We start from the raw sequence: 57,671 nt of genomic DNA on the forward strand, positions 1-57,671 counted from the left end.
CTGCCTCGCCAGCCGCCCGAAGTACCGCATCGAAAACCATCTGGCCGGCCTCGCCGTCGACCAGCCGGGCACGGAACTCGCTGAGCACCGAGAAATCGAATCCGGTGTCGGCCAACTCCAGCGAAAGGGCGTACTTCCAGTCCAGACGCGAGCGGACCGCGTGCGCGGCCTGCCGGTCGGTCAGCCCCTCGGCGAACTGCAACACCGACACCAGCGCGAGCCGGGCCGGAGACACCGTCGGCCGCCCCCTGACCGGGAAAAGTTCCTCGAAATCGGCATCCGAGAACACCGGCCCGAGCGCATCCCGCACCCGCATCACCAGGCAGCCCTTCGGGAACACCGCACGCGCCAGCCGAGCAGTCTCCTCCGGGATCTCCACCAGATCCACCCCACGCAACGACACTGAACCCACCCCTGAACACGACGACGGCCTGCACAACCCCAACGGGGTCATGCAGGCCGTCGTCACGACCGCACCCGATTTACCAACAGCGTCCAGGTCGGTGCGGGCCCCCTCACTGTTACCGAGGGCCGGGTCCCACTGCGAGGGGCCGCTGCCCGAAGCGCCGCTATTGCGGGTCGGGGCCCACCGCGACCGGGCGGCTGCCGTTCCGGGACCACTCCGACCAGGAGCCCACGTACAGCGCGGCGGGAATGCCCGCGACGGCCAGCGCGAGCACCTCGTGGGCACCGGAGACACCCGAGCCGCAGTAGACGCCGACCTCGGAAGTGCCCGTCACGCCGAGGGACTTGAAGCGGTCGGCGAGTGCGGTGGCGGGCAGGAACTGTCCGTCGTCGGTGACGTTCTCCGTGGTCGGCGCGGAGACCGCACCGGGGATGTGCCCGGCGACGGGGTCGATCGGCTCGACCTCGCCCCGGTACCGCTCACCGGCCCGGGCGTCCAGCAGCAGCCCCGTGCGGGCGAGCGCCGCCGCCCCGTCCGCGTCGAGCAGCGGCCGCGAGCCGGGCACCGGTACGAAGGTCCCGGGGGCCGGCGTGGGGACCTCCGAGGACACCGGCCCACTCCAGGCCGCGAGCCCGCCGTCAAGCACGCGTACCGAGGGATGACCCGTATAGCCCAGCAACCACCACGCGCGCGCGGCGCCCCAGCCCTGTCCGCCGTCGTACACAACGACATCGCGGTCGGCGGACACGCCTGCGGCCCGCATCGCCGCGCCGAAGACCTCGAGATCGGGAAGCGGATGCCTGCCCTCCGAACCCGCCGGACCAGCAAGTTCGGAATCCAAATCGACAAAAACAGCCCCTGGAATGTGCGCCTGCTCGTAGTCGGAGCGCAGGTTCGGGCCACCCAGCTGCCAGCGGATGTCGAGGAGGACCGGAGGGGTCGGTCCGGCCAGGTCGCTCGCGAGTTCGGCTGCGGAGATGATGGCGTTCATGGCCCCCATCCTTGCGCATGGGGTGGCCGCGTCGTCCAGGTCCGGCTACTCTGCTCGGCCGGACAGGTCCGATCACGAGGCGTATGGGATCGGGCACATGCTGTACAGCCGATGGACACCGCGCGGCAATCACCCCGAAACGGACGGGAAACTACACACCGGGCATCCTCCGGCCGTGCGCCGCTGAAGGGCGGCGCGGCCGGGACGCGCGGCGCGACCGGTGGTGCGAACATCGGCACGGGGCGTGCACGTACGCGACCGCGGTACGCGTGTTCGTAGGCGGAAGGTGACCGGCCACCGCGAGGGGCCGAGAAGAGAGTGACGATGACCGAGGCACGGGGGTCGGCCGGCCTGAACGGCACAGCGCACGCTCGGCACACGCCCGGCACACCCTGCTGGGTGAGCCTGATGGTGCACGGGATGGCCGCGACCCAGGAGTTCTACGGAGCGCTGTTCGGCTGGGAGTTCCGGCCGGGACCGCAGCAGCTCGGCCCGTATGTGCGGGCCCTGCTCGACGGCCACGAGGTGGCGGGGATCGGCCAACTGCCGCCCGACCGGCATCTTCCCGTGGCCTGGACCCCGTATCTCGCCTCGGACGACGTGGACCTGACCGCCGAGACCGTTCGGCACAGCGGCGGCACCGTGGGCGTCGGTCCCCTCGACGCCGCCGAGGCGGGGCGCCTGGCGATCGTGTCGGACCCGACGGGCGCCGTCTTCGGCATTTGGCAGGCGGCGGCGCACCTGGGCACGGGGATCACCGGTGTGCCGGGCACCCCCGCCTGGAACGAGCTGGTGACCCGCGACACCGAGAGCGTCGTCAAGTTCTACCAGGGGGTCTTCGGCTACGAGCTGGAGCCGGTCGTCTCGGCGGACTTCGACTACGTGACCCTGTACGTCGACGGCCGCCCGGTGGCCGGCGTCCACGGCGTCGGCCACGGCCTGCCCCGCGACCGCGGCCCGCACTGGATGACGTACTTCGAGGCCGCGGACGTGGACGAGGCCGTCGACCGTGTCGTCGAGCTCGGCGGGCACCTGCTCAAGGCCGCCCACGACTCGCCCTACGGACGGGTGGCGACGGTGGCGGATCCGGAAGGCGCGATGTTCTCGCTGATCCACACGGTCCGCCGAGCGCTGTGAAGGCCCCTGAGGTCAGGCCGAGGCGACCGGCAGCACGTCCGGCGACAGGGCGCCCGCGCGTGCCGTCGCGGCCGTCATACGGCGGCGGTGGTGCCGACGGCACAGGACCTCGTAGCCGATGTCCTCGGACTGGTTGACGTCGCCGACGACGACCTGGGCGCCCTCGACGACCATCTCGCCGCCTATCGTGCGGGCGTTGTGGGTGGCGCGGGCGCCGCACCAGCACAGGGCCTCGACCTGGAGGACCTCGACCCGGTCGGCCAGCTCCACGAGGCGCTGGGAGCCGGGGAAGAGCTTGGAGCGGAAGTCGGTGGTGATGCCGAAGGCGAAGACGTCGATGCCCAGGTCGTCCACCACACGGGCCAGTTGGTCGATCTGCCGGGGAGCCAGGAACTGGGCCTCGTCCGCGATCACGTAGTCCGCCCGGCCGCCCTGGGAGAGGTGGTCGACGAGGTACGCGTACAGATCCTGGTCGTCCGCCACCTCCACCGCGTCCGTGACCAGGCCCAGGCGCGAGGAGAGTTTGCCCTCGCCCGCGCGGTCGTCGCGTGTGAAGATCATGCCCTGCAGGCCCCGCGCCGAGCGGTTGTGCTCGATCTGGAGAGCCAGCGTCGACTTCCCGCAATCCATTGTTCCGGAGAAGAACACCAGCTCGGGCATGGGGAGTTGAGCACCTTTCGGCAACAGAGGATCGGGAGGGGTGTGGCTTCAGGAGCGTACTTGCAACAGGGGCACGAGCTGCTCGACGGGGGTCATCGAACCGTGGTTGCCGACCATCGCCGACTCCTTCGGCTCCCGCTCGGTCGCGATGATCAGGACGTCGTCGCGGGCCGCCGCGACGACGTCGCCGATCCGGGCGTACACCCGCTCGTCGACGTGCGGGCCGAACCAGCCCGCCGCGATCGCCTCGTCCCGCGAGGCCACCCAGAACTGCTCGCCGAGCACCTCGCGCCAGCAGGTCAGGACATCCGCCTCGGCGCCCGGCACCGCGTAGACATGCCGGGCACGGCCCTCGCCGCCGAGCAGGGCGACGCCGGCGCGCAGCTCCCAGTCCTCGTCGAAGTCGATGCGGTGCTGCTCGTCGAAGGGGATGTCGATCATGCCGTGGTCGGCGGTGACGTACAGGGCGCTGCGCGGCGGCAGCTGCTCCGCGAGGCGCTGGACCAGGCGGTCGACATACATGAGCTGGCCGCGCCAGGGGTCCGAGTCGACGCCGAAGCGGTGGCCCTTGCCGTCCACCTCCGCGTAGTACGTGTAGACCAACGAGCGGTCCCCGGCGGCCAGTTGCTCGGCCGCGAGGTCCATGCGCTCCTCGCCGGACAGCCGGCCGTGGAACGTTCCGCCACTCAGTGCGATCTTGGTGAGCGGGGTGTTCTGGAAGGTGGGGGACGAGACCTGCGCGGTGTGCACGCCCGCCGCGTCGGCCAGCTGGAAGACCGTGGGGTAGGGCTGCCAGGCGCGCGGTTCCGTCCACGGGTTCCAGCGGAGCTGGTTCATCAGCTCGCCGGTCTCCGGGTTGCGCGCGGTGTAGCCGGGCAGGCCGTGCGCGCCGGGCGGCAGGCCGGTGCCGACGGAGGCGAGGGAGGTCGCGGTGGTCGCCGGGTAGCCGGCGCTGATCGGCCGTCCGGTGCCTCCGCGGGAGGACGCCAGGAGCGATGTCATGAAGGGCGCCTCGTCGGGGTGCGCCTTCAGCTGCTCCCAGCCGAGACCGTCGATCAGGAAGACGCAGTTCCGGTCGGCCTCGGTCAGCTCGGTTATCGCGGAGGTCATGCCGGGCACGGCCATGCCCGCGGCGAGCGTGGGCAGCAGGTCGGCCAGCGAGCCGGCGCCGTACTCGGGGACGGGCGCGGAGCCGACGGCGAGGGGTTCCGGGTGGTCCCAGGCGGAATCGGGGGGGGCGGGCGCGCAGCGCCCTCGATCATGGGCGGCGGGGGGAGACGGGTGGGACATCAGCGCGTGATGTCCGCGGTCGCCTCGGAGAGGGACTGCGCGAAGGCGAGGGCCTGGCGCACGGTCTCCGGGCCGTCCCCGGCCTCGCTGACGCGCAGGCTCAGGTCGTCCGCCGTCGAGTTGCCCGTGTAGCCGTGGTCCGCCTCGCAGTTGGGGTCGCCGCAGGCGGCGGGCTCCAGGTCGATACGGGAGACCGCGCCCCAGCCGATGGTCAGGACGACCTCGCGGGGCAGCGTGCCCGGCGTGTACGACTCCGGGTTGCCCACGACACGGCTGACGACGACCGACGAGATCCGGCCGAGCTTGACCGACTCGGTGGACGTGGTGGCGTACGGCGTCGGCGACGTCGTGTCCGCGTTCTGCTCGTCGGTGTGGCTCACGATGAAGCGGTTGCCGGTGAGGACGAGCACGGTGACGTGCCGCCGCACCTCGTTCGCGTCGAACGTCGTCTCCTGGTGGACCAGGTACGACCGGATGGCCTCGCCGCCAATCGCGGCCTCCACCGCCTCGGCCACGAGGGCCGGGTAGTAGCCGCTGCGCTCGATCGCCGCTCGCAGCCCCTGGGTCGTCGTACTGGTCTTGGCCATGACGTCCATCCTACGGGGGCCCACTGACTGCGAGGCACCGCTCGCGGGTGTCTGTCGTGGACGGAACAGATGCACGTAGGGGTCAGACGTGGGATCACGGCGTGGGGATCAAGCCGTGGGGACCGGAGCGCCGGTATCAGCGGCGGCTCAGACGACGGGGAGAGTCCGCGGGCCGAGATCGTCGCGGACAGGGGCGCGGGCCAGCCGCACGGTGGCGCCCAGCACGCTCAGACCGCGCGGGGCGACGACCACGGGCTCCAGCGAGACCGCGACGACCTCCGGGTGGTCGTGGACCAGCCGGGACACGCGCAGCATCAGCTCTTCGAGGGCCGCCGTGTCCACCGGCGCGGAGCCCCGCCAGCCGAACAGGAGCGGCGCCGTCCGGATCGACCGGACCAGCGAGGTCGCGTCCCGGTCAGTGACCGGAATCAGCCGGTGCGCGGTGTCCCCGAGCAGCTCCGAGGCGGCCCCGGCGAGCCCGAACGAGAGCACCGCCCCGGCCGCCGGATCGATCACCGCCCGTACGACGGTGTCGACCCCGCGCGGGGCCATCGCCTGCACGACCGGCCGCAGCTCCGCCGGCTTCCCGAACAGCTCCGTCAACTCCGCGTACGCCCGTCGCAGTTGCTCCTCGTCCGCCAGATCGAGCCGTACGCCGCCCAGGTCCGCGCGGTGCCGCAGGTGCGGGGCGGTGGTCTTGAGGGCCACGGGGTAGCCGAGGGCGCGCGCGGCCGCCACGGCGTCGTCCGGTGTGCGCGCGGGCAGGGCACGGCGTACGTCGATGCCGTACCGCCCGAGCAGCCCGCAGGTCTCCTCCGCGCCGAGCGTCAGCCCCTCGTCCCGCGCGAGCAGCCCGTCGATCTGCTCGGCGGCCCCCTTCTCGTCGATGTCGTCGTACTCCGGCACCTTCCCGGGCTCGGCGGCGTCACGTCGCCACTGGGCGTACTTGACGGCTTGCGCGAGCGCACGGACGGCACGCTCGGCGGCGGGGTAGGCCGGGATGAGCCGGGAGGCCGTGGGGGGATCTTCGGGGACGGGCGGCCGGGTGGCCTCCGCGAGAGGCGGTTGTGCCGCGCCCGCGACGGCCGGGCGTGCCGCTCCCGCTGTGGGCGAAGGCGCAGCTCCCGCTGCCGCTGTAGGCGAAGGCGCAGCTCCCGCTGCCGCGTGCGATCGTTCCGCAGGGGGGAACCGGTGGGCACCGCCTGGAGCGCGGGGTGTCGATTCAGCCGCCTGTGGTGCAGTGCTTGCGGCCGCAGACAACGCCTCGGCGAGCCCACCGAGCTCAACGTGCACCACCAGCACCGGCTTCGCCGGAACCGAAGCCGCCGCAGAGCGCAGGGCCTCGGCCAAGGCCGCATCTTGAGCGGACGTCTCCCCCACCGCCGGTATGGCGGTCACGACGACGGCATCGCACTTGTCGTCGGCCAAGGCCCGCACCAGCGCCCCGTGAAAGTCCTCCGCCGAGGCCCCCGTGGTCAGATCCAACGGAGGAAGCGGCCGAAGCCCTTCGGCAAGACATGCGTCGTACGTGAGCAGCCCGAGCGACTCCGAGTTCCCGAGGATCGCCACCCGGGGCCCGGGAGGAAGCGGCTGGCGTGCCAGCAGAAGCCCCGCATCGACGAGCTCGGTGATCGTGTCGACCCGGATCACCCCCGCCTGCCGCAGCAGCGCGGACACCGTGGCGTGCGGCAACCGCGTGGCCCGTACGGCATGCCCCTGGGGAGCAGCCCCGCCGTGCCGCGCCCCCTGGACCACGACCAGCGGCTTCGCCGCCGCCGTCCGCCGTGCGAGGCGCGTGAACTTGCGTGGGTTGCCGATGGATTCGAGGTACATGAGGGCGACGTCGGTGTGCGGATCGTCGTACCAGTACTGGAGTACGTCGTTGCCCGACACGTCCGCCCGGTTCCCGGAGGAGACGAAGGTCGACACTCCGGTCACGCCCGTGACACCGCCACCGCGCCGGTGCAGCCGGGACAGCAGGGCGATCCCGATCGCGCCGGACTGGGCGAACAGGCCTATCCGCCCGGGGCGCGGCATCTCCGGGGCGAGCGAGGCGTTGAGGCGGACCTCGGGGGACGTGTTGATGACCCCGAAGGCGTTGGGGCCGATGATGCGCATGCCGTACGTACGCGCCTGGCGCACGAGTTCGCTCTGGCGCTCGCGCCCTTCGGGGCCGCTCTCGGCGTACCCGGCGGACACGACCACGAGCCCCTGCACCCCGTGCTCGCCGCACTCGGCGACGACCTCGGGGACGAGCGGCGCGGGCACCGCGACGACGGCGAGGTCGACGGGTTCGTCGATGTCGCGGATGGAGCGGTGCGCGGGGACTCCGTCGAGCTCCTTCTCGTCGAGCGCCTTGTTCACCGCGTACAGACGGCCGGTGAATCCGGCGTCGCGGAGGTTGGTGAGGACGCTGCGGCCGACACCGCCGGGTGTGCGGCCCGCGCCGATGACGGCGACCGAGCCGGGTGCGAGCAGCCGCTGCACGGACCGGGCCTCGGCGCGCTGCTCCCGCGCGCGCTGCACGGCGAGCGACCGGTCGGTGGGTTCGAGGTCGAACTCCAGGCGTACGACGCCGTCCTCGAAGTGCCGCTTCTGCTGGTAACCGGCGTCCGTGAACACCTTGATCATCTTGGTGTTGGCGGGCAGCACCTCGGCGGCGAACCGGCGGATGCCGCGCTCGCGGGCCACGGCAGCGATGTGTTCCAGGAGGGCGGAGGCGACACCGCGGCCCTGGTGCGCGTCCTGCACGAGGAAGGCGACCTCGGCCTCGTCGGCGGGCGCGGAGGCGGGCAGGCCGTCGGCATTAATGCGGTCATAGCGTACGGTGGCGATGAACTCGCCGCCCACCGTGGCCGCGAGACCCACCCGGTCCACAAAGTCGTGGTGCGTGAAGCGGTGGACATCCTTGGCGGACAGTCGTGGGTACGGCGCGAAGAAGCGGTAGTACTTCGACTCGGCCGAGACCTGCTCGTAGAAGCTGACCAGGCGGTCGGCGTCATCAATGGTGATGGGCCTGATGCGTGCGGTACCACCGTCACGCAGCACCACGTCCGCCTCCCAGTGAGCGGGGTACTCGTGCCGGTCCGACGAGGTCTGCATGGGCCCCAGAGTACGGCTCGCATCCGACAACGGCGCGAGGCAGTCTGTGGGGAACGGACGTCGGATCGAGGCCGCGATCCGACCACACTCCGGACGGGACGAAGGACCGCTCCGGAGACGCTTCACGATATGGGACACTGGTCTAGACAACCCTGAAAACCTGAAGGGCAGCATCACATGGCTGAGCGCCGCGTCAACGTCGGCTGGGCCGAGGGCCTTCACGCCCGCCCCGCTTCCATCTTCGTCCGGGCCGCGACGGCCTCCGGTATCCCCGTGACGATCGCCAAGGCCGACGGCAACCCCGTCAACGCGGCCTCCATGCTCGCCGTCCTCGGCCTGGGCGCCCAGGGCGGCGAGGAGATCGTCCTCGCCTCCGACGCCGAGGGTGCGGACACCGCCCTCGACCGTCTGGCGAAGCTGGTCGCCGAGGGTCTAGAGGAGCTCCCCGAGACCGTCTGAGCACACGCCTGTGCACCTGAACCGGCGCCGCTCTCGCGGAGGCGGTTGCGCGCCGTTGGGGTTGCTCAATTGATGGTGGCGGTGGTTTTCGTCCAAAAGCCGCCGCCCCGCACGCATATAGAAGGGCTCGCCTGAAAACATCGGGCGAGCCCTTCGCTTTTCCCTATTGCGGGCAGCAGAAATAGTCCCCCGAGAATTACCCCTCTTTGTATACGGCGCCCGTGTTAATGCCGCGGGCCCGTCATGTTTACGGGAGGTTGCGAAGTCCTCACACGGTCCGGACGATCTCCGCCGCCGGGAAAACGGAGCCGGTGCGCGGCCGCGGCACGCTCGGTGTGCAGGGCCGTGATCGCCCGGGCCCGCTCGCTGTCGCCGCGCGCCACGGCGTCCACGATGCCGCCGTGTTCCGCCCAGGACTCCGCGGGGTTGGCCGACGCCTCCACCGCGTACATCCACGCGATCTTGTGCCGCAGCTGGGCGAGCGTGGAGGTGAGCGCGGGGCTTCCGGAGGCCTGCGCGAGGGTCTCGTGGAACCAGCCGCCCAGCGAGCGCAGATCCTCGCTGTGGCCCCTCCTGGACCGCTCCTGCCCCAGCCTGACCAGGCCTCGGAGCACCTTGAGGTGGGCCTCGGTACGGCGCTGCGCGGCCCGCGCGGCGCCCAGCGGCTCAAGGAGCATGCGCATCTCCAGCAGGTCGGAGGCCTCCTGCTCGGTGGGCTCCGCGACGCACGCGCCCGCGTGCCGGCGGGTGACGACGAAGCCCTCGGCCTCCAGCGTCCGCAGGGCCTCGCGCACGGGGACGCGCGAGACGCCGTAGCGACGCGCGAGCAGTTCCTCGGTGAGCCGGCCGCCTCGCTCGTAGACACCCGCGACAATGTCGTCACGGATCGCCGTGCATACCGAGTGCGCCGGAATACGCATGACCGGACCTCCGCTTTAATCCCCGCGAAACGCCATCGATTGACGCTTGTTCAGTGACTCTATTGCAGGGAGCCGGAATTTCCGATGGCAGGCCGGAATCCATGGATATTTTTTGGACACACGGCCGCGTGAAACGACGATGCCCCGGCTCGGCGAGCCGGGGCAACGGAACTGATGAAGCGCTCGTCAGACGTTCACACCGTGCGAGCGAAGGTACGCGACCGGATCGATGTCCGAGCCGTACTCCGCGGTCGTGCGGGCCTCGAAGTGGAGGTGCGGCCCGGTCGTGTTGCCGGTGGACCCGGAGAGGCCCACCTGCTGGCCCGGGGTGACCGTCTGGCCCACGGAGACGCCGATGGACGACAGGTGCCCGTACATCGTGTACGTGCCGTCGTGCATCTTGATGACGACCTGGTTGCCGTACGCGCCGCCCCAGCCGGCCGTGACGACCGTGCCGGAGCCGACGGCGTGCACCGAGGTGCCGGACGCGGCGTGGAAGTCGACGCCGGTGTGGCTGCCGGAGGACCAGAGGCTGCCGCCGGCCTTGTAGCCGGTGGAGATGTACGAGCCGGTGATGGGCAGGACGAAGGTGTTGAGGCGCTTGCGCTCGGCTGCACGGGCGGCACGCTCCTTGGCCTCGCGCGCCTCCTTGGCCCTCTCCGCGGCCTGCTTGCGGGCGGCCTCCTCGGCCTTCTTCCGCGCGGCGGCCTCGTCGGCGGCGCGCTGCTGCGCGACGGCCTGCGCGTCGATCTTCTCGGCGAGAGTGTCGCCGATGGTGATGATCGGAGTCAGCCCGGTCTGCTCGGCGGAGGTGTCCGCGGCCAGTGCCGGGGCGGCCAGGGTTCCGATGACGCCGGTGGTGGTGAGCGCCGCGACGCCGACGGCGTTCGTGGTCGTGCGCTTCACGCGGCTCGGGCGACGGTGCTTCCCTGTGCCACAGGTGAACGCCATATAGGGGCTGATCCTTTCCTTCCTTCTCGCCTACCGGGTTAGCTGACGGGTTCGGAGCAGGAAGGTCTCCTACGGACTCCCTCCGGGGAGGGCGTCCGATTCACCCCAGGGACTGCGTATGGGTCCCCGGCTCCCCTGGCTCGCGCCGTACGGGGACTCGGCGATGACTGTCCGGTGCCGCGGGCGCGGCGCACTGCCTGACGAACAGCCGGATCGACGCTAAACGGGGCATCTTTCAATCAACAAACGGATCACGGCTTTTGTAGCGCATGCCACAGGGCAGACGGGCAACCTCCGTATCAATACGGACATCTTGGGGACGAAGTCCGGAAAGAGACACGAAGTCCGGGCAAAAGGAGACCCAGGTGACTCTTCAGTCACCTGGGTCCTCAGGGAGTCGCGCTGCTCTACTCGGCCCGGACGACGGTGACTTCACCGATTCCGAGCGCCTTGACGGGCTCCTCGATCTGCGCGGCGTCACCCACCAGGACGGTCACCAGACGGTCCACCGGGAAGGCGTTCACGGCGGCCGCGGTGGCCTCCACGGTGCCTGTCGCGGCGAGCTGCTGATAGAGCGTCGCCTGGTAGTCGTCCGGCAGGTACTGCTCGACCTGGTCGGCGAGCGTGCTCGCGACGGCCGCCGCGGTCTCGAACTTGAGGGGCGCCACACCCACCAGGTTCTGTACGGCGATGTCGCGCTCGGCGTCCGTCAGGCCCTCGGCGGCGAGGGTACGCAGCACCTTCCACAGGTCGTCGAGCGCCGGACCGGTGTTCGGCGTGTCCACCGAGCCGCTGATGGCGAGCATCGCGACGCCCGTGCCGTCCGGAGCGGAGCGCAGCACCTGGCCGAACGCCCGCACACCGTAGGTGTAGCCCTTTTCCTCGCGCAGGACGCGGTCCAGGCGTGAGGTGAGGGTGCCGCCGAGGCAGTACGTGCCGAGCACCTGGGCGGGCCAGACGCGGTCGTGCCGGTCGGCGCCGACGCGGCCGATGAGCAGCTGCGTCTGGACGGCTCCGGGGCGGTCCACGATGATCACACGGCCGGTGTCGTCGGCGCTCACCGGCGGCACGGGGCGCGGCTCGGCGGACGAGGCGGTCCAGGAGCCGAGCGTGTCGGCGAGCAGCGCGTCGAGGTCGACATCGGTCAGGTCACCGACGATGACGGCGGTGGCCGTCGCGGGGCGTACGTGCTTCTCGTAGAAGGCGCGTACGGCCGCCGAGTCGATCTTCTGGACGGTCTCCTCGGTGCCCTGTCGCGGGCGCGACATGCGCGAGGCCGCCGGGAACAACTCCTTGGAGAGCTCCTTGGCCGCGCGGCGGGCCGGGTTGGCCGTCTCGTGCGGGATCTCGTCCAGGCGGTTGCGGACCAGTCGCTCGACCTCGCTGTCCGCGAATGCCGGCGCCCTCAGGGCGTCGGCGAGCAGACCGAGTGCCTTGGGCAGGCGCGAGGCGGGCACTTCGAGCGACAGGCGTACGCCGGGGTGGTCGGCGTGCGAGTCGAGGGTGGCGCCGCAGCGCTCCAGCTCGGCGGCGAACTCCTCGGCGGAGTGCTTGTCGGTGCCCTCGGAGAAGGCTCGCGCCATGATCGTGGCGATGCCGTCGAGGCCCGCCGGTTCGGCCTCCAGCGGCGCGGCGAGGATCACCTCGACTGCGACGACCTGCTGGCCGGGGCGGTGGCAGCGCAGGAGCGTCAAGCCGTTGTCGAGCGTGCCGCGCTCGGGCGACGGGAAGGCCCACGGCTTGGCCTCGCCGGCCTGGGGCTGCGGGTGGAAGTCCATGGTGGCGAGCTCGGTCACTTCGCCGTCTCCTCGTCGGTGTCGTCAGCGGCGTCGGTGTCTTCGGGGGCGATCGGCTCGTAGACGAGCACCGCTCGGTTGTCGGGGCGCAGGCGGGCCTTGGCGACCTCCTGGACCTCCTCGGCAGTGACCTCCAGGACGCGCTGCACGGCGGTCAGGGCGAGCTGCGGGTCGCCGAACAGGACGGCGTACCGGCACAGTTCGTCGGCACGGCCCGCGACGGTGCCGAGCCGGTCCAGCCACTCGCGCTCCAACTGGGCCTGGGCGCGCTCCATTTCCTCGGCCGTGGGGCCCTCCTCGGCGAACCGGGCGAGCTCCTCGTCCACGGCGGCCTCGATGACCGGGACCTCGACGTCGCCGGACGTCTTCACGTCCAGCCAACCCAGGGAGGGCGCTCCGGAGAGCCGCAGCAGACCGAACCCGGCCGCGACGGCGGTGCGGTCGCGGCGTACGAGCCGGTTGTAGAGCCGCGAGGACTCGCCGCCGCCGAGGACGGTGAGCGCCACGTCGGCCGCGTCGGACGCGCGCGTGCCGTCCTCCGGGAGCCGGTAGGCGGCCATCAGGGCGCGCGCGGGGACCTCCTCCTCGACGACCTCGCGCAGCTGCTCGCCGATGGTCTCGGGCAGCGAGCCGTCACGCGGGGCGGGCTTGCCGTCGTGCCCCGGGATGGAGCCGAAGTACTTCTCGATCCAGGCGAGCGTCTGCCCCGGGTCGATGTCGCCGACGACCGACAGCACCGCGTTGTTGGGCGCGTAGTAGGTGCGGAAGAACGCGCGGGCGTCCTCCAGGGTGGCCGCGTCCAGGTCCGCCATCGACCCGATCGGGGTGTGGTGGTACGGGTGGCCCTCGGGGTACGCCAGCGCGGTCAGCTTCTCGAACGCGGTGCCGTAGGGCACGTTGTCGTACCGCTGCCGGCGCTCGTTCTTGACGACGTCCCGCTGGTTCTCCATGGACTCGTCGTCGAGTGCCGCGAGCAGCGAGCCCATGCGGTCGGCCTCCAGCCAGAGCGCGAGCTCCAGCTGGTGGGCGGGCATGGTCTCGAAGTAGTTGGTGCGCTCGAAGCTCGTGGTGCCGTTGAGCGAGCCGCCCGCGCCCTGGACGAGCTCGAAGTGCCCGTTGCCGTGGACCTGCTTGGAGCCCTGGAACATCAAGTGCTCGAAGAGGTGAGCAAGGCCGGTACGGCCCTTGACCTCGTGGCGTGAGCCGACGTCGTACCAGAGGCACACCGCCGCGACCGGGGTCAGATGATCCTCGGAGAGCACCACGCGCAAGCCGTTGGCCAGGCGGTGCTCGGTCGCTGTCAGGCCGCCGGAGCCTGCCTCAGCTGTGGCCGTGTGACCCATGGGCATGTACGTCCCTTCGATCGCGGAAACTGCGTATTTCCTGTCGGTCCTGCCACTGTATGCAAGCGCGCCGACGGCTGGCGAAGTTCCCGCACCTCGTACGCCGAGAGCGAGACTCGCGTACGTCACAGCCGTGTCCCAGGAGGCCCTCCGAGGCCCGCTACGGACGGGTCGCGGTCCGCGTTGTCAGTGGGGCGGTCCACAATGGTCCGCGTCAGATCCCGTTCATGCCCCGGCAGAGACTGTGAAGGAGCCGCAGCAGCGATGGCCCGCCGCAGCACGAAGACCCCGCCGCCCGACGACTCGTACGAGGAGAAGATCCTCGACATCGACGTCGTGGACGAAATGCAGGGCTCCTTCCTCGAGTACGCGTACTCGGTCATCTACTCGCGAGCCCTGCCGGACGCACGTGACGGCCTCAAGCCCGTGCACCGCCGCATCGTGTACCAGATGAACGAGATGGGCCTGCGCCCCGACCGCGGCTATGTGAAGTGCGCCCGCGTCGTCGGCGAGGTCATGGGTAAGCTCCACCCGCACGGAGACGCGTCGATCTACGACGCGCTGGTGCGCCTGGCCCAGCCCTTCTCGATGCGCCTGCCGCTGGTCGACGGGCACGGGAACTTCGGTTCGCTCGGCAACGACGACCCGCCGGCCGCCATGCGTTACACCGAGTGCCGGATGGCCGACGCGACGTCACTGATGACCGAGTCGATCGACGAGAACACGGTCGACTTCGCCCCGAACTACGACGGCCAGGAGCAGGAGCCGGACGTCCTTCCGGCGGCGTACCCGAACCTGCTGGTCAACGGCTCGTCCGGCATCGCGGTCGGCATGGCCACCAACATGCCGCCGCACAACCTCGGCGAGGTCATCGCCGCCGCCCGCCACCTCATCCGGTACCCGGGCGCCGACCTCGAGACGCTGATGAAGTACATCCCGGGCCCCGACCTGCCCACCGGCGGCCGGATCGTCGGCCTCTCCGGGATCAGGGACGCGTACGAGTCGGGCCGCGGCACCTTCAAGATCCGCGCCACGGTGTCGGTGGAGAACGTGACCGCGCGCCGCAAGGGCCTCGTCGTCACCGAACTGCCCTTCACCGTCGGCCCGGAAAAGGTGATCGCGAAGATCAAGGACCTGGTCGGCAACAAGAGGCTGCAGGGCATCGCCGATGTGAAGGACCTCACGGACCGCGCGCACGGCCTGCGCCTGGTCATCGAGATCAAGAACGGCTTCGTGCCGGAAGCGGTCCTGGAGCAGCTCTACAAGCTGACGCCGATGGAGGAGTCCTTCGGCATCAACAACGTGGCACTGGTGGACGGCCAGCCGCTCACCCTGGGGCTCAAGGAGCTCCTGGAGGTCTACCTCGACCACCGCTTCGACGTCGTGCGCCGCCGCAGCGAGTTCCGCCGCGGCAAGAAGCGCGACCGGCTGCACCTGGTCGAGGGCCTGCTCGTCGCCCTCCTGGACATCGACGAGGTCATCCGCCTCATCCGCTCCAGCGAGAACTCGGCGCAGGCCAAGGAGCGTCTGATCGAGCGCTTCTCGCTGAGCGAGATCCAGACGCAGTACATCCTGGACACGCCGCTGCGCCGCCTGACCAAGTTCGACCGCATCGAGCTGGAGTCGGAGCGCGACCGGCTCAACGGCGAGATCGACGAGCTGACCGGGATCCTGGAGTCGGACGCGGAGCTGCGCAAGCTGGTCTCCGGCGAACTGGCCGCGGTGGCCAAGAAGTTCGGCACCGACCGGCGCACGGTGCTCCTGGAGTCCGCGGGCACCGCCGCCGCGACGGTCCCGCTCCAGGTGGCGGACGACCCGTGCCGGGTGCTGCTGTCCTCGACGGGTCTCCTCGCCCGCACGGCCAACGGCGACCCCTTCGGGGAAGCCGAGGACGCCAAGCGCACCAAGCACGACGTGATCGTCTCCGCGGTGCCCGCGACGGCCCGTGGCGAAGTCGGCGCGGTCACCTCTTCGGGCCGCCTGCTCCGGCTGAACGTGATCGACCTCCCGCAGCTGCCGGAGACCGCGGCGCGGCCCAACCTCTCCGGGGGCGCGCCGATTTCGGAGTTCCTGTCCTCCCTGGAACCGGACGAGACGGTGATCTGCCTGACGACGCTCGACGAGTCGTCGCCGGGTCTGGCGCTCGGCACGGAGCAGGGTGTCGTCAAGCGCGTGGTACCCGACTACCCCTCGAACAAGGAGGAGTTGGAGGTCGTCACGCTCAAGGACGGCGACCGGATCGTCGGCGCGGTCGAGCTGCGCACCGGCGAGGAGGACCTGGTCTTCATCACGGACGACGCCCAGCTGCTGCGCTACCAGGCCTCGCAGGTGCGCCCGCAGGGCCGTGCGGCGGGCGGTATGGCGGGCATCAAGCTCGCCGACGGCGCGAAGGTGATCTCCTTCACGGCGGTCGACCCTGCGGTGGACGCGGTGGTGTTCACGGTGGCGGGCTCGCGCGGCACGCTGGACGACTCCGTCCAGACCACGGCCAAGCTGACCCCCTTCGACCAGTACCCCCGAAAGGGCCGCGCCACGGGTGGCGTGCGCTGCCAGCGGTTCCTGAAGGGCGAGGACTGCCTGTCGCTGGCCTGGGCCGGCGCGACACCGGCCCGGGCCGCACAGAAGAACGGCACACCCGCCGAGCTGCCGGAGATGGATCCGCGCCGCGACGGCTCGGGCGTGTCGCTGGCGAAGACGGTCTCGGTGGTGGCGGGCCCGGTGTAGCTCAGCCGACCGCTTCGAGGCCTTCGGGCTCCTCGTCCTGTACGTGGCTGCCCTGCCCTACGTGACTGTCCTGCACGTAGCGAAGAACGCCCCACATGCTGTGCTCGTCGGCGTGTGGGGCGTCGTCTTTGCACGCCTCCAGTTCCTTGGTCAGAGCCGCCGTGTCGATGCCGGAGCCGATGAGGACGAGCTGGGTGAGACGCGCCTCGGCACGGCCCCATGGCTCCGGGTAGAAGCGCAGGAACCGCCCCACGGCATGCACGGCGTACCGATTCACGCTGTCCTGGACGCCGAAATCGACGTACCCCTTGATGCGGTAGAGCCCCTCGGGCCTGCTGTCGAGGAAGTCCATCAGCCTGCGGGGGCCGAGCGGCACTTCGGAGGTGAAGGAGAGGGTGTCGTAGGCGGAGTGCAGGTGGTCGGCGTGGTCGTGCGCTTCATGATCATGGAGATCATCGAAGGACAGCTGCCCGATGCGCTCCTCGGTCGGCCGGCAGTCGAAGAGGAACTCGGGGTCGATCCGGCCGTAGCTGGCGGCCACGACGGCGGCGCGATCGGCGAGTCCCCGGACGACGCGCAGCACCCGCTCGCCGTCCTCCGCCCGGTCCACCTTGTTGACGACGACAAGATCCGCGAGGGCGAGATGCCGGTCGATCTCGGGGTGCTTCACGCGCGTACCGGCGAACTCGACGGCGTCGACGACTTCCACAAGCCCGCCGTACACGATCCGCGGATGCTCACTGGCGAGCACCATCCGCACGAGCTCCTGGGGCTCGGCGAGCCCGCTCGCCTCGATGACGATGACGTCGATACGGGTCGAGGGCTGGGCAAGCCGCCCCAGATACTCATCGAGTTCACTGGCGTCGACGGCACAGCACAGGCAGCCGTTCCCGAGGGAGACCGTGGAATCCCCGAGCGCTCCCGCCACCGCCATGGCGTCGATCTCGATGGCGCCGAAGTCGTTGACGATGGCCCCGATCCGTCTGCCGCCGCTGCGGTGCAGCAGATGATTCAGCAAGGTGGTCTTGCCGGCGCCCAGGAATCCGGCGAGCACGACGACCGGGATCTGCCTGGCCGCGCCCTGCTCGATCAGGAGCTGGTCCATCGGGATCGGCTGCGGACTGGGCTGGCTCAACGGGCGACCTCTTTCACACTGGTGCGTACGCCGGTTCACGACCCGCTCCCGTACGAGAGCGGCTCACGCACCGGCACTCCTACGAGGAATCAATGCCGACCCAGGATACGAGCGGGAGGAATCGCCGCGAAGTGAACGATTGTTAGCGGCGCTCGCGGGGCACACGTTGGACATGGCGCCGGGATACGCGACCCGCACTTCCCTCCGTGCGCCTCCTCTCCGCCTCCCTGCCGATCAGAGCCGCTCGGCAAAACTGGGAGACGGCAAGCGCGCCGCCCACCGCTCGCCGGTCCGCTCCCTGTCGCCCCACATCCGACGACCGGCGGACGGTCGCCTGATTCGGGGGTTGACATGGCCACACGGAATTTTGGGGTACGGGGGTGGGGTTCCGCCGCCGCGGCGGGACTCGCCTTCACAGCAGGAGCTCTCGCACTCCTCACCGCACAGCAGCGCAAGTACAACGAACAGCGATTGCGGGTGGAGCAGCAACGTAGGCACTTCCAGCTGTTGAGCAAGGCCATGGACGACCCTGAGCTGGCCGCCGTGATGAGCACCGTCGATCTCAGCGGCGAGCCTGCGGAGGAGCACACCAGGCTGCGCCGCCAATACCTCTTCGCCAACGCCCTGTACACGAATGCCCTGCAGACCTACCGCGCCGGCAACGTCAACTGGCACGAGCTGCACGGCCACCTTCGGGTGCTCTGCCAGAGCGGGGTCTTCCGCGACTACTGGGAGGCGACCCGACACCACCGGGACAGCCTCGACCAGTCGTCGGACGAAGCGCGTGTGGGCCGAATGGTGGATGGTCTTGTCTGCGATCTGGCAGAGGCGGACACGGAAGAGTGGTGGGTGGTGGGTGAACTGCCCTCGGAATAAGCGCTGCGGCGGTCAGCGAACCTCCTTTGAAGTAAGCCCAGTTGGGCTAGAGCTTCTCCGATCGCACCACAGGCATCAGGAGGTAATCTGAGCCCGCCCCCATCTCCTACTGCTCTGAGGACCGGGATCACCTTTGAAGATTGTGCGCCGCATCGGTGCATCTCCCCGTGAACGCGGCAGCGTGACAGGCGAGACCTGCCCCGACATCTTCGAACTCAGCGACGGCAATTTCGCCGTTATCGGGACCGAAGCCACCGCCACGCTCGACAACGAACTGCCCGCCGACGCCGCACGGGCCCCCTACGAACGCATCGTCATCGTCAGCCGGGAGACCTTGGTTCGCGCCAAGGCCGAAATTCCCGACGCCTGAGCTCGTCGGACAGCGAGTCCACCCGTTCGCTCTGCGATACGCCCCCACCGCACGCCATCTGCGCGCCCGGGGCCGACCCCGACCGAGCAGCGCACTACCCGGTCCTTGCTTGGCGGCACACTTCATCAGGCCCGGCGCCAGACCGGTTCCGGGCCTCACGTGCTACGCCGCCGGGGCGCCGCACACGCCGCCACCGCCCGACGCCGCCGTGGACCACCCGCGTCCGGGCCGCCGCCTCTGCGGCGCCTACCTCCTCCTCGTTCGGCGCGAGCCGCCGCGCCGCCATGTCACTCCTCGTGAAGCGATCAGCAGGCAGCACAAGCTCGCAGGTCAGCCATGCCTCTCGAGCAAGCGAACCTCGACGTCCGAAATCGCCGGAAGCCCCCACGGGAACGGACCGCGCCCGAGAACGCAATACGTTAATCTGCACCACCGCAAATCAGCTTCAACTCACAGGAAGAGGCACCTCTTTGAAGATTTTGTGTCGCATAGGCGCATCTCCACGTGAACGCGGCAGCCTCCTGGGCGAGACCTGCCCCGACATCTTCCTTCTCAGCGACGGGAACTTCGCCGTCATCGGCACCGAAGCCACCGCCCAACTCCGAGGCCAGCTGCCCGACGATGTCGCACTCGCCGACCGCGATCGCATCGTCATCATCAGCCGTGAGACGTTGACTCGAGCCAAAGCCGACATCCCGGACACCTAATCTCCGCGCGCACAGGCTGATCCGCACCCCTTGCTCCAAGGCTCCCGTTTTCCGCCCCTCACAGGGGGAAGCAATGACGCGGGACCTCAGGGGGAGGGCTGGATGACGCCTGGTCGGATACGGCGCTCAGTGTTTTCGTCACTCGCGTGGCTGAGCGCCGGGGCTGCTGGGATCGCCCTGGTAGGAGCCGCTTCCATTGCCATGAGCGGCTGGCTCATAGACGGAGTCGAACAGCTCAACTCTGACCGGCGGACAGCCGCGGAGCGCAGCGCCCTCGGGCAGTATTTCGGCGGGGTCAGTGCCGTCTTCTCCGGACTCGCACTGCTCCTGCTCGTCGTCGCACTGCTGTACCAGCAGCGCGAACTTCGGCTGCAGAGACAGGAGCTCTCCCTACAACGTGAGGAACTCGCCGCATCCCGCGACGAGTTGCGGCGGAGCGCCGCCTCCGACATGCGAAGTCTGCACATGCAGCTGACGCAGATGGCCATGACCGACAGCGCACTGGCCGACGTCTGGAACGTCTTCCCCGGCGAATCCGACTCCGGGCGCCGTCAGATGCTCTTCGCCAATTTAACCTTCAATCACTTCGTGCTCGCCCAGAGCTGGGGAAGCTTTTCGGAGACGGAGCTGCTGGTCAACGCCCACAGCATGCTGCGCAGCCCCATCTTCCGCCGCTACTGGGAGGCCACCAAAGACCGTAAGAGTCAGCTGCCGCGCGAGAGCGACGAAGGGCGCGTTTTCCACTTCTTCGAGCAGGCTCTCGCCGATCTGGACCGCCGCGCGCACCCACCCTCCACGTGAGGGCGCGGCAGGTGTCGGCCTCCCCGGCCCACGGCGTGCACCCTCCGGTCAGGCCACCCCCGGCACTGCCACCGGCGCCCCCGGCCCCACATACCGAGCCACCGGCCGAATGATCTTCGAGTCCTCCGCCTGTTCCAGGATGTTGGCGCTCCAGCCGACGACGCGGGCGGCGGCGAAGGTGGGGGTGAACATCTCGCGGGGCAGGCCGCAGAGTTCCATGACCACACCGGCGTAGAACTCCACGTTCGTGTGCAGCTCGCGGCCGGGCTTGAGCTCGGCCAGTATCGCTTCCACCTGGCGCTCGACCTCGACGGCGAAGTCGACCAGTGGACCGCCGAACTGTTGCGCGATACCGCGGAGCATGCGCGAACGGGGGTCTTCCGTGCGGTAGATGGGGTGACCGAAGCCCATGATGCGATCGCCGGCGAGGACACGTTCGCGGATCCACGGGTCGATGCGGTCGGGGGCGCCGATCGCGTCCAGGGTATCGAGGGCACGGCTGGGGGCGCCGCCGTGGAGAGGCCCCGAGAGGGCACCGACCGCGCCCACGAGGCACGCCGCCACATCCGCGCCCGTCGAAGTGATCACCCGAGCCGTGAACGTTGATGCATTGAATCCGTGATCAATGGTCGATATCAAGTACCGCTCGACCGCCCGGGCGCGCGCGGCATCCGGCTCCGAACCCGTCAACATGTACAGATAGTTGGCCGCGTACGCGAGGTCGTCACGCGGCTCCACCGGCTCCAGCCCCTGCCCGAGCCGGTACAGCGCGGTGAGCAACGTCGGTACGGCCGCGGACGCCGCCAGGGTGTCCGCTCGACGCCGGTCGGCGTCAATGTCGTACACCGGCCGGAACCCCAACGAGGCACCGAGCAGCGAGAGCGCCGTGCGCAGTCCGGCGAGCGGCCCCGACAGCCCCGTCGCCGCAGCGATCGCGGGCAGCGCGGCCCGCACCTCGCCCGGCAGCCCGCGCAGCGCCGCGGTCCGCGTGGTGAAGGCGGCGCGCTGAGCCGCGTCGGGCAGTTCACCGTGGACCAGCAGATGCCAGACGTCCTCGAAGCCGCGGGTCTGCGCGAGTTCGACGGCTGAGTACTGGCGGTAGTGATAGAAGCCCTCCAGCCCTCTCACGTCACCCAGTTCGGTGTCGGTGACGACGACGCCCGCGAGTCCTCGCGGTACATCGACAGAGGTGGACGCGGCCCGGTTGATCGGCATGTTTCCTCCCTGGACTTGATTTGACTGTCCATGCTTGACTCAATTCTTGTCAATATTGATTAAATCAATAGGCCGATACATGGATACGGTGACGCCATGAGGGATCGAGAAGCGGCAGCGCCAGGGCACGAGGGCCGACGGCTCAGCACCAAGGAGACCGCCGAGCTGCTCGGCGTGAAGCCCGAGACCGTGTACGCGTATGTGAGCCGCGGTCAGCTCAGCAGCCGTCGCGAACCCGGAGGGCGTGGGAGCACGTTCAATGCCAAGGAGGTGGAGGCGCTCGCGCGGCGCAACAGGCGGGAGACCGGCGGGAGTTCGAGTACCGGCGGCGAACTCTCGGTCCGTACCGGCATCACCCTGATCGACAAGGACCGGTACTACTTCCGCGGCGTCGACGCGACCGAGCTTGCCGCGCGGTACTCCTACGAAGAGATCACCGAATGGCTGTGGACCGGAGAACTGCGCCCCGGCGTCAGGTTCACCGCCCCGGAGGCGTCCGTCGCCGTCGCCCGCCGCGCGGTCGACGCGCTGCCCGAGCACAGCGGCCCGACGGACCGGCTGCGCGTCGCCACGATCGCCGCGGCGACCGCCGACCCGCTGCGCTTCGACCTCTCCGAGGACGCCGTCCTCGGCACGGGACGCACCCTCATCCCCACGCTCGTCACCGCACTGCCGGCCGTGAGACACGACCACCGCGACGAGGGCCCACTGGCCCACCGCCTCTGGGCGCGGCTCACCGGACGTACGCCCGACGAAGCGTCACTGCGCGTGCTGGACACGGCACTTGGGCTGCTTGTCGACCACGACCTGGCCGCCTCGACGCTCGCGGTCCGGGTCGCCGCGTCGGCCCGGGCCCACGCGTACGCCGCCGTGTCGGCGGGTCTCGGCGTGCTCGAAGGCCCGCTGCACGGCGCGGCCAGCGGTCTCGCGCACCGGCTGCTCCTCGACGTGCTGGACCGCGGCACCGCGGCTCCCGTGGTCGCGGACGAGCTGCGCGCCGGACGCCGCGTCCCGGGGCTCGGCCACCGGCTCTACCCGGGCGAGGATCCACGCGCGCGTGCCTTGTTCGCCCTCCTGGAGGACGTCCCCGGCGCGGCGCCCGCCTTGGCGGCGGCCCACGACATCGTCACCACCACCGCCCGCCACACACCCCTGCACGCCAACGTCGACCTGGCCCTGGCCGTCCTCACCGTCTCTTCCGGCATGCCGGCCTCCGCGGGCGAGACGGTCTTCGCCATCGCCCGTACGGCGGGCTGGATCGCCCACACCTTGGAGGAGTACGAGGAGCACCCGCTGCGCATGCGCCCCAGCGGTCGGTACGTGGGCGCGCGCCCACCGCAGCCGCTGCCCGGCTGAGGCGGTCGCCCAGGGGGCGCAGGCACAGTCAGCGCTCCCCGGGTGAGCGCCCCCACGCCCTGTTGCGCGCCCAGAGCGCCCCAAACGCGCCCCCGTCTGCACGGCTGGAAGTCACCCCGGCCCAAGTCAGGTTAGGCTCACCTCTGTGAGTATGTGCACGACCGCGTCGCGGCACCTCGACGAGCCCTTCGCGGGGACCGCAGCCACCGCGAGGACCTGGCTGCTGATCGAGCAGCCCGGCCCCTGGGGTGCCAAGGCGCTTACTTCGAGCCACCTGGACCCCGTGCTCGGCCGCGCTCTCGAAGCGGCCGCGGAGGGCACCGGCGTACGGATCGCACTCATCCGCCGACCCGGACGGCACGCCGACTGCGGTACGCCCTCCGAGCGCCATGTGTATGCGGCCCACACCACTCCGGGAAACGCGTGGCTGCACAGCGCCACAACATCCGACCCGGAGCAGGCGCTCAACCTCGACTTCGCCGCGCTCGGCATGGGTGACCCCCATACCTTCGACGCGGCCCTCCAGGGTCGGCCCCACACAGGTGGCCCACTCGCCCTCGTCTGCACCAACGGCAAGCGCGATCGGTGCTGCGCCCTGCTCGGACGCCCCCTCGCGGCCCAGCTCGCCGCCTCCGGGGTGGAGGGCACCTGGGAGGTCACCCACCTGGGCGGTCACCGCTTCTCGCCCACGCTGCTTGTCCTGCCGTACGGATACGCGTACGGGCGCGCCGAGGCCCACGCCGTCAAGGAGGTCCTCCAGGGCGTCCAGGAGGGGCGTGTGATCACCGAGGGCTGCCGCGGGAGCTCCGCCTGGGAGCGGCCGGGCCAGGCGGCCGAGCTGGCCGTGCGTACGGCCACCGGAGAGCACGCCGCCGATGCCTTGACCGTGGTTCGCACGGATGGCGCCGCCCCGCGCTGGGAAGTCACCGTCGCCCACACCGACGGCCGCCTGTGGCGCGTGATCGTCGCGCAAGGCGCCTCGCTGCCGCCCCGCCCGGAGAGCTGCGGTTCCGCGCTGGGGTCGCCGGCCCGGATGGACGTGGTGGCGGTACGGGAGCCGGCGCGGACGGCGCTCGCCGTACCCTGCTGACAGTGGGTCCCGGACCAGGCGGCTTCCCGTCGGCCCGTCGATTGCGACTCTCCCGATGCCACGCCCGCACCTCCCGCTGAGCTCCGACGCGCCGCCCGCACCTCCCGCTGGGCCCGGACGCGATGCCTGCGCGTCCTCCGAGCTCTGCCACGGCTCCCACACCCGACGATCGAGAGATCCACGCCACACCCCTACGGCGGAGCCCGCACGCCCCCGTACCGTCTAGGTATGAGCCCCACTCCCCCCGCACGACGACTGCGCCTCGGTCTGCCGCGGCGGGTGTTCTCGCAGGTGCTGCTGATGCAGGTGGCGATCGCCGCGGGAGTCGCCGTGCTCGCCACCGGGCTGTTCCTCGCGCCGCTCAGTGCGCAGCTGGACGACCAGGCGATGCGCCGGGCACTCGCGATCGCGCAGACCACGGCGGTCCAGCCGCAGATCGCCGAGGACCTCCAGAGGACCCGGCCGTCCGTGGACGGCCCCGTGCAGGTCGAGGCGGAACGTATTCGGACGGCCAGCAAAGCCGAGTACGTCGTGGTGATGAACATGAAGGGCGTGCGCTGGTCGCACACCGACCCGAAGCAGATCGGCAAGAAGGTCTCGACCGACCCCAGGCAGGCACTCGCCGGCAAGGACGTCATGCAGATCGACACCGGCACGCTGGGCCGCTCGGCCCGCGGCAAGGTGCCGTTGCGCGACTCCGCCGGCCGCATCATCGGCGCCGTCTCGGTCGGCATCAAGTACGACAGCGTGCGCGCCCGGCTGATCGACGCCATCCCGGGGCTCTTCGGGTACGCGGGCGGAGCCATGGCCGTCGGTGCGCTGGCCGCGTATCTGATCTCCCGAAGGGTGCAGCGGCAGACCCGTGACCTGGCCTTCTCCGACATCTCCGCGTTGCTCGCGGAGCGCGAGGCGATGTTGCACGGCATACGGGAGGGCGTCGTCGCCCTGGACCGCGGCGGTCGCGTACGCCTCCTCAACGACGAGGCGCAACGTCTGCTGGGCCTCGACGCCGAGGCCATCGGGCAGCCGCTCGACGACGCGCTCGGTCCGGGGCGTACGACCGACGTACTGGCCGGACGCGTCACCGGCACCGACCTGCTCACCGTCCGTGGCCAGCGCGTCCTGGTCGCCAACCGCATGCCGACCGACGACGGCGGCGCCGTCGCCACCCTGCGCGATCGCACGGAGCTGGAGCAGCTGGGCCGCGAACTCGACTCCACGCGCGGTCTGATCGACGCACTTCGCGCCCAGGACCACGAGCACGCCAACCGCATGCACACGCTCCTCGGGCTGCTCGAACTGGAGATGTACGACGACGCCGTGGAGTTCGTCGGAGAGGTGGTCGGCGACCACAGGGTGACCGCGGAACAGGTCACCGAGAAGATCCACGACCCGCTGCTCGCCGCCCTGCTGGTCGGCAAGGCGACCGTCGCGGCCGAGCGCGGTGTGGCCCTGTGGATCTCGGACCGGACCCTGCTGCCCGATCGGCTGATCGACCCGAGAGGACTGGTGACCGTCGTCGGGAATCTCGTCGACAACGCGCTCGACGCCGTCGCGGGCACGCTCCACGCGCGCGTGGAGGTCGAATTGCGCGCCGAGGGGCGGACCGCCGTGCTACGGGTACGGGACACCGGGCCCGGCATCCCGGAGGAGCGGCGGGAGTTGATCTTCACCGACGGATGGACCACCAAGAAGCCGCCGGCGCATGGCAAGCGCGGAATCGGCCTCTCCTTGGTGCGCCGGCTCGCCGAGCGGCAGGGCGGCAGCGCCGAGGTGACCGAGGCGGACGGCGGGGGCGCGGAGTTCAGGGTCGTACTGCCGGAGGCGCTTACGGAGCCGGGGCTCGCCCCGGGGCCGGAAGGTCCGACGACACCTGATGCGGGCCTTGTGCCCGAGCCCGAAACGCACCTCGTGCCGGGACCGTTCCCGTCTGCGGAGACCACCACCGCCATGGACGCCACGGACGCCAAGGAGGAGTCGCGATGATCGAGGTCCTCGTCGTGGACGACGACACCCGGGTCGCGCGGGTCAACGCCGCGTATGTGGGGAAGGTTCCAGGCTTCCATGTCGCGGGCGAGGCGCACAGCGCGGCCGAGGCGCTGCGCCGGATGGAGGCGCTGCCCCACCTGGACCTGGTCCTCATGGACCACTATCTGCCGGACGAGACGGGCCTCGCGGTCGTCCAGGAGATGCGCCGACGCGGCCACCAGACCGACGTGATCATGGTGACCGCGGCCCGTGACATCTCGACGGTCCAGGCCGCGATGCGGCAGGGCGCGCTCCAGTATCTGGTGAAGCCGTTCGCCTTCGCGGGCCTGCGGGCCAAGCTGGAGGCGTACGCGGATCTGCGCCGCACCCTCGACAGCGGCGGCGAGGCCGAACAGTCCGAGGTGGACCGGATCTTCGGCGCCCTGTCGGCGAGTGCGGAGCCGGATCTGCCCAAGGGCCACTCCCCCACCACCGCGGAGCTGGTACGCCGCGCCCTGGTGAACGCGGAGGGCCCGCTGTCGGCTCAGGAGGTCGCGGAGAAGACCGGGCTGAGCAGGCAGACCGCCCAGCGCTACCTGAAGCTCCTGGAGCGCACCGGGAGGGCCAGACTGACCCTCAAATACGGCGACGCGGGCCGCCCGGAGCATCGCTACGTCTGGGCGACCCGCGCCTGAGGGCACGGCCGGCAGTGCGGGGAAAGCGGCCGCGCACCACCACGCGTACGGCTGTCAGGGGAGCACAGCCGTACGCGCGCGAGGAGAGCTCAGCCGGTGGCTTGTTCACGAAGGGCCGTCGCCGGCCTTCCTCGCGGACTCAGCCGGTGGCGTTCTGCACGAACTCCGTGGTGTAGGTCTTGCTCAGATCCACATCGGCGTTCTTGATGTTGGGGTTGAACGCCTTGAGGACCTTCTCGACCGTCTCGGGACCGTCCTTGGGCATCACGCCGTCCTTGGTGAACATCGGCAGCGTGCTCTGGATCGCCCCGGCGTAGAGCGTCTTGTTGCCCTGGGAGTAGTCGGCGGGCATCTTGTCGGCGATGTCGGACGCGCTGTGCGTGGACATCCACTTGAGCGTCTTCACAAAGGCGTTGGCCAGCTTCTGGACCGTCTCCTTGTGGCCATTCACCCAGTCCGTCTGCATGTAGAGGCTGGACGAGGGGTAGGGGCCGCCGAGCGCCTTCTGCGACCCCTGCGGCGTACGCATGTCGATGAGCACCTTGCCGAGGTTCTTCTGCATGACCGTGGCGACCGTCGGGTCCGTCGTCATGCCGCCGTCGATGGCCCCCTTCTGGAGGGCGGAAATGAACGTCGGCCCGGCGCCGACGGCGACCGGTGTGAACTCACTGACCTTCACACCGTTCTTGACCGCCAGGTACTTCGTGAGGAAGTCGGTCGAGGAGCCCAGCCCGGTGATGCCGAGCTTCTTGCCCTTGAAGTCCTTGGGCGAAGTGATGTCGTCCGCCTGCTTGTTGGAGACGATCTCCACCTCGCCGGGCGCGTGGGAGAACTGCACGACGGACTCGACGGCCTTGCCCTTGGTCTGCAGATCCAGGGTGTGGTCGTAGAAGCCGACGGCTCCTTGCACCTGTCCGGAAACAAGGGCGGTCTCGGCCTGAACACCGGCCGGCTCGCTGAGGAGTTGGACATCCAAACCCTCGTCCTGGAAGTAGCCGAGCCGCTGCGTGAGCATCGCGGGCAGGTAGATGACCTTGTCCAGGCCGCCGACCATGATCTTGACGTGTTCACCCTTGCCGCCATCCCCATTGCTGCCGGAGTCGGCCGTCGTACTGGCGGCGTCGTTGGCGCAGGCGGTGAGCGAGGTGAGGGCGAGCAGACCGGCGGCTGCCAGCGCGGAGTATCTGGCGGTCTTGCGCATGGTGGGTCACGTCCTTGTGAGAGAGGAGAGTTGGTGCCTGCGGCGGGAGATCAGCGGTCGGAGTCCGACGGCTTCCACCGGAAGATGCGGCGCTCGGCGAAGGTCAGCAGACCCTCGGCCAGCAGAGCGACGACGGCGAGGATGACCATCGCGGCGTACACACCGGCCGCGTTGAAGGTGCCCTGCGACTGCGCGACGAGCAGGCCGATGCCCTTGGTGGCGCCGATGTACTCGCCGACGATGGCGCCGATGAGCGCGAAGCCGAAGCTGACATGGAGGCTGGTGAAGATCCACGAAGTGGCGGACGGGATGACGACCTGAAGCGTCACCCGGCGATCGCTGGCGCCGAGGATCCGCGCGTTCGCCACCAGGTTGCGGTCGACTTCCCGGGCGCCCTGGAAGGCATTGAAGAAGACCGGGAAGAAGACGAGCACCACGGCCGACGCCACCTTGGAGGCCGGTCCGAGCCCGAACCAGATCACGAAGATGGGCGCGAGGACGATCCGCGGTATTGAGTTGAGCACCTTGATGTATGGACCAAAGACATCGGCGAGGAAGGCGATCCGCCCCAGAGCGATGCCGAAGACCACACCGGCGACCACACCGATGACCCAGCCGAGCAGCGCTTCGTGGAGCGTGTACCAGACTTGCTCCCCCAAGGACCCGAGCGCGGTCCCGTGCATCACCCAGGTGTAGATCTGGTCCCAGATCTTCGATGGCATCGAGAAGTTGAACGGATCGATGACCTTGGCCCGCGCGAACAGCTCCCACAGGCCGAGCACGGCTACCAGGAGCAGTGCGCGAGCGGCGGCGACGATGGCCTTGCGTCTGCGGGCGGCACGGGCGCGGGAGTGTGCGCGCCCCTTGTTGTCGGGCTCGGTCATCGTCAGGGCGACAACGGCCTCGGGAATGGTGTCAGGCGACATTGGCCGCGCCCCTCTCACGGGTGATGCGGACCTCTTCGCCGAGGGACTCCCAGATCTCGCGGTAGATCTCGATGAACCGCGGCTCCAGACGCACCGATTCGACCTTGCGCGGCCGCGGTAGATCGATGTCGAAGACGTGCTTGACGGTGGCCGGGCCGGCGGTCATCACGACGACCTTGTCGGCGAGCGCGATGGACTCCTCCAGGTCGTGGGTGACGAAGACGACGGAGGCGCCCGTGCCCTCCCACAGTTCGAGCAGTTCGTCGGACATCAGGGCCCTGGTCTGCACGTCGAGCGCCGAGAAGGGCTCGTCCATCAGCAGGATCTCGGGGTCGTTGACGAAGGTCGCGGCGAGGGCGACACGCTTGCGCTGGCCGCCGGAAAGCTGGTGCGGATAGCGGTCCTCGAAGGCCGCGAGCCCGACCCTGGCCAGCCACTCACGCGCCTTCCGCTTCGCCTCCGCCTTGGGCACACCGCGGAAGCGGGGCCCCGCCATCACGTTGGACAGGACCGTGCGCCAGGGGAACGTGGCGTCCTGCTGGAAGACGAAGCCGACCTTGTCGCCGACGCCGGCGACCGGGTCACCGGCGACCAGGACCTCGCCCTCGGTGGGCTCTTCCAGTCCGCTCACCAGGGTCAGCGTGGTCGACTTCCCGCAACCGGTGGGACCGACGACGGCCACGAACTCGCCCCTGCCGATGGTCAGGTCCAGCTCCCTGACCGCCGTGTGCAGACCCCCTGACGGGGTCTTGAAGATCTTGCTCGCGCCCCGCAGTTCGATGGCGGGGCTGGTGTCTGCGCTCATGGCCCGGGACGGTAGATGTGGCGCGGGCCACAGCATCAGTCTTCTGGGCGCATGGAGTTCTTTTGCTTGCAACAGCCTTTTGTGCTCGTTTTGCTCGCGCTACAACAGCGGAGCCGAAACACGGGCTTAACGCTCGCCAGGCCTTGAGGGAAAGAGGCCCGATGATTGACGTCCTGGTCGTGGACGACGACTTCCGCGTCGCCGAGATCAACGCCAAGTACGTGGGAAAGGTTCCCGGCTTCCGGGTGGCCGCCCGCGCGCACAGTGCTGCCCAGGCCATGGCCGCCGTCGAGCGTGCGCCCATCGACCTGGTGCTGCTCGACCACTATCTGCCCGACCAGACGGGCCTCGAACTGGTCCACCGGATGCGCGAACGCGGCCATGGCACCGACGTCATCATGATCACCGCGGCCGCTGACGTGGTCACCGTGCAGGCGGCGATGCGCCTGGGCGCCCTGCACTATCTGGTCAAGCCGTTCACCTTCGCAGCCCTGCGCACCCGTCTCGACTCATACGCCGCCCTGCGCCGTACCGTCGACCGGGTGGGCGGCCGCGGCGTGGCGGGCCAGGAGCAGGTCGACCGCATCTTCGGCGCCCTGCGCACAGCGCCCGCGCCCTCGTCACCGGGGCTGCCCAGCGGTCACTCTGAGCCGACCACGGACCTCATCTGCGACGTATTGCACCGCGCTAGCCACCCGCTCTCGGCCCACGAAGTCGCCGCCGAGACCGGCCTCAGCCGATCCACCGCCCAGCGGTATCTGCGCCACCTCGAACAGGCCGGACGCCTGCGGCTCTCGCTCAAGTACGGAGACACGGGGCGGCCGGAGCATCGGTATGCGTGGGTGGCGCCGTAGGCCCAGACATACGTGCGCGGCGGTTTGCCCGGTTGCCCGCGCACGTCCCTGGGGGCGTCCTCAGACGGCTCCGGCTCCCGTGAGCGAGCGCACCTCGGTCTCGGCGTGCTTGGCCTCGTCCGGCGGCTCCGCGGACGTCACCGTGCCGAGCCAGCCGGCGAGGAAGCCCAGGGGGATCGAGACGAGGCCCGGGTTCTGCAGCGGGAAGTACTGGAAGTCCACACTCGGGAACAGCGATTCGGGGCTCCCCGACACCACCGGTGACAGGAGCACGAGCGCCAGCGCGGGCACCAGGCCGCCGTATACGGCCCACACCGCGCCGCGCGTCGTGAAGGACCGCCAGAACAGTGAGTACAGCAGCACCGGCAGGTTCGCGGACGCGGCGACCGCGAAGGCGAGACCCACCAGGAAGGCCACGTTGAGATCGCGGGCGAGCAGCCCGAGCGCGATCGCGACGACGCCGATCCCGACGGCCGCCGCTCGTGCCACGGCCACCTCGCTGCGCGGCTTCGCGTGCCGACGACGCAACGACGCGTACAGATCGTGGGCCACGGACGCCGAGGACGCGAGGGTGATTCCGGCGACGACCGCCAGGATGGTGGCGAAGGCGATGGCGGCGACGATCGCGAAGAGAACCGTTCCTCCCGTGGAATTCAACCCGCCGCCCAGATCGAGCGCCAGCAAGGGAACCGCCGTGTTCCCTGCCGCGTTCGATCCGCGCACCGCCTCCGGGCCGACGAGCGCGGCCGCGCCGAAGCCCAGCACGATCGTCATCAGATAGAAGCCCCCGATGAGCCCGACCGACCAGACCACCGAACGGCGCGCCGCCCGCGCGGTAGGCACGGTGTAGAACCGGGACAGGATGTGCGGCAGCCCGCCCGTGCCGAGCACCAGAGCCAGGCCCAGGCTGATGAAGTCGAAGCGCGCGGTCCAGCTCCCGCCGTACTTCAGCCCTGGCGCGAGGAAAGCGTCACCATGCCCGCTGCGCTCCGCCGCCGAACGCAGCAGTTCGTTGAAGTCGCCGTGGAAGCGCACCAGGACCAGCACGGTCAGCGCCAACGCGCCGCTCAGCAACAGCACCGCCTTGACGATCTGAATCCATGTGGTGGCCCGCATCCCTCCCAGCGACACATAGATCACCATGAGCGCGCCGACGCCGATCACCGTCCAGTTCCGCGCGGCCTCGCTCGTACCTCCAAGAAGCAGCGCGACCAGGCTGCCCGCTCCCACCATCTGCGCCACCAGATACAGAACGGACACGGTCACCGAGGAAGTTCCCGCCGCGATGCGTACCGGTCGCTCGCTCATCCGGGCCGCGACCACGTCGGCCAGGGTGAACCGTCCGCAGTTGCGCACCAGTTCGGCCACCAGGAAGAGAACCACGAGCCAGGCGACGAGAAACCCCACGACGTACAACAACCCGTCGTAGCCATAGAGCGAGATGAGCCCTGTGACGCCCAGGAACGAAGCCGCCGACATGTAGTCGCCGGAGATGGCAAAACCATTCTCCATCGGCGAGAACAACCGCCCGCCGGCATAGAACTCCTCCGCCGAACCGTGCCGGTTACGGCTCACCCATGTCGTGATCGCCAGCGTCACCGCCACAAACGCGCTGAAGAGCAGCAACGCCAGCGTCTGATGGTTGCCGGTCACCGCTCACCACCTCTGACGTTCCGCGTCAGCTCCTGGGTGTCCCAGCGCAGATCGAGCGCGGCCCGGTCCCTGCGCAGCCGCGCATGGCGCGCGTACGCCCAGGTGAACAGGAAGGTCGTGAGGAACTGCCCGAGCCCCGCGAGCAGCGCCACGTTCACAGCACCGGCGACGGGCCTGGCCATGAACCCGGGTGCCGTCGTCGCGGTCACCACATAGCCCACATACCAAGTGAAGAACAGGGCGACGCCCGGGACCACGAACCTCCGGTACCGGCTGCGCACTTCCTGGAAGGCCACGCTGCGCTGCACCTCCAGATAGACGTCGGCCGTCCCGCCCGTCCGCCCTTCGTGCTCCGGGCGCGCGGCCGGCACGGCAGGGGCGGGCGCACCCGTGCCGTCCAACTCACCCCAGCCGGAGGCGAGCGCGTCGTACCAGGGGTCGTCGAACCGAACCTTCCCGGTGTCGCCGCCGTCGTGCTTCTCCACCGAACTCTCCTTGTCCGCGGCCCGTTTGGGCCGTGTGCCCAAGGATGGGCAGATCGGGAAGATCCCGGACTCTTCTCCCGTGCTCTTCACCCCATCAGGTGACTCAGTCCTCCGGCGGCCGTACGAGGCCCTTCCCATAGGCGTAACGGACTGCCTGAGCTCGGTCCTTGAGTCCCGTCTTGGCGAAGAGGTTGTTGATGTGAGTCTTCACGGTGGCCGTGGAGACGTGCAGCTTGCGGGCGATCTCCTGGTTGCTGAGCCCCTCCGCGATCAGCAGGAGCACCTCGGTCTCGCGCGCGGTGAGCCCGTCCGGCGCCTCCGTGAGCGGGGCCGACTCCGCGTTCGGCTCCGACAGCCGCTCCAGCAGCCGCCGCTGAATGCTCGGCGAGAGCCCCGCGTCCCCGGACAGCACGCTCTCCACGGCCCGTACGATCTCGTCGCCCCCCGCGTCCTTGGTCAGATAGCCACGAGCCCCGGCTCTGAGCGCAGGGAACAACGACTCGTCGTCCGCGTACGTCGTGAGCACGACGACCTGCGTCCCAGGGTGCTCGGCTCGGATGCGCCGAGTTGCCTCGACCCCGTCGCAACGGGGCATGCGCAGGTCCATCAACACCACGTCCGGAGCGAGTTCGGCGACAAGCTCCACGGCCTCGTCCCCGTCGCCGGCCGCTCCGACGACCTCGATCCCCGGCAACAACCCCAGCAGCATCACAATGCCCTCGCGTACCACGGTCTGGTCGTCCGCCACCACGACCCGCGCCGGCTTCCTGCCCGCCTCCCCCGTCTCCGTCATACGGGCACCTTCAGCGTCACCACGAACCCCTCCTCGTCAGGCCCGGCGTCCAACGAGCCGCCCAGCAACTCGGCACGCTCTCGCATGCCCAGCAGACCGTATCCGGCTCCCGAGCCGCTGAGTTCGCCCGGCGGCCCGCCCGAGTCCCGTACGTCCAGCGTCACTTCGTGCTCGCCGTAGTCCAGCCGCACGTGGACCTTGGCGCCCGGAGCATGCTTGCGCGCGTTCGTCAGAGCTTCCTGCGCGACTCTGCGTACTGCCTGCGAGGCCTCGGCGGGGACCGCCTGCCGTTCGCCCGTCACGGTGACGTCGGCGCCGTCGGCCGTGGCGACGAGCTCGCTGAGGAAGTCCTCCAGCGGGGACATCTCTCCGCGCAGCGCGGAGAGCGCCTGCCGGGTCTCCGCGAGCCCCTCTCGGGCCATCCCCCGTGCCGCCACGACCCGTTCGAGAATCGTCTCCCGGTCCGCGCCCCGCTCGATCAGCAGCCGGGCCGCCTCGAGGTGCACAAGCTGCGCCGAGAGGCTGTGGGCCAGCACATCGTGGATCTCCCGGGCGATCCTGGTCCGCTCGGCGAGCGCCGCCGACTCCGCCTCGGCCATGCGTGCCGCACGCTCCTGGGTGAGCAGCCGCTGGGCGCTGCCGCGAGCCTCCGCGTCCAGGCGCAACACGTATCCGCCCAGGACGAGCCCCACCGTCGTGGCGACGGTGGTCAGCCACACATCGTTGTTGACCGCCGCGTACGCGCCCAGTGCCACCGAGGTGACGGGCAGTGCCGCCGCGAGGGGCAACCGTTCGATGGCGCTGATGGCGCACCCGCACCACAGGACCAGAGCCGGCACACGGAAGCCCATGCCGTGCCCCACGGTCGCGATGGCGAGCAAGAGCGCGAGGAGCCCCAGGGAGGGCAGCAGGCGGTGTTCGAGCGTGGTCTGCCAGAAGCCCCACGCGGCGACCGCGCACACGAGGATTCCCACAACGCCCGCAGCCGCACCCCAAGCGTGCAGGTGGCTGTTCGCGAAGGTCGTCGCGATGAGCGCGCCAAGGGCGATGGCCCGCGTGGTCCAGGCGAGCGCGCGCCGGGCGATCGGCACTCCCTCTCGGGAGAGTGCCTCGCGGGAGGGCCAGCGCCTCCAGGCGTTCTCGGTCACACGCGCTCCTTCCACGAGCCCCGGGGCACGCCGTCACCGTATGCTGTGCCCTGCCCGATCGCCGGGCTCAAGGACTGCGAGCGCCAGACCAGGAGCCCGGAGCGCACCAGCAGGGTCGCGGCGAGCGCGAGGCACAGAGCGGACGAGTCCTGGTGCACGCCGAGCAGCGCTCCGATGCCGAACAGGCCCACGCGCAGGCCTATGCCCACGATCCAGACGGCCACGCTGGCCTTGGTGCTCTTGTTCCACACCGAGCCGTCCTGCTCCGCCCAGATCCGCGTGGTCCATGCCCAGCCGGCCCCGATGGCCAGGCCTATGAGCAGCTCGGTGCCGAGCAGGAGGATCGCCTCGGTCCGGTGGTGGGGGTCGATCATCCCGGGCTTCCGCACAGCGATGAAGACCAGGACGGCGGGCACGATCCACCAGCGCCTGTCCGTGCTGATCCTGCGGGTGCGGGACTGGCGCGCGATCACCAGCACGACAACGGCGCAGATCACCAAGGCATTGACGAGCCCGGACATCACAGCCTCCGTGGGCGAGGAAGGGCGGGTACCGGCAGCGCGAGCTGTCGACGCCTTCGACGCTACGGAAATCGGCTGGCCGGCAGATCGGAGCCGGGGTGGATCGTGGGTGGATCCCCCACCGCCCCGAGCCTCCACCCACGGGTGGAGACCCCCTTCCGGCCACCGCCGCCGGGTGGCCGGGCCAAGGGCTTCGCCCCCTCCGCCCCTACCGGAGCCGTACCCGGGGGCTGTGCCCCCAGACCCCTGCTTCTGCCTTGACGGCCTCGTCCTCAAACGCCGGACGGGCTGAAAGATCTCCAGCGCCGCCCGGCCGAAGAGTGCAACAGGCTGGATGGGATTCAGTCGGGTGGATGGCATACCCCCCGGCTGGGGGCAAGGGGCCGCACGCCCGCCGCACCCGCTCGCAATGCTGGCTCACGTCCCCACGCACCCGCAGTCGCCAGACCACGGAAGGGGCCGTGCCGGTACATCACATGCCCCGTCGCTTACGTGGTTGCCAACAAGCAGGACCATGAGGCCCAACCGATCTGCCACCGGCGACGGGGCGGATGTACCGGCACGGCCCCGACCCGCCCACCAGCAGACTGCGAACCGCACGGCCCAGCAGCAGCGCCTACGCGTCGATCCGCGACCGATCCAACGTAGCCGCCGAGCTGGAGATGAACTCCTTGCGCGGCGCCACATCGTTCCCCATCAGCAGATCGAACACCTGCTCGGACGCTTCGAGGTCGGAGATGTTGATCCGGCGCAGAGTCCGGTACCGCGGATCCATCGTCGTCTCGGCCAGCTGATCGGCGTCCATCTCGCCCAGACCCTTGTAACGCTGGATCGAGTCCTTGTACCGCACGTTCTTGCGCTCCAGCTCCAGCAGCGTCTCCCGCAGCTCACGGTCCGAGTACGTGTAGATGTACTTGTCCTGCCCCTTCTTGGGCTGGCTGAGCTCGATACGGTGCAACGGCGGCACAGCCGCGAACACCCGCCCCGCCTCGACCATGGGCCGCATGTACCGCTGGAACAGCGTCAGCAGCAGAATGCGGATGTGCGCGCCGTCGACGTCGGCGTCCACGAGAAGAATGATCTTCCCGTAACGCGCCGCGTCAATGTCGAAGGTCCGTCCCGACCCGGCTCCTATGACCTGGATGATCGCGCCGCACTCGGCGTTCTTCAGCATGTCCGTCACGGACGCCTTCTGAACGTTGAGGATCTTGCCGCGAATCGGCAGCAGCGCCTGGAATTCGGAGTTCCGGGCGAGTTTGGCCGTACCGAGCGCGGAGTCGCCCTCGACGATGAAGAGCTCACTGCGCTCCACGTCGTCACTACGGCAGTCGGCGAGCTTGGCGGGCAGGGAGGAGGACTCCAGAGCCGTCTTCCTGCGCTGCGCGTCCTTGTGCTGACGGGCGGCGATCCGCGTACGGGCGGCGGCGACGGCCTTCTCCATGACGACGCGCGCCTGTGCGGCAGCGTCCCGCTTCGTCGAGGTCAGGAACGCCTTGAGCTCCTTGGAGAGCACATTCGTCACGATGCGGCGGGCCGCCGAGGTGCCGAGGACCTCCTTGGTCTGGCCCTCGAACTGCGGCTCGGCGAGGCGCACCGTGACCACGGCCGTCAGGCCCTCCAGAGCGTCGTCCTTGACGATGTCGTCCTCGGCGACACGCAGCAGCTTCTTGCCGCGCAGCACCTCGTTCATCGTCTTGGTGACGGCCTGCTCGAAGCCCGCGACGTGGGTGCCGCCCTTCGGGGTGGCGATGATGTTCACGAACGACTTCAGGGTCGTGTCGTAGCCGGTACCCCAGCGCATCGCGACATCGACACCGAGCTCACGCGTGACCTCGGTCGGCGTCATCTGCCCGTGGTCGTCGAGAACCGGGACGGTCTCCTTGAAGGTGCCGTGCCCGGAGAAGCGGAGGACATCGCAGACGGGCTTGTCGGTAGCCAGGTACTCGCAGAATTCACTGATGCCGCCGTCGAAGCGGAAGGACTCCTCGCCCTTGCTGCCGCCCTCGCCGAGCCCGTACTCGTCACGGACGACGATGGTCAGGCCGGGCACCAGGAACGCGGTCTGGCGGGCGCGCTGGTGCAGGTTCTCCAGCGAGAGCTTGGCGTCCTTGAGGAAGATCTGGCGGTCGGCCCAGTAACGCACGCGCGTGCCGGTGCGGGTCTTGGGGATCCGCTTGACCTTGCGCAGCCCGCTGGTCGCGTCGAAGGCGCCCTCGGGACCGTCCGCCTTGAACACCCCCGGAGTACCGCGCCGGAAGCTCACCGCATGGGTCTGGCCGCCGCGGTCCACCTCGATGTCCAGGCGGGCGGAGAGCGCGTTCACCACAGAGGCGCCCACGCCGTGCAGACCGCCGGAGGCCGCGTACGAGCCGCCGCCGAACTTACCGCCGGCGTGCAGCTTGGTCATCACGACCTCAACACCGGAAAGGCCGGTTTTGGGCTCCACGTCGACCGGAATGCCGCGGCCGTTGTCCCGCACCTCCACCGAGGCGTCGTCGTGCAGGATCACTTCGATGTGGTCGCAGTAGCCCCCAAGGGCCTCGTCCACGGAGTTGTCGATGATCTCCCAGAGGCAGTGCATCAGACCGCGGCTGTCGGTCGACCCGATGTACATGCCCGGGCGCTTGCGCACGGCCTCGAGCCCCTCGAGGACGAGCAGGTGCCGCGCGGTGTAGTTGGAACCGTCCCGGTCTGCTCCGGTCAGCAGCGCTGTGGACGGCACGGACGTTTCGGCGGTCACGCGGTTCGCTCCTCGCTGAATTTCAGATGGGACCCTTTTGGGTAAGGGCCCGGCTTCGGTCGCCGCTCAGAGGGTACCGAGGCCTGGTAGAGCCGTTGTAACGCCACCCTCGCATGAACTCAGACTAGTCCAGAGTCGCATGGGTGTTCGATCCCTCGATGGAGTGAAGTACATATCACGTTCCCTTCCAGGCATGAACCATTTAGGCTCCGGGCACGTCCTCATGAACAACCGGCAACCCAGCCGGGAGGACTGACCCTGACAGACTGCGCGAACCCGTAAGACGCGAAGACACGCAATACGGCTCATTCGCCGCCACCCGGCAGCAGACAGCCGCCCCGGAGAGAAATTTTCGAGGAAAAGCCACGAGCGGGAACGTTTTCGGCCTGGTTGGATGTTGACCCTGGTACGACAGCTCGTCGAGCTAGAGAAGAGGCGACGTGACTACTGTTCTGACCCCCGCGAGCCCGCTGACGGCCGCTGACCGCTGCGACCGTTGCGGCGCCCAGGCATATCTGCGCGTCGTCCTCCTGAGCGGCGGAGAACTGCTCTTCTGCGCCCACCACGGTCGCAAGTTCGAGCCGGAACTCAAGAAGATCGCCGCTGAGATACAGGACGAGACGGAGCGACTGACGTCCGTTCCGGCAAGCGTCAACGACGAAGAACGCTGACACTTCGCATCAACGACGAGCGAGTGCCGGCACAGGTCGGCGCGCGGGCGGCCACTCTCTGGACACAGAGAGTGGCCGCCCGCACTCGTACCGCATGCCCCCGTTGTCCCGGCCTCACGCGCGCGTCAGGGACGTTCCCCCAGTGGTTTCCTCCACGCGTCAGGGCGCAGCCCTCCGGCGGCTCGCGCAGTGTGCCAGGACGTCGCATTCAGCGGCCCCACGCGCACAGGACGTCGCGTTCGGCGACCCCACCGCGCCCCCGGGCACAGCGTTCAGCCCGCTCCCGCGTACCTCCGGACACAGCGCGTTCAGCGGCGCCCGCCGAGACTCCGGACCACGTCCGAGATCCGCGTGTAGACCCCCGGGCTCCCCGCCCGCCCACAGCCGCTCCCCCAGGACACCAGGCCTATGAGTCGCCCCTGGGCGACCAGCGGCCCGCCACTGTCCCCCTGACAGGCGTCCCGCCCGCCCTGGACCTCCCCGGCGCACAGCATGGACGCAGCCTGGTACGTGCCGTCGGAGGTGCCCGGATAGGCCTCCTCACAGGCGGCATCGGGAAGTACGTTCACGCGCGCGGCCCTGAGACTGCCGGCGTAGTCACCACCGCCCGTCGTGTCACCCCAGCCGTAGACCATGGCGGACGTACCCGGCTCGTACGCGGAGTCTCCCGACGGCGCCATACGGATGACCGAGCTCTCGGGAAGCGGGGCGGCGAGCGTGAGCACGCCGAAGTCCCGGGCGTTCGTATGGGCGTCGTAACCCGGGTTGACCCATATGTCGCGTACGGAAATCTCCTTGCCGTCGCTCGACTGCAGGTCCCCGCGGCCCGTGATGACCTTCAGGTCGCGCACCCGTCGAGGTGGCGCCCCCAGGACATCCGCGCCCAGGCAGTGGGCCGCGGTCAGGACCTGGGACGGGCTGATCACCACTCCTCCGCAGAACTGCCCTGCGCGCGTACCCCCGAACCGGTCACGACTGGACAGCGCCACTGTCCACGGGCTCTCGGAGATCTCGACCGGAAGGCCTCCGATCACAACACTGTCCGCAGCCGCCGGGGCGGGGGACGCCAGCGGTATCGCGGCTGCGGTGGCCGCGAGGGCCAGCACTGAGGCAAAGGGACGGCGCATGTGCGCTCCTCACTCTGGGATGGTCATGGAACACCCAGAGTGATCCAGCACGCGTGTGCACGCACTCCGCGTACGCGCCAAGGGCCCGGCTCCCCACGGGAGCCGGGCCCTCGGTGACGTATGGCCGAGACCTAGTCGAGGTAGTCGCGCAGCACCTGGGAGCGCGAGGGGTGACGCAGCTTCGACATCGTCTTGGACTCGATCTGGCGGATCCGCTCACGGGTCACGCCGTACACCTTGCCGATCTCGTCGAGGGTCTTCGGTTGACCGTCGGTGAGACCGAAGCGCATCGAGACGACGCCCGCCTCGCGCTCGGACAGGGTGTCGAGAACGGAGTGCAGCTGCTCCTGGAGGAGCGTGAAGCTCACCGCGTCGGCCGGAACGACGGCCTCGGAGTCCTCAATGAGGTCACCGAACTCGCTGTCGCCGTCCTCGCCCAGCGGGGTGTGCAGGGAGATGGGCTCGCGGCCGTACTTCTGGACCTCGATGACCTTCTCCGGGGTCATGTCGAGTTCCTTGGCCAGCTCCTCCGGAGTGGGCTCGCGGCCCAGGTCCTGGAGCATCTGGCGCTGCACGCGCGCGAGCTTGTTGATGACCTCAACCATGTGCACCGGGATACGGATGGTGCGGGCCTGGTCGGCCATGGCGCGGGTGATCGCCTGACGGATCCACCAGGTGGCGTACGTGGAGAACTTGTAGCCCTTGGTGTAGTCGAACTTCTCGACCGCGCGGATCAGACCGAGGTTGCCCTCCTGGATGAGGTCCAGGAAGAGCATGCCGCGGCCGGTGTAGCGCTTGGCCAGGGAGACCACCAGACGGAGGTTGGCCTCCAGGAGGTGGTTCTTGGCGCGGCGGCCGTCCTCGGCGATGATCTCCAGCTCGCGCTTGAGCTTGGGGGCGAGCTTGTCGGCGTTGGCCAGCTTGTCCTCGGCGAACAGACCGGCCTCGATGCGCTTGGCGAGCTCCACCTCCTGCTCGGCGTTGAGGAGCGGGACCTTACCGATCTGCTTGAGGTAGTCCTTGACGGGGTCGGCGGTGGCACCGGCAGCGGCGACCTGCTGCGCGGGCGCATCGTCCTCGTCCTCGTCGGACAGCACAAAGCCCTGGGCGCCGTCCTCGGTGGGCTCTTCGGCACCGGGCTTGCCCGGGGTCTCCTCGACCGCCTCGTCGTCGATCAGCTCGGCGTCGTCCTTCTTGGCGGTGGTCTTCTTGGCCGCCGTCTTCTTGGCGACCGTCTTCTTTGCGACAGCCTTCTTGGCGGTCGCCTTCTTGGCAGGGGCCTTCTGGGCGGGCGCGTCCTCAGCCGGATCGTCGGCGACAGGCACCGCCGGAGCAGCGGTGGCGGTGGCCTTCTTGGCGGTCACCGTCTTCGCCGCCACGGTCTTGGTGGCGGTGCGCTTCGCCGGACTCTTCGCTGCGACGCTCTTTCGGGTGCGCTTGGGCTCCGCGGCACTGACCATCAGCGTCACACCCTCTTCCTCGAGGATCTGGTTGAGGCTGCGCAGTACGTTCTTCCACTGAGTGGCCGGAATCTGGTCAGCTTCGAAGGCCCGACGCACGTCATCGCCGGCGATCTGCCCCTCAGCCTTTCCCCGCTCAATGAGCGCCATGACAGAGACGGACTCGGCGATCTCCGGCGGGAGCGTACGGGATGTGCTGGCCGACACGAACAACCTCTCGGAACGTTGGAAAACGGCTTCCGGCCCCGTCCACCGTGGACAGGAGCCGACGACCGCCGGCTTGGGGATGGGCCGACGGCGCGGGCGGGGGCCGGGAAGATGCACAGCGCCGTAAACGGCGTCCGTATTCCCTCCTCGGCTGTCACCTCTTAGGTCATCGCGCTGTTCCGTGGAGCGTTACGCCCAATCTGCGTGGCCCGAGTCACACCCCGTAAGCGCTCAAAAGCGGCCAGATACGGTCAAAGGAGGTCGGCTCGTGACCCCCGGCCCCCTCGCGCCGCCAAACCCCGCCGGGTCCACGAAGGATCCGACGGGGTCCTGACGGGAGATGGTTCGCCGGCCAAGCGATGCCACGAGAGGGCACACGCCCCCGACCGCGCCGCCCTCGGCGCGCGGTCAGTGCTCGCGCGGCGCGGGCACCACGCGCTCCACCTCGGGATGGACGGTGAGCAGTTGACGCATGGCCGTCTCGGCCGCCGCCCCATCCGCCGCGCCGAGGGCGTCGACGATGCGCGCGTGGTGCGCCAGGGAGACGTCGTTGGGCCGGTCACAGCCGGTGACGGGGCCGCCCGAGACCTGGAGCGCCGCCGACACGATCCCTGAGAGGTGCTCCAGCATCCGGTTGCCCGCAAGCTGGATGAGCAGCGAGTGGAACTCCGCGTCGGCCCGGGAGAAGGTGAGAGAGTCGCCCTGCGCCATGGAATGGCTCATGATCTCGACCATGTCGCCGAGCCGCTGCTGGACCTCCTCGCGGCCGTGCCCGGCCGCGAGGCGCGCGGCGAGCGGCTCGATGGTCCAGCGCAGCTCGCTCAGCTCACGTCGCTGGTCGTCGCGCTGCGGCCCGAAGGCCCGCCATTCGATGATGTCCGGGTCGAGGAGGTTCCAGTCGCTGACGGGGCGCACGCGCGTGCCGACGTTCGGCCTGGCGCTGACCAGTCCCTTCGCCTCCAGGACCCGGAGCGACTCACGCACGACGGTGCGGGAGACCTCGAACCGCTGGCCGATTTCCTCGGGGACGAGCGGGCGGTCCGCGCCCAGGTCGCCGGAGACGATCATCTGGCCCAGTTGTTGGACGAGTTGGCCGTGCAGCCCGCGTCCGCGGCTGCCCGCGGCGCGTCGGCCCACACGGCCGAGCTCCGGGTCCGCGCTCTCCCACGCGGGGGCGCCCACGCGGTCGGCACCAGAGGCCTCGGCATAGGGGTAGCGGTCGAGTTCGCCCGGGCCGGCCAGGCCGGAGTCTGCGGAGCGGGCGGCGGTCATCATGGTCTGCGCAAGGGTACTCACGGATCCTTTGTCGGCGCTGGCTCCAACTCCCTTGAGGTCTTTGGTGAAAAGCACACGAAAGGGTGATCGCTCACCCCGTCGCAATTGACGCCTTATCGGAAGGAAATGGGCTTTCTTCGGGGAGTTGTGCGCACGGCGGGAACGGAAGGGCCCGGACGGTCGTCATCGGACCCTGCTCCGCAGGGTCATGAGCAGATATGCGCAGAGCAGGGCGGTCAGCGACAACATCAGTGCACCGCCCACGGGTTGGGCGATCACGCGGACAATGGCCGCCAGATAGCGTTCGCCGCCGAACGGCCACTGCATCAGCACGAGCTCACGCAGCCTCAGAGGGAACCCTGCCGCAGTCCGCACAGACGGCCCCTCCAAGGTCTTTTGTACGAGGGGTACGACGAGGATCGGCACCGCGACCACCGCGGCGAGCCCGGCGGTCGTGGACCGGAACGTGCCCGCGGCCAGCACACCTGCCCAGGCGCAGCCCACCACGAGGCCGATCCAACTCGCACTCAGGGCAAGCCAGTCCGCGGGAACCCCGGTGAGCTCCCGTCCGTAGACGAGGTACAGCACTTCGAGGTCACATCCCACGGTGAGGAGGGCCAGCGTCAGCGCCGTGGCTGAGGCGACGAGGAGTTTGGCGGCGAGCAGTCCCATGCGTCGGGGGACCGTCCCGCGGTCCGCGGCCAGGGCGGGGTGGCGGAACTCTTCACCGAAGGCGATGGCGCCGAGCAGACCCGCGCCGAGCGCGGCGGGCGGCAGCGGAAATTCACGCGGCCAGGCCGCCAGGAGACGCGGCTGAGGCGTGTGACCGATTCTGGCCAGGAGGATGGACAGGAGGGCCGAGGTGACGAGAACGGCGGCCGCCGTGACGTAACCGGTGCCCACTCCGGCGGCGCGACGCAGCTCATAGCGCAGGGGACGCAGCGGGCTCGGGGCCTGACGGACGGCGATGGGGGGCGGGAGGGGAGGCAGGGCGGTCGAGGCCGGCGGCTCGGCCGGGCGGGGCTCTTCGGCCTCGGACGCGCCCCCCTCGGCGGACGGCGAAGCGGCGGGGCCCATGTCGCCGATTTCGTCGGCGAGTTGATGTACCAGGATGCCGTGCCGGAAGGCGGTCTCGCCGACGTCGGCGCATGTGCTGCCGTACACCGAGAGCCGGTTGCCGTCCTCACGGACAACCTCGATGGAGCGCTGTGCGGTACGTGCCTCCTTGATCAACAAGTCGCTCAGCCGGACGGCGTGCGGACTGCGGACCGCGACCCGGGGGCGAAGCCGGGTGCGGGCGAAGTCCGCGATCTCCTGGTCGGCGACGAGCCGGCCCTCCTCCAGCGTGACGACCCGGTCGGAGGTCCGCGCAGCCTCCTTGGGGTCGTCCGTGGTGAACAGCACGGTGCCGCCCTGTGCCGCGTGTGCGCGGAGGATTCCGTGCATCCAGCGGCCTTCGCGGGCGGAGAGTCCCTCGGCGGGGGCATCGAGGACGAGGGTGTGCGGGTCGGACAGGAGAGCGCACGCCAGGCCGAGGCGGCGATCCATGCCGCGCGAGAGCGTGCCCAGGCGTTCGTCGCGGAGGCTGCCGAGCCCGACCACGTCGAGCACTTCGTCCGCGCGTCGCACCGGCACGCCGGTGGCGGCGCACAGCATGCGGAGTTGGCCGCGGACCGTACGCGCCGGGTGACCGGGCACCTCGCTCAGAAGCACGCCGACTTCACGCGACGGATGGGCGATCCGATGCAGCGGGCGGCCTCTGAAGTAGGTGATTCCGCGGCCCTGTTGGAGTTCGAGCATGAGCTTCAGCGCCGTCGTCTTGCCCGCGCCCGGGGCTCCGAGGACCGCGGTGACGTGGCCCGCGCGCGCCTCGAAGGACACGTCGTCGACAGCGGGCGGGAGCTCCTTGCGAGGGTTGCTGGTCAGTCCGATGGCCTGGATCACTCGAAGCAAGATAGCGCGATATTTCCGGTTTTCCGGGCACCTCGAGGCTCGTCTCGGGCAGGCCTCACACCTCCTGCCAGCACAACCCGGCCGCCGCAGCCCTGACCGGTGCTCCCGCCTTGGTCAGACCTCGGGGCGCAGCATCGGCGGGTTGAGCAGCGTGGCGCCGCCCGCGCGGAAGAGCTGAGCGGGCCGGCCGCCTTGACGCGTGGTCGTGCCGCCCGTGGGCACCAGGAATCCCGGCGTGCCCGTCACCTTGCGGTGGAAGTTGCGCGGGTCGAGCGCTACGCCCCACACCGCCTCGTACACGCGGCGCAACTCGCCGACGGTGAACTCGGTCGGGCAGAAGGCGGTGGCCAGCGAAGAGTACTCGATCTTGGATCGGGCGCGCTCCACACCGTCCGAGAGGATCTGCGCGTGGTCGAAGGCGAGCGGCGCAGCCTGCTCCCCGTCGCGTCCGTAACCACCCTGCTGCAGCAACTCCTCGACGGGCGCCCAGCGCGCGCTGTTGGCATCGCCACCCGCCCGGGGCGCGGGCAGGTCGGGAGCCAGCGCGAGATGGGCGACGCTGACCACCCGCATCCGCGGGTCGCGCTTGGGGTCGCCGTATGTCGCGAGCTGCTCCAGGTGCGCGCCGTTGTCCTGCGCGGGCGCGGACGGGTCGTGGGCGCACAGCCCGGTCTCCTCGACCAGCTCGCGCGCCGCCGCCTGCGCCAGATCCTCGTCGGGCCGTACGAAGCCGCCCGGGAGCGCCCAACGCCCCTGGAAGGGCTGCTCGCCCCTCCGCACCGCCAGCGCGCACAGGGCATGGCGGCGCACGGTCAGCACGACCAGGTCCACGGTCACGGCGAAGGGCGGAAAGGCCGACGGGTCGTAGGGCATGCCGCGATCATAGTCGTCTGCCTGACGATAAACACTCCCTTCGTCAACCGCATCCAGGGTTGATCCACTTCCGTCCGGTACGGCGCCCACCAGCTGCCGTGGGTCGCCGTCCAAGGACGCGTCTCGCAAGATCACACCCCCAACTGCAGTCCGTCGGCCGCCTCCTCGACCATGGCGAGGCCGAGCCTGCTGACGCGTACGGAGAAGGGCGCGCCCGAGATCCGCAGTCCCGTCAGCCCGATCTCGCCCAACGGCGCACCACGGACCGGGCACAGCGTCACCGTTCCGGCGGGGGCGTCGGGGCGGATCCCGGCCAAGGAGGTGAGCAGCAGCACCCCGGCGGCCGCGGCCGTGGCCGCCGGTCGGCAGGCCGCGGGATGGGGCAGCGGGGCGCTCCCCTCCGTGCGCTGCTCCCCCGCGTACATCTCGGGCAGCCGGTGGCCGAAGGTCTCGGCCGCCGCGAGTACGCCACACAGCAGCGAGCTCGCCTCCTTCTCGTAGCCCGCGGCGGCCAGTCCCGCGACGGCGACCACCGTCTCCTGAACGCGCACGGCACCACCGCGATGACCGAACGCGTTGTACGCCGCTTCCTTCGCCGCCAGGCTGCGCAACCCCCAGCCGGAGTCCATGGCCGGGCGGCCGAACAGCCGCGCCAACTGCTCGGTCTGCACCTTGTCGAGCAGGCCGGGTGCCAGCGCTCCGGAACCCAGCAGACCGGTGTCGAGGAGGTGGGCTGTGCCCGAGCCCAGGTGCGGTACGAGGCGCCCGTCCGGAGCCCGGGCGGCCGCCGGTCTGCCGCCTCCCCGGTCTTCGACCCAGAAGTCGTCGCGGAACGCCGTCCGCAGCTCTTGGGCCCACTGCAGCAGCCCCGCACCGCCCGGCCGGCCATGCGCGTCGAGCAGATCGGCGCCCAGCAGTGCCGCACGGTGGGCGTGAGCCTGTGTCTCGCAGCGGAGCGGCCCGCCGGGGTGCGGATCGGGCAGATAGTGGCCGTCGCCGACGGTGGTCCGCAGCCACTCGAGGCACCGCTCGGCCGTGGGCAGCAGCTCCTCGACCTCCTGCTGCGCAAGCCCCCAGCGGCGGGCCTCCGCGAGCAGCGTGGGGAAGAGCAGCGTCGCCTCGGTCCCCGTGCAGCCCGGCGGCAGATGCGGCCCCCCGTCCCGGCGCGGTCCGGGAATCAGGCCGGACCGCGGTCCCGGACCGGCGAGTTGAGTACGGGCGAGCGTCCGTAGGGTGCCCGCGGCGAGGCGAGTTCCGAGCGGCAGCGTCATCCGCGCCGCCGCGAGCGCCTCGGCCGGTGCCAGTCCGCACCGCCAGGGAGCCCCCGCCGCGAGGTGCGTGTCGGACGGATGCCGGGTGTCGCGCAGCAGCAGCGCCTGGAGATCCTCGACGCAGGTGCGCAGGAGTGCGCCGACCCTGGGGTCGTCGCCCGCTGCCCGGGCCGGAGCAAACGGGCTCGCCGCACCGCGTCCCACCACTCTGATGGGCCCGGCACCGTCCGGCCGTACGCGCAGCTCCACGCTCCGGGTGCCGCCCGGCGGCAGTTCGAGCTCCCAGCGCAGCAGTCCCGCGGAGGCCAGGGCGTCGCTGGGCGGCGGGTCGGCGGTGACGGCCGAGTGCCCCGTAGGGCAGGACCACCGCAGGCCGGAGTCGTGGACACTGGCAGACAATGCGGGTCCGGCCCGGCCCGAGGCAACCGCACCCAGTTCCGCGAGATCCGTGCCGAGCGCGACCTCGACGGGCAGACGCAGGGTACGAGAGGCCGCGCTCTGCAGCGTGATCCGCTCGGTACCGTCCGCGTACCGCGTCCGTTCGACGACCACGTCCGGATCCGGGCCGGCGTCGGGGGACGCACGCAGTGTCCCCACGAAGCGCGCCCGGTCGGCCGCGACCATCCGGGCCTGCACGGCGAGCGGTTCCCGGCCGGCGACCCGCACCTGGCAGCGGGAGAGCATGCGTCGCCCCGCTCGGTAGAACCCCTCCAGCCCCTGGCCGGTCAACTGCCCCCGCTCCGTGGAGATCGCCAGCCCAGGCAGAGCAACGCAGATCAGGGCCGTGTGAGCGGGTGGCAGGTCCGCGGACCGGCGCGGCATGGGCGGCGACTGGGGAGCCGTGGGGCCGCCTACTCCCGCGAAGGAGAACGAGGTGTCGTCCATCTCCGAGAGCGGGCCCGGCGGGTCGCCGCGACGCGTGACGTACTGCGCGGTCCTGCGCACGGGCGGACGGTCGCCATCGGGGGCCAAAGACAGGCTGGGCAAGGGCATGGGGCAGTTTCCTCCGCGCTCGATGCGCCTTGAGCGCGGTCGGCGCCGGGTGGGGGACTCCGTAGGGTCGAGGGCATTGCGGCGGCGCGGCCCGGTCACGGGTTCCGCCCCTCAGGTGAACGGAGCGTCCCTGCCCGGGGTCACGCCCTCGGCTCGGGAAGCCGCCAGAACGGCGTTGGGGTGGCGGGCCGGCCAGAGCCGCCTTCACCCGGGGCGCACGCTCGCTCAACCGCCCGGGAGCCGAACCCCGCACCAGGGCCAGGCCCCACCTCACCCAATCCGATTCGCCCCGCACCAGCCAGGTCCCGACGCTCATGTTTCCTCCCCCACCCCGTGCTGATCGCCTTCGCGGCGTGCTCGTGGCCGACGGCTCGTGCCCTCGGCGGCGCGGCCTGGTCCTTCCCCGGCGGGCGAGCCCTCGTCGGCGGACCGGCGTCGGCGGACGCTTGCTGTCCCGGGGCCGCGTCGGCTTGGACGAGCTGCGCCGTTCCCCGCCGGGCGCATCCGGCGCCGGTGCCGGGTGGCGGTCCCGGTGCCCGAAACCCGGGGGTCCGGCGTCGGTGCGACCGATGCGAGCGGCGCCTCGAGATCGGTGGCCTGCTCCGTTTCCGCGAGGTCACGGCCGGTGCGCTCGGCGCGTAGGCAGCGGCGGATGGACTCCGGATCCAGGCCCTCGTTGCACGCCTGGTGCAGGAGGCGGGCGAAGAGATAGTCGGGATCGGCACCGAGCGCCATGGCGAGAGCCTCGCGGGCCTCCAGTTCATCGCCCGTGGACCAGGCGACCCACCCGGCGAGGGTGAGGGGTGCGGCGGCGTGCTCTCGGTAGGGGCCGACGCAGCGGCGGGCCAGCGCTCGCCACAGGCGCAGGGCGGGGCCGGCCTCGGCGCCCTCCATCCACTCCGCGGCACGGTCGCGGGTCGTGCGGTCCTGCAGTCCGAGGATCACCATGGCGGCTTCCTCGTGCTCGAGGAGTCCGTCGTCGCGCAGGTCCGCCGGACGTGTGCCGGACACCGGTGGAGCGTCGGCGAGACGTGCCATGATCCGCCCGGCCAGTTGGAGAGCCTCCTCGGCCACATCGGCCCGGCTCTCGCCGTCCAGGATCCTCGGGACGAGAGCCATACTCGCCGTGTCGAGTGCGACCTCCTGCTCCAAGGCGGCCGGCGTCTCCCAGGGAAGCAGCCTGGCCGTCAATTCTCGTAGGGATCCGCGTACTTGGAGGCCCGCGTACGTCGCGGCGGCGGCCAGGACGGACGTCCCGGGCAGCCCCATCGCCTCACCCTCGGACGGACAGCACCCCTGGCCCGGGCAGGTGTACGACCAGAACCGACCGTCGGAGATGCAGAGGGCCTCGATCACGGGGACGTCGAGGCGACCGCACGCCGTGCGCAGCAACTGCGCGAGCGGGCGCAGACGCTCCATGGCCTCCCGCGCCGATTCACCGCTCCCCGGTTCCTGGCAGAGGTACGCGACCATGCTCTCGGGCCGGGCTCCTCGGCGCTCGCTTCCCCTCACCAGCCCCTGTGCCAGTTGCTCGGCCACCGACGGCCAGTCCTCCGAGTGGGCGGGGATACCGAGCCGCGCACGGCCGCCGAACCGGCCTCGCCGCTCCCGGTCGTGCAGGGCGACCAGCACGATGCTGTCCTCGGGCCGATACCCGAGGAGGTAGGGCAGAGCGTCGGCCAGTTCGGCCGGGGTGCGCAACGTGACCTGATGCTCCCCACCCGGAACGCCCGGACCACCGGGGGTACCGGGGACGCCGTGACCCTCATACCGCCCGGATCGGCCAGGGCCGGCGTGTCCGTCACCGTCACTCCCTACCTGCCCGATGAGCTCGCTCCGTCCCGCCCGATCCGCAGGCGCATCCCGTCCTACCCACGCGCTGTACTCGCCCTGACCGGGAAGTCCGCCGGGCAGGTCCTCCCCGGCGGGCCCGGACGGACCGCCCGGCCCACTCGGCCAGTCGCGCTCACCGCCTCCGCCATAGCCGTTCTGTCCGCCCTGCCTGTCCTGCCCAGCGAGCCCGCAGATGTCTTCGTCGCCGGACCTGCCGGCCGCTTCGTCGTGATTCGTCATGCCGTGACCATCCCGCGGATCACAGAATTCCGGTTCGGCCTGTGGATAACCACGACCATGACCACGACAGAAGTTCTCCACAGCTCGACGAGCTCGTTCGCGCAATGTCCGACCCATCGGGTTGCATGGGGCCATGACCAACGAAGACCCGCGACCCGCAGCCACTGAAGACCTCCGTACCGCGGCCGATGCCGTACTGGCCCGCCTCGTCGGCGCCCAGGCCGGTCAGGCCCGGCTCCGCGAGGACCAGTGGCGCGCCATCGAGGCGCTGGTGGCCGACAAGCGCAGAGCCCTGGTCGTGCAGCGCACCGGCTGGGGCAAGTCCGCGGTGTACTTCGTCGCGACGGCGCTGCTGCGCGAGCGGGGCGCCGGGCCCACGGTGATCGTCTCGCCCCTGCTCGCGCTCATGCGCAACCAGGTGGAGGCGGCCGCCCGCGCCGGAATCCACGCGCGGACGATCAACTCCTCCAACACGGAGGAGTGGGAGACGATCCAGGCCGAGGTCGCCGCGAGCGAGGTCGACGTTCTCCTGGTGAGCCCGGAGCGGCTCAACAATCCGGACTTCCGGGACCAGGTGCTGCCCAAGCTGGCAGCGGCGACCGGCCTGCTGGTGGTCGACGAGGCGCACTGCATCTCCGACTGGGGCCACGACTTCCGGCCGGACTACCGCCGACTGCGCACCATGCTCGCCGACCTCCCGCCCGGCGTCCCCGTCCTGGCCACCACCGCGACGGCCAACGCGCGCGTGACGGCCGATGTCGCCGAGCAGCTGGGCACCGGAGCCAGCACGGACGCCCTCGTCCTGCGCGGCCCGCTGGACCGGGAGAGCCTGAGCCTCGGCGCACTGCGGCTGCCGGACGCCGCCCACCGGATGGCCTGGCTCGCCGAGCATCTGAAGGACCTGCCGGGCTCGGGCATCATCTACACGCTCACGGTGGCAGCCGCCGAGGAGGTCACGGCCTTCCTGCGCCAGAGCGGGCACAAGGTGACGTCGTACACCGGGAAGACGGAGAACGCGGATCGCCAGCAGGCCGAGGAGGACCTCCTCGCCAATCGCGTCAAGGCCCTGGTCGCCACGTCCGCGCTGGGCATGGGTTTCGACAAGCCCGACCTGGGATTCGTGGTGCACCTCGGTTCACCCTCTTCCCCCATCGCCTACTACCAGCAGGTGGGGCGCGCGGGCCGCGGCGTGGAGCATGCCGAGGTGCTGCTCCTGCCGGGCAAGGAGGACCAGGCGATCTGGGAGTACTTCGCGTCGATCGCCTTCCCTCCGGAGGAGCAGGTGCGCCGCACGCTGGACGCCCTGGCCAGGGCCGACCGGCCACTCTCGCTGCCCGCGCTCGAGCCACTGGTCGAGCTGCGCAGGTCCCGTCTGGAGACCATGCTCAAGGTGCTCGACGTGGACGGGGCGGTGCGCCGGGTCCAGGGCGGCTGGATCTCCACGGGCACTCGGTGGACGTACGACACCGAGCGCTACGCCTGGGTCGCCAAGCAGCGGGCCGCCGAGCAGCAGGCCATGCGGGACTACGTCACGACGACCGGCTGCCGGATGGAGTTCCTGCGCCGGCAGCTGGACGACGAGGGGGCGGCGCCGTGCGGGCGCTGCGACAACTGCGCGGGAGCGCGGTTCGAGGCGTCCGTGTCCCCCGCGGCACTGGACGCGGCCAACGGCGAGCTCGGCCGCGCGGGCGTCGAGGTCGAGCCCCGGAAGATGTGGCCGACGGGTCTGCCCGCGGTCGGCGTCGACCTGAAGGGACGCATTCCGGCCGGTGAACAGGCCGCTCCGGGGCGCGCTTTGGGACGACTCTCGGACATCGGCTGGGGCAACCGGCTGCGACCGATGCTCGCACCCCAGGCCCCGGACGGACCCGTACCGGACGAAGTCGCCAAGGCCGTGATCGGCGTACTGACCGACTGGGCGAAGGGACCCGGCGGCTGGGCCTCGGGACAGCCCGACGCGCAGGCGCGGCCGGTCGGCGTCGTGACCGTGGCTTCCCGTACGCGGCCGCGGCTGATCCAGTCGCTGGGCGCGCGGATCGCGGAGATCGGCCGGCTACCGCTGCTGGGTTCCGTGGAGTACGTCGGTGAGGGGTCTCCGATCTCCCGGAGCAACAGCGCCCAGCGACTGAAGGCGCTCGACGGGGCACTGACCGTCCCGCCCGAGCTGGCCGCCGCCCTGAAGGAAGCGGGCGGTCCCGTCCTGCTCGTGGATGACGCGACCGAGACGGGCTGGACGCTGGCCGTGACCGCCCGCATGCTCCGCCGAGCTGGTGCGCAGGGGGTGTTGCCGCTGGTCCTGGCCGTACAGTCGTGACTCACGCATCGCCGAGCGAGACTCTGGGCAGGGATATAGCCGACGCATCGCCCGAAAACAGTCTGTGGCCCCAATTGCTCGTTGCCGCAGCCAAGTTCGACAGGAAGAATTGAGGTCCGCTCCCCGCACGGTTCGCCCGTGGTCCGGTAGGGCCCTGCTGCGGCGTGCGCTCCCCCAAGTCCGACCTCGCCCGCAGTGTGGGCGCGTAGCCGAAGGGAGGACCGTGACCTTCGGATTCGCTCCGTCATCGGCGGCATCCTTGTCGACGTCTGCCGACCTGTTCGCTGCTTCCGCCAACCCACTGGCTCGGATGCTCGAACCCGCCGAATGGGCCTCCGCCGGGATTCCGCTGCTGCGCAATCCCCGGGAAGTCGTCAGCGGACTGCACGCGCGGCACCGGCCCAGGCCCTCGACTGCGGTCGTGGCTGTCCTCGACCCGGACGAGCGGCTGGCGGCGAGCGCTTCCTTCATCCGGCGTCCGGCCCCGGCCGACGGCTGGATGTTCCGCAACGCGCTGCTCGCGCAGCTGCGCCGGGTCATCCCGCACGACCTGCGGCGCCGCACTCCGGTGCGTACGGCAGTGCTGCTCTACTGCCGCGACGGCGACGCGCGTTGGACCGAGGAGGACGGGGCGTGGATGTGGGGCTTGCGGGACGCCTGCACACTCCATGGGCTGCGCTGCGGCGCGTACATCACCCTGACGCGTGACGGCTGGCAGGTCCTCGGCGAGGGCCGCGGTGGACGCCGCCCCAACTCGGACTCACCGCCGGAGCCCTTCGCCACGGCCGAGACGCTGCCACCACTGCCGCGCACCGGAGGCGCCGCGTCGGAGGTACTGCGCCGGGCAGCCGCTCGCTGAGGCGCCCGCCCCAAGGCGCCGCCGCAGGCTCGGGCATGGCTGCTCACACGGCGGTGCCACCTCACGCCGAGCTGTCGAGGTGCCGCGACAGGCATGGGTGAGACGACACAGCGGTGATCCAGCGATCAGTGGGCCGGCCTCGCGCATCACGCCCACCCCAGGAACTTACGACAGACATACGACACAGACAGCGGGCACACAGCGGCAGGCGCACACAAAGGCGCTCCACGCACGCGTGCGTACTGCAGGCATACCGAAGCGACCGCCGTACAGGTGCCGCCGCGGCGGCACCCTCAGCGTTCCACCGAACGAATCCCGGACGGTGTCCGGAGCCCGCTCAGACGCCCGCGCCCAGCACCGAGTTGATCTGCTGCGGGTCGCCGCAGACGATCAGCAAAGCGCCGGCCCGGCCGAGGGCCAGAGGCAGGGCCGAGGCGGCGGCAGCGTCAGGACCGCCGTTGACGGCGACCACGACCACGGGACGGGACGCGGCCCGGCCCGCGACGGAGGCGTCGGCGTAGAAGACGTCGTCGCCCGCGTCGTGCTGCGCCCAGTACGCGGCCTCACCGAAGGAGAGTTCGTGCGCGGCCCACGGGTGCGGTTCGCCGGTGGTGATCACCAGCACCTCACCAGGGGCGCGGCCCGACTCCAACAGCAGGTCGACGGCTTCTTCGGCGGCGTCCAGCGCACCCTGGGCCGAGGCCGGGATCAGCTGAATCTGCGGAGTGGCGGCAGCGGGTGCGGCCGCCGGGGCGGAGGGTCCCGGCGAGGCCACGACCGGCTCGCGCGGGGTGCGTTGGACCGGCATCGGCCGGACAGGACCCGGACGGCCGGGACGCGGCGGAGCCGCGGGACGGGGGCCGGGTACGGGGCGGGGGGTCGGCGCGTTGCGGCCACTGGCCGGAGTGGCGCGGGGACCCTGGGCACTCTCGTGAATCTGAGGCTCCTCGGGAATGAGAGGCATGAGCTGATATTTATCAAACGCCGGTGCGACGCGCGTCGGCGGGTGGCACTTGAGTGCGAGCGGAATCGTCAGAAATCGAAGCCGAGCTGACCCTCGATCTCCGGAACGTTTCCGTCCGCCCAGCTGCGGACCTTCTTGAGGTGCCGCCACTGGGGCAGCGCATCAAGATACGCCCACGACAACCGGTGGTACGGGGTGGGGCCCCGCTCCTCCAGCGCGGCCTTGTGGACCGGCGACGGGTACCCGGCGTTGGCCGCAAAACCGAAGTCTGCATGGTCGATACCCAGTTCGGCCATCATTTTGTCGCGCTGAACCTTGGCGATCACCGAAGCCGCCGCGACGGCGACGCAGGACCGGTCGCCCTTGATCACCGTACGGACCCGCCAGGGAGCGCCGAGATAGTCGTGCTTCCCGTCGAGAATGACCGCGTCGGGACGGACCGGCAGGGCCTCCAGGGCGCGTACGGCCGCAAGGCGCAGCGCGGCCGTCATCCCCAGGTCGTCGATCTCCTCCGGTGAGGCATGCCCCAGGGCGTACGACGTCACCCATTTCTCCAACTTCGCGGCGAGCGCGGTACGCCGCTTGACGGTCAGGAGCTTGGAGTCGGTGAGCCCTTCGGGCGGACGGCGCAGTCCCGTGACGGCGGCGCAGACGGTGACCGGGCCGGCCCACGCGCCGCGGCCCACCTCGTCGACACCGGCAATGATCTTCGCTCCGGTCGTGGCGCGGAGGGAGCGCTCGACGGTGTGGGTGGGTGGCTCGTACGGCATGGCGCCCTCAGCCTACGCCGCCCGGAGCCCGTCGCGACACCCAGGTTTCCCGGAGCAACCAGGGTGTCCGTACGGGAGTCGGTCAGGCGGCCCGTTGCCGCAGCAGCGGGACCATCAGCTGGTCGATCATCTCCTCCAGGTCCCGCTCACTCCATTCGCTCGCGCACACCTTGGAGCGGTACATCATCATCGCCGGGATGGCGTCGAAGACATAGGCGTTCGCGGCGTCGGGACGCACTTCTCCCCGCTCGATTCCGCGGTCGATGACCTCGCGAAGTAGGCGCATGTTCGGCTCGATGACCCCACCGAGGATCACCCGATGAAAACGTTCGGCCTGGGCTGCGTCGCATTCGTAAAGCACCGAACGCAGGGCGAATCCGGGCTGCGAGAACATCGCCTCACGCACCCGTCGGCACAGCTCCAGGAGGTCCTCCCGGACGCTCCCGAGATCAGGTGCCCCCGCCAGGCTCGGGAGCCCGGCCTGGAGCGCGTCCGCGACAAGATCCTCCTTGGACGGCCAGCGGCGGTAGACCGCGGCCTTGCCGGTCTGGGCGCGCGCGGCGACACCTTCCATCGTGAGCCCATTCCAGCCGACTGTGCCGAGCTGCTCCAGCGCGGCCTCCAGGATCGCGCGCTCGAGTACGGCACCGCGTCGGCGCGAGGAGGCCGTCTGAGCGGGGGCGGCCGTCCAACGCGAAGTAACCATCTGAGTGTCTCCGTTGTGCAGGGGGAGCGGGATTTTCGGGGAGGAGCGAGCGATCGAGTTGGCGTCCAGCGGCAGCGACTTCAGTGAACGCTTGCGTTCACTGTCGGGGAATCACTACCTTTGACGCGGCAGTGAACGCGAGCGTTCACTAACGCACTTGTGGGGGACCCATAGTGACAACCTCTCAGTTGATTAAGGACCCAAAGCCAGGAGCGGCCCGCCGGGAGGGGCATCCCGGCATCGCGCTCGCCGTCATCGCGGCCTGCCAACTCATGGTGGTACTCGACGCGACGATTGTGAACATCGCGCTCCCGCACATTCAAGACGCGCTCAAGTTCAGCACGACCGACCTGACATGGGTGGTCAGCGCGTACACACTCACCTTCGGTGGCCTGCTGCTTCTCGGCGCCCGGGCCGGTGACATCCTCGGTCGGCGCCGGGTCTTCATGACCGGCATCCTGCTGTTCACCTTCGCCTCGCTGCTCGGCGGACTCGCCCAGGAACCGTGGCAGTTGCTGGCCGCGCGTGCCCTGCAGGGCGTCGGTGGCGCGATCGCGTCGCCCACATCGCTGGCGCTCATCACCACCACGTTCCCCGAGGGCCCGGAGCGGAACCGGGCGTTCGCCGTCTTCGCCACGGTCTCGGCCGGCGGTGGCGCGATCGGTCTCCTCACCGGCGGCATGCTCACGGAGTGGCTCGACTGGCGGTGGGTCCTCTTCGTCAATGTACCCATCGGCGTCCTGATCGCCGTCCTCACGCCGATGTACATCAGCGAGTCCGAACGCCACCCCGGGCGCTTCGACGTCGCGGGTGCGCTCACCTCGACGGCCGGAATGGCGTCCCTGGTGTACGGCTTCATCCGTGCCGCGGAGGAAGGCTGGCGGGACAGCCTCACCATCGGGTCGTTCGGCGCGGCCGTGGTGCTGCTGCTGGCCTTCGGGGTCATCGAGACGCGGGCCAAGGATCCCATCACCCCGCTGAAGATGTTCGCCGACCGCAATCGCTCGGGCACGTACGTGATCATGCTGAGCCTCGCCGCGGCGATGTTCGGCATGTTCTTCTACATCGTGCTCTTCGTGCAGAACGTGCTGGGGTACAGCCCGATCTCGGCCGGTGTGGCCTTCCTGCCGGTGACAGTCGCGATCGCGGTCGGCGCGGGTCTGTCGCAGCGGTTCCTGCCAGTGCTCGGCCCCAAGCCGTTCATGCTGGTCGGCTCGACGCTCGTCGCGCTCGGGCTCGGCTGGCAGACGTTCATCAGCCCCGACAGTTCGTACGTCGGCGGAGTGCTCGGCCCGATGCTGCTGTTCGGCTTCGGCATGGGCCTGAACTTCGTGACGCTGACGGTCACCTCGGTCTCGGGTGTCGCCCAGCACGAGGCGGGCGCGGCCTCCGGTCTGCTCAACGTCACCCAGCAGGTGGGCGGTTCGCTGGGCCTCTCCATCCTCACCACGGTCTTCGGCTCGGCCAGCCGTGACGAGGCGGAGAAGCAGATGCCGAAGTTCCTGACGGACGCCTCGGCCGAGCAGAAGGCGGAGTTCGCCAAGACGCACCAGCTGCCCGCTCCTTGGGGTCATCAGGTGCTCGCCGAGGGAATCTCGACCGCCTTCATACCGGCGGCCGCGATGGCGCTGCTTGCCCTAATCACTGCCGCATTGGTGATCCGGGTCCGCAAGAGCGACCTGGACGCCCTCTCCGGCACGGCAGGACCCGCCGGGGGCTGACAAGGGCGCTGCGGAGGCCGGACCAGGGTCCGGGGGACCCTGGGGACGGGGACCCGCCGGCGAGGACGCCGGTTGTCCGGCCTCCGCAGTACGACACAAAGAACGCCCCTAGCCAGAAAGGCGGGAGCGGGCGCTCACCGGTACATGAGGTCGTCCGCCACCCGGCTGCACACGCTCCAGTCCGGGTCCTTCGACGGGGGCCGGTCACGAAGGATGTCCCGCGCGTGCGCCTCGCCCCAACTGGTGGCGTACCAGGGGCCCTCGTCGTCTCCCAGTTCGACTGCGACGGAGCTCAGCGCGCAGGAGCGCAACGGCTCCTTCAGCTTGTCGAGGGCTGGTACGGCGTCGGCGGACAGCCCACGCGCGTACTCGAGGTCGAATTTGCCCGTGTCCTCGTACCGCTGAACGTTGCGCTCGGCGATCAGTCCGTCGGGCGACATCAGTCCGAACGCGAGCACGCCCGCCGCCGCACTGGCCGCGACAGCACGTGGCAGCCAGCGGGCACCCCAGACCCCGGCCGCCATGATGAGCACGATGATCAGGCCGAGCCAGAGCTCCACGGCCACCACCGAGACCCTCAGCCGTGTCAGCCCATAGGCCTCCACATACATGTCCATACGTCGCACCGCCGATGCGACGACAACGAGCGCCAGCCCGCACAGAGTTCCCAGCACACCCCGCACCAGCTTCCGGTCGCCCGCCTCGTCGCGCGGCGCCCAGCGCAGCGCG

The 57,671-nt window shown here is 70.2% G+C and carries 48 protein-coding genes and 1 riboswitch (1 of these 49 running past the window's edge); of the genes, 16 read left to right on the forward strand and 32 right to left on the reverse strand.

Translation table 11 applies throughout. From position 1 onward, the window contains the following. Nucleotides 1-388 (reverse strand): transposase (locus tag ACZ4RZ_RS42660; protein WP_467752942.1); only part of this gene is annotated, 388 nt, incomplete at its 3' end. A gap of 181 nt (nt 389-569) precedes the next feature. After that, complete coding sequence (locus ACZ4RZ_RS42665; protein WP_467752943.1) at nt 570-1,397, reverse strand: sulfurtransferase; 828 nt, start codon at nt 1,395-1,397, stop codon at nt 570-572. 324 nt (nt 1,398-1,721) lie between these two features. Between ACZ4RZ_RS42665 and ACZ4RZ_RS42670 the strand changes: the two genes are divergently transcribed. Further along, the gene (locus ACZ4RZ_RS42670; RefSeq protein ID WP_467752944.1) at nt 1,722-2,534 is read left to right on the forward strand and encodes a VOC family protein; all 813 of its coding nucleotides are present in this window, start codon (nt 1,722-1,724) and stop codon (nt 2,532-2,534) included. A gap of 12 nt (nt 2,535-2,546) precedes the next feature. Here ACZ4RZ_RS42670 and ACZ4RZ_RS42675 read toward each other — a convergent pair whose 3' ends face one another. The 4 genes from ACZ4RZ_RS42675 to ACZ4RZ_RS42690 form a co-directional block, all read right to left on the reverse strand. Continuing rightward, nucleotides 2,547-3,194 carry a thymidine kinase gene (locus tag ACZ4RZ_RS42675; protein ID WP_467752945.1) on the reverse strand — a complete coding sequence of 216 codons (648 nt, stop codon included), beginning with the start codon at nt 3,192-3,194 and terminating at the stop codon, nt 2,547-2,549. Nucleotides 3,195-3,242: 48 nt separating this feature from the next. Then, on the reverse strand, nt 3,243-4,484 hold the full coding sequence (locus tag ACZ4RZ_RS42680) for an alkaline phosphatase family protein (RefSeq protein WP_467752946.1): 1,242 nt from the start codon (nt 4,482-4,484) through the stop codon (nt 3,243-3,245). Beyond that, nucleotides 4,484-5,071: a DUF5998 family protein gene (locus ACZ4RZ_RS42685; RefSeq protein ID WP_467752947.1), complete on the reverse strand. Its 588-nt coding sequence runs from the start codon at nt 5,069-5,071 to the stop codon at nt 4,484-4,486. The genes ACZ4RZ_RS42680 and ACZ4RZ_RS42685 overlap by 1 nt, the downstream gene beginning before the upstream one ends. A gap of 147 nt (nt 5,072-5,218) precedes the next feature. Next, complete coding sequence (locus tag ACZ4RZ_RS42690; RefSeq protein ID WP_467752948.1) at nt 5,219-8,173, reverse strand: bifunctional acetate--CoA ligase family protein/GNAT family N-acetyltransferase; 2,955 nt, start codon at nt 8,171-8,173, stop codon at nt 5,219-5,221. A gap of 177 nt (nt 8,174-8,350) precedes the next feature. Here ACZ4RZ_RS42690 and ACZ4RZ_RS42695 point away from each other — a divergent pair, with 177 nt between their 5' ends. Next, nucleotides 8,351-8,632 (forward strand): HPr family phosphocarrier protein, encoded by a 282-nt coding sequence (locus ACZ4RZ_RS42695; protein ID WP_426680975.1) that lies wholly within the window; start codon nt 8,351-8,353, stop codon nt 8,630-8,632. A gap of 224 nt (nt 8,633-8,856) precedes the next feature. Here the strand turns inward: ACZ4RZ_RS42695 and ACZ4RZ_RS42700 are convergent, their stop codons facing one another. The 4 genes from ACZ4RZ_RS42700 to ACZ4RZ_RS42715 all read right to left on the reverse strand — a co-directional run bounded on the left by ACZ4RZ_RS42700 (nt 8,857) and on the right by ACZ4RZ_RS42715 (nt 13,642). Further along, complete coding sequence (locus ACZ4RZ_RS42700; protein ID WP_467752949.1) at nt 8,857-9,552, reverse strand: GntR family transcriptional regulator; 696 nt, start codon at nt 9,550-9,552, stop codon at nt 8,857-8,859. Nucleotides 9,553-9,738: 186 nt separating this feature from the next. Continuing rightward, nucleotides 9,739-10,503, reverse strand: coding sequence for a M23 family metallopeptidase (locus ACZ4RZ_RS42705; RefSeq protein WP_467752950.1), 765 nt, complete (start codon nt 10,501-10,503; stop codon nt 9,739-9,741). Between the two features lie 13 nt (nt 10,504-10,516). Beyond that, nucleotides 10,517-10,676, reverse strand: a riboswitch (cyclic di-AMP (ydaO/yuaA leader). A gap of 234 nt (nt 10,677-10,910) precedes the next feature. Beyond that, nucleotides 10,911-12,299, reverse strand: coding sequence for a M16 family metallopeptidase (locus tag ACZ4RZ_RS42710; RefSeq protein ID WP_467752951.1), 1,389 nt, complete (start codon nt 12,297-12,299; stop codon nt 10,911-10,913). Next, complete coding sequence (locus ACZ4RZ_RS42715; RefSeq protein WP_467752952.1) at nt 12,296-13,642, reverse strand: M16 family metallopeptidase; 1,347 nt, start codon at nt 13,640-13,642, stop codon at nt 12,296-12,298. The genes ACZ4RZ_RS42710 and ACZ4RZ_RS42715 overlap by 4 nt, the downstream gene beginning before the upstream one ends. 264 nt (nt 13,643-13,906) lie before the next feature. Here ACZ4RZ_RS42715 and ACZ4RZ_RS42720 point away from each other — a divergent pair, with 264 nt between their 5' ends. After that, entirely contained in the window at nt 13,907-16,366 is a 2,460-nt protein-coding gene (locus ACZ4RZ_RS42720; RefSeq protein ID WP_467752953.1) for a DNA gyrase/topoisomerase IV subunit A, read from the forward strand. Nucleotide 16,367: 1 nt separating this feature from the next. On the opposite strand, the gene ACZ4RZ_RS42725 is transcribed toward ACZ4RZ_RS42720, so the two are convergent. Continuing rightward, nucleotides 16,368-17,471, reverse strand: a complete 1,104-nt coding sequence (locus tag ACZ4RZ_RS42725) for a CobW family GTP-binding protein (RefSeq protein WP_467753016.1) — start codon at nt 17,469-17,471, stop codon at nt 16,368-16,370. Nucleotides 17,472-17,852: 381 nt separating this feature from the next. Between ACZ4RZ_RS42725 and ACZ4RZ_RS42730 the strand changes: the two genes are divergently transcribed. From ACZ4RZ_RS42730 to ACZ4RZ_RS42745, 4 genes are all read left to right on the forward strand, one after another. Next, nucleotides 17,853-18,377: a DUF6082 family protein gene (locus tag ACZ4RZ_RS42730; RefSeq protein WP_467752954.1), complete on the forward strand. Its 525-nt coding sequence runs from the start codon at nt 17,853-17,855 to the stop codon at nt 18,375-18,377. Between the two features lie 133 nt (nt 18,378-18,510). Further along, on the forward strand, nt 18,511-18,747 hold the full coding sequence (locus ACZ4RZ_RS42735) for a hypothetical protein (RefSeq protein WP_388877140.1): 237 nt from the start codon (nt 18,511-18,513) through the stop codon (nt 18,745-18,747). 470 nt (nt 18,748-19,217) lie between these two features. Continuing rightward, nucleotides 19,218-19,454, forward strand: coding sequence for a hypothetical protein (locus ACZ4RZ_RS42740; protein WP_467752955.1), 237 nt, complete (start codon nt 19,218-19,220; stop codon nt 19,452-19,454). A 201-nt stretch (nt 19,455-19,655) separates the two neighbouring features. Continuing rightward, complete coding sequence (locus tag ACZ4RZ_RS42745) at nt 19,656-20,255, forward strand: DUF6082 family protein (RefSeq protein WP_467752956.1); 600 nt, start codon at nt 19,656-19,658, stop codon at nt 20,253-20,255. A 48-nt stretch (nt 20,256-20,303) separates the two neighbouring features. On the opposite strand, the gene ACZ4RZ_RS42750 is transcribed toward ACZ4RZ_RS42745, so the two are convergent. Further along, the gene (locus tag ACZ4RZ_RS42750) at nt 20,304-21,470 is read right to left on the reverse strand and encodes a citrate synthase (RefSeq protein ID WP_467752957.1); all 1,167 of its coding nucleotides are present in this window, start codon (nt 21,468-21,470) and stop codon (nt 20,304-20,306) included. Nucleotides 21,471-21,566: 96 nt separating this feature from the next. On the opposite strand from ACZ4RZ_RS42750, the gene ACZ4RZ_RS42755 reads away from it, so the two are divergent. The 4 genes from ACZ4RZ_RS42755 to ACZ4RZ_RS42770 all read left to right on the forward strand — a co-directional run bounded on the left by ACZ4RZ_RS42755 (nt 21,567) and on the right by ACZ4RZ_RS42770 (nt 26,579). Next, a complete protein-coding gene (locus tag ACZ4RZ_RS42755) occupies nt 21,567-22,826 on the forward strand; it encodes a citrate synthase (RefSeq protein ID WP_467752958.1) in 1,260 nt (419 codons plus the stop codon). Between the two features lie 145 nt (nt 22,827-22,971). After that, nucleotides 22,972-23,916, forward strand: a complete 945-nt coding sequence (locus ACZ4RZ_RS42760; RefSeq protein ID WP_467752959.1) for a sucrase ferredoxin — start codon at nt 22,972-22,974, stop codon at nt 23,914-23,916. Nucleotides 23,917-24,144: 228 nt separating this feature from the next. Further along, nucleotides 24,145-25,902, forward strand: a complete 1,758-nt coding sequence (locus ACZ4RZ_RS42765; protein WP_467752960.1) for an ATP-binding protein — start codon at nt 24,145-24,147, stop codon at nt 25,900-25,902. Then, a complete protein-coding gene (locus ACZ4RZ_RS42770) occupies nt 25,899-26,579 on the forward strand; it encodes a response regulator (protein ID WP_467752961.1) in 681 nt (226 codons plus the stop codon). The genes ACZ4RZ_RS42765 and ACZ4RZ_RS42770 overlap by 4 nt, the downstream gene beginning before the upstream one ends. A gap of 139 nt (nt 26,580-26,718) precedes the next feature. Here the strand turns inward: ACZ4RZ_RS42770 and ACZ4RZ_RS42775 are convergent, their stop codons facing one another. Genes ACZ4RZ_RS42775 through ACZ4RZ_RS42785 form a run of 3 tightly spaced genes read right to left on the reverse strand, consistent with a single transcriptional unit; the run spans nt 26,719 to nt 29,511 of the window. Further along, a complete protein-coding gene (locus ACZ4RZ_RS42775) occupies nt 26,719-27,780 on the reverse strand; it encodes an ABC transporter substrate-binding protein (RefSeq protein ID WP_467752962.1) in 1,062 nt (353 codons plus the stop codon). 50 nt (nt 27,781-27,830) lie between these two features. After that, nucleotides 27,831-28,706 (reverse strand): ABC transporter permease, encoded by an 876-nt coding sequence (locus tag ACZ4RZ_RS42780; protein ID WP_467752963.1) that lies wholly within the window; start codon nt 28,704-28,706, stop codon nt 27,831-27,833. Next, nucleotides 28,696-29,511, reverse strand: coding sequence for an ABC transporter ATP-binding protein (locus ACZ4RZ_RS42785; protein WP_467752964.1), 816 nt, complete (start codon nt 29,509-29,511; stop codon nt 28,696-28,698). Before ACZ4RZ_RS42785 ends, ACZ4RZ_RS42780 begins: the two co-directional genes overlap by 11 nt. Nucleotides 29,512-29,672: 161 nt before the next feature. Between ACZ4RZ_RS42785 and ACZ4RZ_RS42790 the strand changes: the two genes are divergently transcribed. Further along, on the forward strand, nt 29,673-30,365 hold the full coding sequence (locus tag ACZ4RZ_RS42790; protein WP_467752965.1) for a response regulator: 693 nt from the start codon (nt 29,673-29,675) through the stop codon (nt 30,363-30,365). Between the two features lie 60 nt (nt 30,366-30,425). On the opposite strand, the gene ACZ4RZ_RS42795 is transcribed toward ACZ4RZ_RS42790, so the two are convergent. From ACZ4RZ_RS42795 to ACZ4RZ_RS42820, 6 genes are all read right to left on the reverse strand, one after another. Then, nucleotides 30,426-32,018 (reverse strand): solute symporter family protein, encoded by a 1,593-nt coding sequence (locus ACZ4RZ_RS42795; RefSeq protein WP_467752966.1) that lies wholly within the window; start codon nt 32,016-32,018, stop codon nt 30,426-30,428. Next, on the reverse strand, nt 32,015-32,503 hold the full coding sequence (locus ACZ4RZ_RS42800; RefSeq protein WP_467752967.1) for a DUF485 domain-containing protein: 489 nt from the start codon (nt 32,501-32,503) through the stop codon (nt 32,015-32,017). Before ACZ4RZ_RS42800 ends, ACZ4RZ_RS42795 begins: the two co-directional genes overlap by 4 nt. Before the next feature lie 103 nt (nt 32,504-32,606). Next, complete coding sequence (locus tag ACZ4RZ_RS42805) at nt 32,607-33,296, reverse strand: response regulator transcription factor (protein WP_467752968.1); 690 nt, start codon at nt 33,294-33,296, stop codon at nt 32,607-32,609. Beyond that, nucleotides 33,293-34,444 carry a sensor histidine kinase gene (locus ACZ4RZ_RS42810; RefSeq protein ID WP_467752969.1) on the reverse strand — a complete coding sequence of 384 codons (1,152 nt, stop codon included), beginning with the start codon at nt 34,442-34,444 and terminating at the stop codon, nt 33,293-33,295. Before ACZ4RZ_RS42810 ends, ACZ4RZ_RS42805 begins: the two co-directional genes overlap by 4 nt. Then, nucleotides 34,441-34,965, reverse strand: coding sequence for a DUF1453 domain-containing protein (locus tag ACZ4RZ_RS42815; RefSeq protein ID WP_467752970.1), 525 nt, complete (start codon nt 34,963-34,965; stop codon nt 34,441-34,443). Before ACZ4RZ_RS42815 ends, ACZ4RZ_RS42810 begins: the two co-directional genes overlap by 4 nt. A gap of 616 nt (nt 34,966-35,581) precedes the next feature. Then, nucleotides 35,582-37,705, reverse strand: coding sequence for a DNA gyrase/topoisomerase IV subunit B (locus ACZ4RZ_RS42820; protein WP_467752971.1), 2,124 nt, complete (start codon nt 37,703-37,705; stop codon nt 35,582-35,584). 440 nt (nt 37,706-38,145) lie between these two features. On the opposite strand from ACZ4RZ_RS42820, the gene ACZ4RZ_RS42825 reads away from it, so the two are divergent. Further along, nucleotides 38,146-38,376 carry a DUF7455 domain-containing protein gene (locus ACZ4RZ_RS42825; RefSeq protein ID WP_327432225.1) on the forward strand — a complete coding sequence of 77 codons (231 nt, stop codon included), beginning with the start codon at nt 38,146-38,148 and terminating at the stop codon, nt 38,374-38,376. Nucleotides 38,377-38,684: 308 nt separating this feature from the next. Here the strand turns inward: ACZ4RZ_RS42825 and ACZ4RZ_RS42830 are convergent, their stop codons facing one another. From ACZ4RZ_RS42830 to ACZ4RZ_RS42860, 7 genes are all read right to left on the reverse strand, one after another. Beyond that, complete coding sequence (locus tag ACZ4RZ_RS42830; RefSeq protein WP_467752972.1) at nt 38,685-39,503, reverse strand: serine protease; 819 nt, start codon at nt 39,501-39,503, stop codon at nt 38,685-38,687. 131 nt (nt 39,504-39,634) lie between these two features. Beyond that, entirely contained in the window at nt 39,635-41,170 is a 1,536-nt protein-coding gene (locus tag ACZ4RZ_RS42835; RefSeq protein ID WP_467752973.1) for an RNA polymerase sigma factor, read from the reverse strand. Between the two features lie 408 nt (nt 41,171-41,578). Next, nucleotides 41,579-42,466, reverse strand: a complete 888-nt coding sequence (locus ACZ4RZ_RS42840) for a FadR/GntR family transcriptional regulator (protein ID WP_467752974.1) — start codon at nt 42,464-42,466, stop codon at nt 41,579-41,581. A gap of 162 nt (nt 42,467-42,628) precedes the next feature. Beyond that, the gene (locus tag ACZ4RZ_RS42845) at nt 42,629-44,389 is read right to left on the reverse strand and encodes an ABC transporter ATP-binding protein (protein WP_467752975.1); all 1,761 of its coding nucleotides are present in this window, start codon (nt 44,387-44,389) and stop codon (nt 42,629-42,631) included. Between the two features lie 123 nt (nt 44,390-44,512). Further along, nucleotides 44,513-45,271 (reverse strand): NUDIX hydrolase, encoded by a 759-nt coding sequence (locus ACZ4RZ_RS42850; RefSeq protein ID WP_388877077.1) that lies wholly within the window; start codon nt 45,269-45,271, stop codon nt 44,513-44,515. Between the two features lie 131 nt (nt 45,272-45,402). Next, entirely contained in the window at nt 45,403-47,364 is a 1,962-nt protein-coding gene (locus ACZ4RZ_RS42855; protein WP_467753017.1) for a glycogen debranching N-terminal domain-containing protein, read from the reverse strand. 483 nt (nt 47,365-47,847) lie between these two features. Further along, complete coding sequence (locus ACZ4RZ_RS42860) at nt 47,848-49,236, reverse strand: DUF4192 domain-containing protein (protein WP_467752976.1); 1,389 nt, start codon at nt 49,234-49,236, stop codon at nt 47,848-47,850. 505 nt (nt 49,237-49,741) lie between these two features. On the opposite strand from ACZ4RZ_RS42860, the gene ACZ4RZ_RS42865 reads away from it, so the two are divergent. Then, a complete protein-coding gene (locus ACZ4RZ_RS42865) occupies nt 49,742-51,922 on the forward strand; it encodes a RecQ family ATP-dependent DNA helicase (RefSeq protein ID WP_467752977.1) in 2,181 nt (726 codons plus the stop codon). Between the two features lie 223 nt (nt 51,923-52,145). Continuing rightward, on the forward strand, nt 52,146-52,781 hold the full coding sequence (locus ACZ4RZ_RS42870; RefSeq protein WP_467752978.1) for a hypothetical protein: 636 nt from the start codon (nt 52,146-52,148) through the stop codon (nt 52,779-52,781). A gap of 337 nt (nt 52,782-53,118) precedes the next feature. On the opposite strand, the gene ACZ4RZ_RS42875 is transcribed toward ACZ4RZ_RS42870, so the two are convergent. From ACZ4RZ_RS42875 to ACZ4RZ_RS42885, 3 genes are all read right to left on the reverse strand, one after another. Then, on the reverse strand, nt 53,119-53,745 hold the full coding sequence (locus tag ACZ4RZ_RS42875; RefSeq protein WP_467752979.1) for a hypothetical protein: 627 nt from the start codon (nt 53,743-53,745) through the stop codon (nt 53,119-53,121). Nucleotides 53,746-53,813: 68 nt separating this feature from the next. Beyond that, a complete protein-coding gene (locus tag ACZ4RZ_RS42880; protein WP_467752980.1) occupies nt 53,814-54,515 on the reverse strand; it encodes a ribonuclease HII in 702 nt (233 codons plus the stop codon). Nucleotides 54,516-54,597: 82 nt separating this feature from the next. After that, nucleotides 54,598-55,221, reverse strand: a complete 624-nt coding sequence (locus ACZ4RZ_RS42885; protein WP_467752981.1) for a TetR/AcrR family transcriptional regulator — start codon at nt 55,219-55,221, stop codon at nt 54,598-54,600. A gap of 173 nt (nt 55,222-55,394) precedes the next feature. Between ACZ4RZ_RS42885 and ACZ4RZ_RS42890 the strand changes: the two genes are divergently transcribed. Then, complete coding sequence (locus ACZ4RZ_RS42890; RefSeq protein ID WP_467752982.1) at nt 55,395-56,942, forward strand: MFS transporter; 1,548 nt, start codon at nt 55,395-55,397, stop codon at nt 56,940-56,942. 134 nt (nt 56,943-57,076) lie between these two features. Here ACZ4RZ_RS42890 and ACZ4RZ_RS42895 read toward each other — a convergent pair whose 3' ends face one another. Next, a protein-coding gene (locus ACZ4RZ_RS42895) for a DUF4153 domain-containing protein (RefSeq protein ID WP_467752983.1) crosses the window boundary here: on the reverse strand, nt 57,077-57,671 show its 3' portion. Its footprint extends 878 nt past the window's final position; only the last 595 of its 1,473 coding nucleotides appear in the window; the start codon falls outside the window, past its right edge; its stop codon occupies nt 57,077-57,079.

Source organism: Streptomyces sp. NPDC027189 (assembly GCF_055566975.1).

Bases quoted from the DNA above. Each gene is read 5' to 3' on its own strand.
- ACZ4RZ_RS42665 (WP_467752943.1), bottom strand. From the start codon at position 1,397: ATGAACGCCATCATCTCCGCAGCCGAACTCGCGAGCGACCTGGCCGGA.
- ACZ4RZ_RS42670 (WP_467752944.1), top strand. From the start codon at position 1,722: ATGACCGAGGCACGGGGGTCGGCCGGCCTGAACGGCACAGCGCACGCT.
- ACZ4RZ_RS42675 (WP_467752945.1), bottom strand. From the start codon at position 3,194: ATGCCCGAGCTGGTGTTCTTCTCCGGAACAATGGATTGCGGGAAGTCG.
- ACZ4RZ_RS42680 (WP_467752946.1), bottom strand. From the start codon at position 4,484: ATGTCCCACCCGTCTCCCCCCGCCGCCCATGATCGAGGGCGCTGCGCG.
- ACZ4RZ_RS42685 (WP_467752947.1), bottom strand. From the start codon at position 5,071: ATGGCCAAGACCAGTACGACGACCCAGGGGCTGCGAGCGGCGATCGAG.
- ACZ4RZ_RS42690 (WP_467752948.1), bottom strand. From the start codon at position 8,173: ATGCAGACCTCGTCGGACCGGCACGAGTACCCCGCTCACTGGGAGGCG.
- ACZ4RZ_RS42695 (WP_426680975.1), top strand. From the start codon at position 8,351: ATGGCTGAGCGCCGCGTCAACGTCGGCTGGGCCGAGGGCCTTCACGCC.
- ACZ4RZ_RS42700 (WP_467752949.1), bottom strand. From the start codon at position 9,552: ATGCGTATTCCGGCGCACTCGGTATGCACGGCGATCCGTGACGACATT.
- ACZ4RZ_RS42705 (WP_467752950.1), bottom strand. From the start codon at position 10,503: ATGGCGTTCACCTGTGGCACAGGGAAGCACCGTCGCCCGAGCCGCGTG.
- ACZ4RZ_RS42715 (WP_467752952.1), bottom strand. From the start codon at position 13,642: ATGGGTCACACGGCCACAGCTGAGGCAGGCTCCGGCGGCCTGACAGCG.
- ACZ4RZ_RS42720 (WP_467752953.1), top strand. From the start codon at position 13,907: ATGGCCCGCCGCAGCACGAAGACCCCGCCGCCCGACGACTCGTACGAG.
- ACZ4RZ_RS42725 (WP_467753016.1), bottom strand. From the start codon at position 17,471: ATGGACCAGCTCCTGATCGAGCAGGGCGCGGCCAGGCAGATCCCGGTC.
- ACZ4RZ_RS42730 (WP_467752954.1), top strand. From the start codon at position 17,853: ATGGCCACACGGAATTTTGGGGTACGGGGGTGGGGTTCCGCCGCCGCG.
- ACZ4RZ_RS42745 (WP_467752956.1), top strand. From the start codon at position 19,656: ATGAGCGGCTGGCTCATAGACGGAGTCGAACAGCTCAACTCTGACCGG.
- ACZ4RZ_RS42750 (WP_467752957.1), bottom strand. From the start codon at position 21,470: ATGCCGATCAACCGGGCCGCGTCCACCTCTGTCGATGTACCGCGAGGA.
- ACZ4RZ_RS42755 (WP_467752958.1), top strand. From the start codon at position 21,567: ATGAGGGATCGAGAAGCGGCAGCGCCAGGGCACGAGGGCCGACGGCTC.
- ACZ4RZ_RS42765 (WP_467752960.1), top strand. From the start codon at position 24,145: ATGAGCCCCACTCCCCCCGCACGACGACTGCGCCTCGGTCTGCCGCGG.
- ACZ4RZ_RS42770 (WP_467752961.1), top strand. From the start codon at position 25,899: ATGATCGAGGTCCTCGTCGTGGACGACGACACCCGGGTCGCGCGGGTC.
- ACZ4RZ_RS42775 (WP_467752962.1), bottom strand. From the start codon at position 27,780: ATGCGCAAGACCGCCAGATACTCCGCGCTGGCAGCCGCCGGTCTGCTC.
- ACZ4RZ_RS42780 (WP_467752963.1), bottom strand. From the start codon at position 28,706: ATGTCGCCTGACACCATTCCCGAGGCCGTTGTCGCCCTGACGATGACC.
- ACZ4RZ_RS42785 (WP_467752964.1), bottom strand. From the start codon at position 29,511: ATGAGCGCAGACACCAGCCCCGCCATCGAACTGCGGGGCGCGAGCAAG.
- ACZ4RZ_RS42790 (WP_467752965.1), top strand. From the start codon at position 29,673: ATGATTGACGTCCTGGTCGTGGACGACGACTTCCGCGTCGCCGAGATC.
- ACZ4RZ_RS42805 (WP_467752968.1), bottom strand. From the start codon at position 33,296: ATGACGGAGACGGGGGAGGCGGGCAGGAAGCCGGCGCGGGTCGTGGTG.
- ACZ4RZ_RS42815 (WP_467752970.1), bottom strand. From the start codon at position 34,965: ATGTCCGGGCTCGTCAATGCCTTGGTGATCTGCGCCGTTGTCGTGCTG.
- ACZ4RZ_RS42830 (WP_467752972.1), bottom strand. From the start codon at position 39,503: ATGCGCCGTCCCTTTGCCTCAGTGCTGGCCCTCGCGGCCACCGCAGCC.
- ACZ4RZ_RS42850 (WP_388877077.1), bottom strand. From the start codon at position 45,271: ATGCCCTACGACCCGTCGGCCTTTCCGCCCTTCGCCGTGACCGTGGAC.
- ACZ4RZ_RS42855 (WP_467753017.1), bottom strand. From the start codon at position 47,364: ATGCCGCGCCGGTCCGCGGACCTGCCACCCGCTCACACGGCCCTGATC.
- ACZ4RZ_RS42865 (WP_467752977.1), top strand. From the start codon at position 49,742: ATGACCAACGAAGACCCGCGACCCGCAGCCACTGAAGACCTCCGTACC.
- ACZ4RZ_RS42875 (WP_467752979.1), bottom strand. From the start codon at position 53,745: ATGCCTCTCATTCCCGAGGAGCCTCAGATTCACGAGAGTGCCCAGGGT.
- ACZ4RZ_RS42880 (WP_467752980.1), bottom strand. From the start codon at position 54,515: ATGCCGTACGAGCCACCCACCCACACCGTCGAGCGCTCCCTCCGCGCC.
- ACZ4RZ_RS42885 (WP_467752981.1), bottom strand. From the start codon at position 55,221: ATGGTTACTTCGCGTTGGACGGCCGCCCCCGCTCAGACGGCCTCCTCG.